Annotated in this window: 46 protein-coding genes, 1 tRNA gene and 1 other RNA gene (2 of these 48 cut by a window edge); 23 read left to right on the plus strand and 25 right to left on the minus strand. The window is 45.0% G+C overall.

Annotated elements, in window-relative coordinates; all coding sequences use genetic code 11:
- Positions 1-34: the end of a 30S ribosomal protein S20 gene (gene rpsT / locus H9W84_RS06640; protein WP_065263785.1), read on the plus strand. 236 nt of this gene lie to the left of the window's left edge; only the last 34 of its 270 coding nucleotides appear in the window; the start codon falls outside the window, past its left edge; it ends in the stop codon at positions 32-34.
- A gap of 183 nt (positions 35-217) precedes the next feature.
- On the opposite strand, the gene adk is transcribed toward rpsT, so the two are convergent.
- From adk to H9W84_RS06670, 6 genes are all read right to left on the minus strand, one after another.
- Positions 218-874, minus strand: coding sequence for an adenylate kinase (adk, locus tag H9W84_RS06645; RefSeq protein WP_239742567.1), 657 nt, complete (start codon positions 872-874; stop codon positions 218-220).
- A gap of 261 nt (positions 875-1,135) precedes the next feature.
- Positions 1,136-2,416 (minus strand): c-type cytochrome biogenesis protein CcmI, encoded by a 1,281-nt coding sequence (ccmI, locus tag H9W84_RS06650; protein ID WP_239742569.1) that lies wholly within the window; start codon positions 2,414-2,416, stop codon positions 1,136-1,138.
- Positions 2,416-2,991, minus strand: coding sequence for a cytochrome c-type biogenesis protein (locus tag H9W84_RS06655; RefSeq protein WP_275579723.1), 576 nt, complete (start codon positions 2,989-2,991; stop codon positions 2,416-2,418). The genes ccmI and H9W84_RS06655 overlap by 1 nt, the downstream gene beginning before the upstream one ends.
- Complete coding sequence (locus tag H9W84_RS06660; protein WP_050325568.1) at positions 2,988-3,563, minus strand: DsbE family thiol:disulfide interchange protein; 576 nt, start codon at positions 3,561-3,563, stop codon at positions 2,988-2,990. The genes H9W84_RS06655 and H9W84_RS06660 overlap by 4 nt, the downstream gene beginning before the upstream one ends.
- Positions 3,550-5,634: a heme lyase CcmF/NrfE family subunit gene (locus tag H9W84_RS06665; protein WP_239742571.1), complete on the minus strand. Its 2,085-nt coding sequence runs from the start codon at positions 5,632-5,634 to the stop codon at positions 3,550-3,552. The genes H9W84_RS06660 and H9W84_RS06665 overlap by 14 nt, the downstream gene beginning before the upstream one ends.
- A gap of 67 nt (positions 5,635-5,701) precedes the next feature.
- The gene (locus H9W84_RS06670; protein ID WP_239742572.1) at positions 5,702-7,012 is read right to left on the minus strand and encodes a DUF445 domain-containing protein; all 1,311 of its coding nucleotides are present in this window, start codon (positions 7,010-7,012) and stop codon (positions 5,702-5,704) included.
- A gap of 462 nt (positions 7,013-7,474) precedes the next feature.
- Between H9W84_RS06670 and mrdA the strand changes: the two genes are divergently transcribed.
- Positions 7,475-9,454, plus strand: coding sequence for a penicillin-binding protein 2 (gene mrdA, locus H9W84_RS06675; RefSeq protein ID WP_144917782.1), 1,980 nt, complete (start codon positions 7,475-7,477; stop codon positions 9,452-9,454).
- 35 nt (positions 9,455-9,489) lie between these two features.
- Positions 9,490-10,113 carry a 16S rRNA (guanine(966)-N(2))-methyltransferase RsmD gene (rsmD, locus tag H9W84_RS06680; protein ID WP_239742574.1) on the plus strand — a complete coding sequence of 208 codons (624 nt, stop codon included), beginning with the start codon at positions 9,490-9,492 and terminating at the stop codon, positions 10,111-10,113.
- 126 nt (positions 10,114-10,239) lie between these two features.
- Here the strand turns inward: rsmD and H9W84_RS06685 are convergent, their stop codons facing one another.
- Positions 10,240-10,485 (minus strand): hypothetical protein, encoded by a 246-nt coding sequence (locus H9W84_RS06685; RefSeq protein ID WP_007115268.1) that lies wholly within the window; start codon positions 10,483-10,485, stop codon positions 10,240-10,242.
- A gap of 383 nt (positions 10,486-10,868) precedes the next feature.
- On the opposite strand from H9W84_RS06685, the gene H9W84_RS06690 reads away from it, so the two are divergent.
- Together H9W84_RS06690 and H9W84_RS06695 are read left to right on the plus strand one after the other, a co-directional pair.
- Positions 10,869-12,257 carry a deoxyguanosinetriphosphate triphosphohydrolase gene (locus H9W84_RS06690; RefSeq protein WP_239742576.1) on the plus strand — a complete coding sequence of 463 codons (1,389 nt, stop codon included), beginning with the start codon at positions 10,869-10,871 and terminating at the stop codon, positions 12,255-12,257.
- Between the two features lie 99 nt (positions 12,258-12,356).
- Positions 12,357-12,980 (plus strand): TetR family transcriptional regulator, encoded by a 624-nt coding sequence (locus tag H9W84_RS06695; RefSeq protein ID WP_065263795.1) that lies wholly within the window; start codon positions 12,357-12,359, stop codon positions 12,978-12,980.
- Positions 12,981-13,089: 109 nt separating this feature from the next.
- Here H9W84_RS06695 and H9W84_RS06700 read toward each other — a convergent pair whose 3' ends face one another.
- Both H9W84_RS06700 and H9W84_RS06705 read right to left on the minus strand, forming a co-directional pair.
- Positions 13,090-17,880 (minus strand): translocation/assembly module TamB domain-containing protein, encoded by a 4,791-nt coding sequence (locus tag H9W84_RS06700; RefSeq protein ID WP_239742578.1) that lies wholly within the window; start codon positions 17,878-17,880, stop codon positions 13,090-13,092.
- Between the two features lie 149 nt (positions 17,881-18,029).
- Complete coding sequence (locus H9W84_RS06705) at positions 18,030-21,284, minus strand: BamA/TamA family outer membrane protein (protein ID WP_239742580.1); 3,255 nt, start codon at positions 21,282-21,284, stop codon at positions 18,030-18,032.
- A gap of 129 nt (positions 21,285-21,413) precedes the next feature.
- On the opposite strand from H9W84_RS06705, the gene H9W84_RS06710 reads away from it, so the two are divergent.
- Both H9W84_RS06710 and H9W84_RS06715 read left to right on the plus strand, forming a co-directional pair.
- Complete coding sequence (locus H9W84_RS06710; protein ID WP_239742583.1) at positions 21,414-22,736, plus strand: MFS transporter; 1,323 nt, start codon at positions 21,414-21,416, stop codon at positions 22,734-22,736.
- Between the two features lie 262 nt (positions 22,737-22,998).
- Positions 22,999-23,811 (plus strand): peptidoglycan DD-metalloendopeptidase family protein, encoded by an 813-nt coding sequence (locus H9W84_RS06715; protein ID WP_239742585.1) that lies wholly within the window; start codon positions 22,999-23,001, stop codon positions 23,809-23,811.
- Between the two features lie 121 nt (positions 23,812-23,932).
- Here H9W84_RS06715 and pdxA read toward each other — a convergent pair whose 3' ends face one another.
- A complete protein-coding gene (gene pdxA, locus H9W84_RS06720; RefSeq protein ID WP_239742588.1) occupies positions 23,933-24,985 on the minus strand; it encodes a 4-hydroxythreonine-4-phosphate dehydrogenase PdxA in 1,053 nt (350 codons plus the stop codon).
- A 311-nt stretch (positions 24,986-25,296) separates the two neighbouring features.
- Between pdxA and H9W84_RS06725 the strand changes: the two genes are divergently transcribed.
- Positions 25,297-25,698: a hypothetical protein gene (locus tag H9W84_RS06725; RefSeq protein WP_062330902.1), complete on the plus strand. Its 402-nt coding sequence runs from the start codon at positions 25,297-25,299 to the stop codon at positions 25,696-25,698.
- Between the two features lie 76 nt (positions 25,699-25,774).
- Here H9W84_RS06725 and H9W84_RS06730 read toward each other — a convergent pair.
- Positions 25,775-25,850: transfer RNA gene (locus H9W84_RS06730), tRNA-Arg, on the minus strand.
- 148 nt (positions 25,851-25,998) lie between these two features.
- Between H9W84_RS06730 and dnaE the strand changes: the two genes are divergently transcribed.
- The 5 genes from dnaE (at position 25,999) to cysE (ending at position 33,186) form a co-directional block, all read left to right on the plus strand.
- The gene (gene dnaE / locus H9W84_RS06735; RefSeq protein WP_239742590.1) at positions 25,999-29,559 is read left to right on the plus strand and encodes a DNA polymerase III subunit alpha; all 3,561 of its coding nucleotides are present in this window, start codon (positions 25,999-26,001) and stop codon (positions 29,557-29,559) included.
- 172 nt (positions 29,560-29,731) lie between these two features.
- Positions 29,732-30,076 (plus strand): Hpt domain-containing protein, encoded by a 345-nt coding sequence (locus tag H9W84_RS06740; protein ID WP_239742592.1) that lies wholly within the window; start codon positions 29,732-29,734, stop codon positions 30,074-30,076.
- Between the two features lie 24 nt (positions 30,077-30,100).
- The gene (locus H9W84_RS06745) at positions 30,101-30,937 is read left to right on the plus strand and encodes an RNA methyltransferase (protein ID WP_239742594.1); all 837 of its coding nucleotides are present in this window, start codon (positions 30,101-30,103) and stop codon (positions 30,935-30,937) included.
- Between the two features lie 29 nt (positions 30,938-30,966).
- The gene (locus tag H9W84_RS06750) at positions 30,967-32,100 is read left to right on the plus strand and encodes an acyltransferase family protein (protein ID WP_239742596.1); all 1,134 of its coding nucleotides are present in this window, start codon (positions 30,967-30,969) and stop codon (positions 32,098-32,100) included.
- 159 nt (positions 32,101-32,259) lie between these two features.
- Positions 32,260-33,186, plus strand: a complete 927-nt coding sequence (gene cysE, locus H9W84_RS06755; protein WP_239743707.1) for a serine O-acetyltransferase — start codon at positions 32,260-32,262, stop codon at positions 33,184-33,186.
- Positions 33,187-33,258: 72 nt separating this feature from the next.
- Here the strand turns inward: cysE and H9W84_RS06760 are convergent, their stop codons facing one another.
- Both H9W84_RS06760 and gpmI read right to left on the minus strand, forming a co-directional pair.
- A complete protein-coding gene (locus tag H9W84_RS06760) occupies positions 33,259-34,758 on the minus strand; it encodes a S41 family peptidase (RefSeq protein ID WP_239742598.1) in 1,500 nt (499 codons plus the stop codon).
- Positions 34,759-34,781: 23 nt separating this feature from the next.
- Complete coding sequence (gene gpmI / locus H9W84_RS06765) at positions 34,782-36,404, minus strand: 2,3-bisphosphoglycerate-independent phosphoglycerate mutase (protein ID WP_239742600.1); 1,623 nt, start codon at positions 36,402-36,404, stop codon at positions 34,782-34,784.
- A gap of 290 nt (positions 36,405-36,694) precedes the next feature.
- Between gpmI and ssrS the strand changes: the two genes are divergently transcribed.
- Positions 36,695-36,893: non-coding RNA, 6S RNA (ssrS, locus tag H9W84_RS06770), on the plus strand.
- A gap of 60 nt (positions 36,894-36,953) precedes the next feature.
- Here ssrS and H9W84_RS06775 read toward each other — a convergent pair.
- From H9W84_RS06775 to hemW, 8 genes are all read right to left on the minus strand, one after another.
- Positions 36,954-38,252 carry an NCS2 family permease gene (locus H9W84_RS06775; RefSeq protein ID WP_144917796.1) on the minus strand — a complete coding sequence of 433 codons (1,299 nt, stop codon included), beginning with the start codon at positions 38,250-38,252 and terminating at the stop codon, positions 36,954-36,956.
- Positions 38,253-38,482: 230 nt separating this feature from the next.
- Positions 38,483-39,706, minus strand: a complete 1,224-nt coding sequence (gene gspK, locus H9W84_RS06780; protein ID WP_239742602.1) for a type II secretion system minor pseudopilin GspK — start codon at positions 39,704-39,706, stop codon at positions 38,483-38,485.
- A gap of 26 nt (positions 39,707-39,732) precedes the next feature.
- Complete coding sequence (gspJ, locus tag H9W84_RS06785; protein WP_239742604.1) at positions 39,733-40,545, minus strand: type II secretion system minor pseudopilin GspJ; 813 nt, start codon at positions 40,543-40,545, stop codon at positions 39,733-39,735.
- Positions 40,542-40,964, minus strand: coding sequence for a type II secretion system minor pseudopilin GspI (gene gspI / locus H9W84_RS06790; RefSeq protein ID WP_239742606.1), 423 nt, complete (start codon positions 40,962-40,964; stop codon positions 40,542-40,544). The genes gspJ and gspI overlap by 4 nt, the downstream gene beginning before the upstream one ends.
- Positions 40,961-41,623 carry a pilus assembly FimT family protein gene (locus H9W84_RS06795; protein WP_239742608.1) on the minus strand — a complete coding sequence of 221 codons (663 nt, stop codon included), beginning with the start codon at positions 41,621-41,623 and terminating at the stop codon, positions 40,961-40,963. Before H9W84_RS06795 ends, gspI begins: the two co-directional genes overlap by 4 nt.
- A gap of 97 nt (positions 41,624-41,720) precedes the next feature.
- Complete coding sequence (locus H9W84_RS06800) at positions 41,721-42,422, minus strand: TetR/AcrR family transcriptional regulator (RefSeq protein WP_239742610.1); 702 nt, start codon at positions 42,420-42,422, stop codon at positions 41,721-41,723.
- A gap of 286 nt (positions 42,423-42,708) precedes the next feature.
- On the minus strand, positions 42,709-43,494 hold the full coding sequence (locus H9W84_RS06805) for a TatD family hydrolase (protein WP_239742612.1): 786 nt from the start codon (positions 43,492-43,494) through the stop codon (positions 42,709-42,711).
- A 78-nt stretch (positions 43,495-43,572) separates the two neighbouring features.
- The gene (gene hemW / locus H9W84_RS06810; protein ID WP_239742614.1) at positions 43,573-44,721 is read right to left on the minus strand and encodes a radical SAM family heme chaperone HemW; all 1,149 of its coding nucleotides are present in this window, start codon (positions 44,719-44,721) and stop codon (positions 43,573-43,575) included.
- A 197-nt stretch (positions 44,722-44,918) separates the two neighbouring features.
- On the opposite strand from hemW, the gene H9W84_RS06815 reads away from it, so the two are divergent.
- Positions 44,919-45,959: a hypothetical protein gene (locus tag H9W84_RS06815; RefSeq protein ID WP_239742616.1), complete on the plus strand. Its 1,041-nt coding sequence runs from the start codon at positions 44,919-44,921 to the stop codon at positions 45,957-45,959.
- 209 nt (positions 45,960-46,168) lie between these two features.
- Complete coding sequence (locus H9W84_RS06820; protein WP_239742618.1) at positions 46,169-47,539, plus strand: MATE family efflux transporter; 1,371 nt, start codon at positions 46,169-46,171, stop codon at positions 47,537-47,539.
- Positions 47,540-47,760: 221 nt separating this feature from the next.
- On the opposite strand, the gene cysK is transcribed toward H9W84_RS06820, so the two are convergent.
- Positions 47,761-48,777, minus strand: coding sequence for a cysteine synthase A (gene cysK / locus H9W84_RS06825; protein ID WP_239742620.1), 1,017 nt, complete (start codon positions 48,775-48,777; stop codon positions 47,761-47,763).
- 212 nt (positions 48,778-48,989) lie between these two features.
- On the minus strand, positions 48,990-49,889 hold the full coding sequence (locus tag H9W84_RS06830; RefSeq protein ID WP_239742622.1) for a LysR family transcriptional regulator: 900 nt from the start codon (positions 49,887-49,889) through the stop codon (positions 48,990-48,992).
- Between the two features lie 161 nt (positions 49,890-50,050).
- On the opposite strand from H9W84_RS06830, the gene H9W84_RS06835 reads away from it, so the two are divergent.
- The 7 genes from H9W84_RS06835 (at position 50,051) to purB (ending at position 56,127) form a co-directional block, all read left to right on the plus strand.
- Positions 50,051-50,527, plus strand: a complete 477-nt coding sequence (locus H9W84_RS06835) for a CidA/LrgA family protein (protein ID WP_239742624.1) — start codon at positions 50,051-50,053, stop codon at positions 50,525-50,527.
- Between the two features lie 37 nt (positions 50,528-50,564).
- Positions 50,565-51,254 (plus strand): LrgB family protein, encoded by a 690-nt coding sequence (locus tag H9W84_RS06840; protein ID WP_239742626.1) that lies wholly within the window; start codon positions 50,565-50,567, stop codon positions 51,252-51,254.
- A 170-nt stretch (positions 51,255-51,424) separates the two neighbouring features.
- Positions 51,425-52,246: a 2,3,4,5-tetrahydropyridine-2,6-dicarboxylate N-succinyltransferase gene (dapD, locus tag H9W84_RS06845; protein WP_239742628.1), complete on the plus strand. Its 822-nt coding sequence runs from the start codon at positions 51,425-51,427 to the stop codon at positions 52,244-52,246.
- 99 nt (positions 52,247-52,345) lie between these two features.
- Positions 52,346-52,750 (plus strand): carboxymuconolactone decarboxylase family protein, encoded by a 405-nt coding sequence (locus H9W84_RS06850; RefSeq protein ID WP_239742630.1) that lies wholly within the window; start codon positions 52,346-52,348, stop codon positions 52,748-52,750.
- 74 nt (positions 52,751-52,824) lie between these two features.
- Positions 52,825-53,547 (plus strand): 7-carboxy-7-deazaguanine synthase QueE, encoded by a 723-nt coding sequence (queE, locus tag H9W84_RS06855; protein WP_239742632.1) that lies wholly within the window; start codon positions 52,825-52,827, stop codon positions 53,545-53,547.
- 73 nt (positions 53,548-53,620) lie between these two features.
- Positions 53,621-54,664 (plus strand): multidrug resistance efflux transporter family protein, encoded by a 1,044-nt coding sequence (locus tag H9W84_RS06860; RefSeq protein ID WP_239742635.1) that lies wholly within the window; start codon positions 53,621-53,623, stop codon positions 54,662-54,664.
- 80 nt (positions 54,665-54,744) lie between these two features.
- On the plus strand, positions 54,745-56,127 hold the full coding sequence (purB, locus tag H9W84_RS06865; protein WP_239742637.1) for an adenylosuccinate lyase: 1,383 nt from the start codon (positions 54,745-54,747) through the stop codon (positions 56,125-56,127).
- Between the two features lie 121 nt (positions 56,128-56,248).
- Here the strand turns inward: purB and nfsA are convergent, their stop codons facing one another.
- Together nfsA and H9W84_RS06875 are read right to left on the minus strand one after the other, a co-directional pair.
- The gene (nfsA, locus tag H9W84_RS06870) at positions 56,249-57,025 is read right to left on the minus strand and encodes an oxygen-insensitive NADPH nitroreductase (protein WP_239742638.1); all 777 of its coding nucleotides are present in this window, start codon (positions 57,023-57,025) and stop codon (positions 56,249-56,251) included.
- A gap of 72 nt (positions 57,026-57,097) precedes the next feature.
- Positions 57,098-57,671: the 3' portion of an HpcH/HpaI aldolase/citrate lyase family protein gene (locus H9W84_RS06875; protein WP_239742639.1), read on the minus strand. It continues 290 nt past the right edge of the window; 574 of the gene's 864 nt are visible here — the last part of the coding sequence; the start codon falls outside the window, past its right edge; the stop codon is at positions 57,098-57,100.

The following is a 57,671-nucleotide window of genomic DNA, read 5'->3' on the forward strand; positions in this document are numbered from 1 at the left end:
AAACAAAGCAATTAAAGCCCTTAAAACTGCTTAATTGTTTGTTTAAAAATAAAAAAGCCAATTCACATTGAATTGGCTTTTTTATTGAGCTCGATTTGGGTATAAAACTGATTTAATTATAAAAAAAAGCTGAAATCAAAATTTCAGCTTTTTTTATTTAGCTTATCTAAAATTAACTTTCTTAAAAGCTCATTGATGCGTTTCATCGTGGTTTTAATTATGCTTTTAACTCGGCAAGGATTTGCTCACTGACTTTATCAATCGCTTGTGTACCATCAAATTTGGCATAGCGAGGCGCGTTTTGACCCGATTTTGCCAAGTCTTGATAAAAACCAACCAAGGCTTCTGTTTGGTTATGATAAGTCGCTAAACGATCGCGGATGGTATCTTCTTTATCATCGTCACGCTGAACCAAGTCTTCACCGGTTTTGTCATCTTTACCTGCCACTTTAGGTGGATTGTAGACCACATGATACACGCGACCTGAAGCAGGATGAGAGCGACGACCTGACAAACGAGACACGATGTCTTCATCAGGTACGGCAATTTCTACCACGTTATCGATGTGTACACCTGCATCCGCTAACGCTTGCGCTTGTGGAATGGTACGCGGAAAGCCATCAAAAATACAGCCGTTGGCACAATCTGGCTGCGCAATACGGGCTTTAACTAGGTTGATAATTAAATCATCTGAGACAAGTCCACCGGCATCCATGATACTTTTGGCTTGTTTGCCAAGCTCAGTACCTTCTTTGATAGCGGCACGTAGCATATCACCTGTTGAGATTTGTGGAATATTAAATTCCTTGGTGATGATTTGTGCTTGGGTACCCTTACCAGCGCCAGGTGGCCCTAAAAGAATAATACGCTTCATAAACCTATTCCTTAAGTCGAAATTATTAAAATCGCCCTATCTCATTACTGCAATCGCAAAAAAGACCCACAAACGGTGTGTTCGAATAACTAACAGTTTTGAAATACTGGGTTAACAATACTCGTTAACCGCTAAAATCTCAAGCAATTTTTGCAAAATAATTTAAATTGATAGGGGTATTAAAAATAAAAATGTGGCAAGCTTTAATCCGCTCCTTATTCAATTAAGCCCCTATTCAATCAAGAAATTTCTTATAACGATTTAAGGCACGATTTTATCAATCAATACCGTTGTCGAGTCAGCCGTTTTCTCTAGCGGTACAGGGTTACTCGTCAAGTCACCGCTTTGCGGCATGGCGTCACCTGAAGCACTAACCCGGGCAGTAATCACCAGGGGCTCATTCGTACTAATCGCCGAACTTAAGGTCATGGTCGGCATGATACTATCGTTATCGCTGATGTTGATTGCCATACCATTGATGGTTAAGCTATCTGCTGACAGTTTTTTGGCAGCAACAGGGGGACCACCTGCCATCTTACGCACATTAACAAATAAGCTTTCGCCTTTTTTCACCCGTCCTAATATCTCAGGGGTGACTTTGACATTGACTGTAATCGCCTGTTCGCCTTGGGCTTCCCGCTGATTGATAGTCTGCTCAAGTTCAGATAAGCTGCTTAAGGCTTGGGTATGATCGCCAGGACGCGCTTGGATTTCGGTGCGTAGCAGTTCTACCCATTTTCGAGACTGCGCGTAGTTACCCGCCCGCATTTCACCCATTGCCATTAGCATCTGTGCGCCTTGGTGTTTGGGACTTTTGGCTAGAATATGCTCAACCACTTGACGGGTTTTGTCATCCATTACCCCGCCTTGGGTAAAAAAGCTAGTTTGCGCGTAAGTGATGGCGACTTTTTCATCATCAGGATTGAGACGATACGCCCTTGCCAAGGCTTCAATTGCTTGCTCGGGTGCTTGCAAGGCTACAAACACTTCAGATAGACGGAACCAACGCAGCGGATCGGTGGCATGATGATGCACGTTGGTTTGCATGGCACTAATCAGTCCCACACTGTCTTTGGTCGCCCATTCAGGTGGCGTATCGATTTTTGCGGTCAATAAGTCATCCGCGACTTGTCCCAAGCGATTTTGTGCATCCCATAATTGATAGACCGGCGTGCGATCGGCAATCATCACATAAGCCATCGCAGATAACAGCGGAATCCAGATGATAACTATCAGACGGCTTTTCCAATTGGGGGTAAAATGGCTGGTATCTTGATTGTCACTGATGTCTAGTAATTGACGCTCTAACGCCAGTTTTTGGGTTTGATAAGTCGCCTCATCGATTTGACCCTCGTCAAAATCAGTATCAAGCTCTACCAGCCGTTGTTTAAATACTTCAATATTGAGCGTTAGTAGCTGATTATCAGCGCGATTGGCGATGGCGTGATGGTCTTGGGTTTGCAACCAAGGCAACAAAATAAATACCGCAAGCGTGATAGCAAACAAAAGTGCGACAATGATAAAAATAATTAGCGTTGACATTAATTTTCCTTAGCCACTGCTTGATTGATTTCACCAGTTTTAGCATTGGCAGCGTTATCATTGGCATTTAACAAGTCTTGTAATCGCTGTTGTTCGGCGGCTGAGAGCGGCGCATAGCCGTCTTCTATGGGGTTAGCGATGGCAGCGTCACGTTTTGACGAATTACGGTTACGAATAAACCAAGCCAGCATCACAAACACCAACAACACAGGCGGAAAAAACCATAAAATCCAGGTGGATGGTCGCACAGGTGGTTTGTAGCTAATAAAATCACCGTAACGCTCATTCATATACTGGCGAATTTCGGCGTCAGAACGACCGTCTTTGACCATATCATAAGTCTTTTGTTTTAAATCTTGTGCAATGGGCGCATCGGAACCTGCCAAGTTTTGATTTTGACATTTTGGACAACGAAATTCTTCGATGAGCGCACGATACTGGGCTTCTTGGCGCGGGTTGTCAAATTGGTAGGTATCAATATTTGCCCAAGCAGACATGGATAACCCTGCGACCAACAACACCGCAGCCATCGCCCTGACTATCAAATGAAGAATTTTTGCAAATGTGATACTCATTGGCACACCTCACGGATTTTAGCATCGGCGGCTTGTTCACGTAGCGCAGTCATACAAGGCAATACTTGCTTATTGTAGCGCTCTTCGTTGATTTCACCCAAGATATGCTGGCGCACATTGCCTTTGCCATCAACCACAAACGACTCTGGCACACCTGTCAGACCCAAATCAATGCCAAAATTCCCTTCTTTATCTTGCACATTGAGGGTAAATGGGTCTTCATGGGTGTTGAGATAATCAAGCGCGTCTTTGGTTTCATCTTTATAATTGACCCCGACAATCGGTACGCCTGCTTTTGACATCTGCAATAAAAACGGGTGTTCAACTTTACAAGTCACACACCAAGACGCCCATACATTGAGTAAAAATGGCTGTTTGGGTAGCTGTGCTTGGGTAATCATTTGTGATGGGTTACCCAAAGATGGCAAGCTAAAACTTGGCAAAGCGCGATTGAGCGAGGTGTTGGTCACTACCGTGGTATCTTTGCCCAACCGCGTATAAAACAGCGCAATGATAATTAAAAAAAGCACCAAAGGAATCAAAAACCAAAGTTGTCTTTTACGCATTGCCATGAGCACTCTCCTGACCTAACTTGCTGTCATTTTTTACTAACACGGGGGCGATTGCCGCTGGTGTTTTAACCGCTGCCAAATTCCCCGACTTATCATCACTCATATCAGCAAGTCTCGGTAGTTTACGATAACGTTTATCAAACATACTTAAAATCGCACCCAGCGCAATGACAAAACCACCCCACCACACCCAGCGTACGCCAGGTTTGATATAGATACGCACCGCCCATTTAGTGGCATCAGCTTCGCTTTGATTAACGCCTAAAATCGGTTCACCCATTGCCATATAGATATCTCTCAATGGGTTGTACTGGATAGAAGCTTCGGTCATGGGCATTTGACTGACCACATAATGGCGTTTTTCTGGATAAAGGGTCGCGACCACTTGGTTGTTTTTACGAACACTGACCACTGCTTGGGTGGCATCAAAGTTGGCACCGCGGATTTTTTTTAGCTCATCCATCGTGAACTGGTAGCCTTGTACTTCAACCGATTGGTTTTTTTGCATGGCAATGTCTTTTTCGATACTTAGGCTTGTGGTAATGGCAATGCCCATCACGGATAGCAAAATACCCAGATGCGCCAGCTGCATTCCCCAATAGCCCATGTGCAGACGTTTTAGCCCAGCGCCCAACGAGTGCGCGTTACGGGTTTTGTCTTTGATATCAATCACCATCCATACCAACACCCATAGACACAGTGCCGCTGACATAAAGATGTTGATGTTAATGCTACTGACCAAGAAATAGCTTAGAACCCCGGCTAACACAAAACAACTGGCTAAAATCGCCAGACCTGTACCTAACAATGGACGGGTGTCTTTTTTCCAACGGCTGACCGGTCCAATGGCTAAAAACAACAACAATAACCAAGTTAACGGTACAAATAACGCATTAAAATAGGGCGCGCCTACCGATACTTGACCGAGTTTTAATGCATCGGCCAGCATTGGGTAAAGTGTGCCAATGACCACCACGATGGTTGAGACTAATATAATAATGTTATTGATGACCAATAATGTCTCACGAGATTTGAGCTGATAATGGCTTTCTTGGGTTAAACGCCAACCGCGCCACGCAAACATCGCCAGACCGCCACCGATTACCACGCCCAAAATCACTAGGATAAACAGACCGCGGGTAGGGTCTGCGGCAAATGAGTGAACCGAGGTAATGACCCCCGAACGTACCAAAAACGTACCCAATAAACTCAAGGCAAAGCTGAAAATCGCCAACATAATCGTCCAAGCTTTGAACACGCCGCGCTTTTCGGTGACTGCCAATGAATGTAATAATGCCACCCCACCGAGCCAAGGCATAAAGGACGCGTTTTCCACAGGATCCCAAAACCACCAGCCGCCCCAGCCAAGCTCGTTGTATGCCCACATTGAGCCAAACACGATGCCCAGTGTCAAACAGCACCAAGCCGCTAGTGTCCAAGGACGCGACCAACGCGTCCACACCGCATCTAACCGACCTGCCCACAATGCTGCCATGGCAAAGGCAAACGGTACCACCGCCCCCACATAGCCCATATACAGCATCGGTGGGTGAAAAATTAATCCGGGGTCTTGCAGTAGTGGATTCAAATCTTTGCCATCCACTGGGATGCTGGGTAAGCTGCGATTAAAGGGTGACGACACAAAAATCACCATGCTCAGCATCATCATTTGCACAAAAGATATAACCACCAACACGCGTGCGCGCATGGCAAGCGGCAGGCTTCGACTAAAAACGGCCACCGCCGCGCCCCAAGTCGCCAAAATGGTGACCCACAGTAACAGTGAGCCTTCATGCCCGCCCCATGTGGCTGATAAGCGATAGTACCAAGGCAGCAAAGAATTTGACTGATTGGCGACATAGATCAACGTAAAATCATTGGCATAAAACCCATACATCAAGCACAAAAACGACGTGCCCGTTGCCAAAAACTGCGCAATGGCAAAACTCCCCGCCAGTCGTTGCCAAGCAGGTTGGTGTTTGAACACCCCCACTGCTGGTAAAATAACCTGTAAAATGGCAATCACCAAGGCTGAAATAAGCGCAAAATAGCCCAATTCAGTAATTAACATACCCACTGCTCCTATCGCTGTAGTGGTTATCACACTGTAGAATTTTCACCAAAAAAAATGGGTCAAATTAATAAAACACCAATATCAAATGTATCCAGCCCGCCAAAAACCCTGTCACACCGCCCAAAATAATCAGTGTTAATTCATCTTCACGAAAGGCAGGACGCAACAGATTTTGAAATTCATTGGGCGTCAATGCGCGAATACGGTCTCGAAACAGCCCAAAGATTTTTTCTGCGCGGCTAAGGTTAAGCTCAGGATTACTCATCGGCACCATAGTCGCTGCAATTGACTTATCAATAATCACGTGTCTGAGCTGACCAAACTCTTTACGACCCAAACCAAATTTCAAGCTGGTTTGAATCACCTGTGATTCCAAAATTGGGTTTAGGTGTTTTTTAATCAGCTCACGCGTTTGCATCGCACGACTGCCATACATCATTTCATGCATGATATTTTTGAGCGTGACCAAATCTTTGACCACAATCTCAGCAAACACCTCAGAGACCTCAGGCTGGCGTTTCATAAAACCACCTTGCCAGTTAAATTGTCCCACGTGCGGTTTTTCAAAGCGGATAAACGGCAGCGATTTGCTAAGGCTAAAAAATTTGGGATAGCGATAATAATGCGGCTCAATTGGATTAAATACCATCCAGATGGCAATCCAATTGGTCAACAGCCCCCAGATCGCGGCAAAAAACGGCACCGTCCAATGCTGCGGCACAAACCAAAAAATCGCCATCTGCAAAATACCAAATACAAACCCAATCAACGCACTGATATGCCAAATAAAATTAATCTCTTTTTGACCTACCTTTAAAAACATCCGCACCATCAGCGCACGGTCGCTTTCCATCTTGTTGACAATCATCTCGCGCATATCAACCAAGTTTTCGACATTGTAGGTCAAGTCGAGCACCAGATTTTTCATGATAGCTGGCAATTGCTCGTGTCCATACGCATAGATACGGCGTTTGACAGCAAAAGGCAGATTCGCCCATAGCGTTGCCGAGCGCTCATTCATGATTTCATCAATCAGCAAATCCAAGTTTTGGTTCATGGTTTGGCTGATAAAATCTGCCACTTCTTCAGGGTGCATGGCTTGGAAAAACTCATCGAGCGAGCCAAGTTTGGATAAAGTTTGGTCAACGATGATCCCCGATATTTTACCCGCTTTGCGTGGCACAATACCCTGCCAGCCGATACCGCCGCCTGGGAACCCTTGAATCTTAATGCCCCAAAAATGAATGGGATAAAATAGCATCTTGAGCGCCATCCATACATGCGCCCAAGTCACGACTGCTGTCACAAATGGAATGGTCAGCATGGCGAAAAATTGCGGATGGGTTGCAAGCTTGTGCCAAATTTCTGCAAACATATCAAAAAAGCTCACATGGTGAAAAAGCTAAAATCAAAGGACCATAAAACCGAGATGACATTACAAGGTTTGCTTGACAACGTCTGTAGTATGGGTGCGTGAATATGGGTGCGTTCAAACTGCTAGATTTTAGCACAGAAAGATACATTTTACCTGAAGAAGTTATATTTTTAGCGGTTTTGCGTCCCTATGTTATTATCCATATTGCCGTCAATGCGGCTATCATAATTTGATACACTTGTTTTGACAGCAGCCGTTAGTTATTTGCGATTTTGACAGGATTTGGGCATGCTTATTTGCCATGTTTTATGCTAGTATATCGCTCTTAAATTTTGATTTGAGCCATCAGATTTAAGCCACCAGTAGGTAGGAAGCTGGGTGATATCCCTATATTTGCATTAAGCTAAACATTCATCGCACCGCGACCCTTTTTAAAACCGTTCTAATTGCTGTTACCCGCTTATGAAACCACCCCATTCTTCAGATATGCAACGTGAAAATCTCATCTTTCGCCGCCGGGTAATTTTGGCATCGGTGTTTGTGTTTTTGGGCTTGGTTGGCTTGATTGTACGCTATGCTTATCTACAAATTTATACCCATGACCAGTACGTCACCCAGTCTGACAATAATCGTATCAAGCTGGTTTCTGCACCGCCCAGTCGCGGCTACATTTATGACCGGAACGGCGTGATTTTGGCAGATAACCAGCCTGTTTTTACCGCTGTCATCAGTCCTGATGAAATTGACAATCCTGACAATACCTTGGCACTACTCACCCCGATTTTTCAGTTGACGCCTGAAGAAATCAGTGAAGCTTCAAAAGCCCTTAAAAAAAGTAAAAACGAACCTGTCACCATTAAAATCGGACTCACCGAACAGCAAGTTGCCCAGTTTAGTGAACGCAAACCGTTTTTTAAAGGCGTGACGATTCAAAGTAAACTCACGCGCACCTATCCCTACAGTGATTTGTTTGCCCATGTGATTGGCTATGTTGGGCGTATCAGCGACAATGACAGTAAAAAGCTGGATAAAAAGCTGTATGCAGGCACCGATTTGATTGGTAAAACAGGGATTGAAAAATATTACGAGTCGCTGCTACTGGGCAAACCCGGTTATCAATCAATTGAAACCAATGCTTATGGCGATATCATCAAAAAACTCGATACCAAACCGCCCATTCCCGGCAATGATATTTATCTAAGCCTTGATTATGGCTTGCAAAAATTGACCAGCGATTTGTTAAATGGTAAACGCGGCGCAGCGGTGGCGATTGACCCCAGCACTGGCGAGATTTTAGCCTTTGTGAGCAATCCAAGTTTTGACCCCAATCCCTTTATCACTGGAATTAGTAGCAGAGAATACAAGGCACTGCAACAAGACCCCGACATGCCACTGTACAATCGCGCGCTACAAGGGCAATACCCCCCGGGTTCTTCTATCAAACCGATTGAGGGTTTGGCAGGGATTCATTACGGCATAATGGGATGGGACAGTAGTATTTATGATCCGGGTTATTTTAGTCTGCCTGGCGATAGCCATAAATTTCGTGACTGGAAAAAATCGGGTCATGGTAACGTCAATTTGCATAAATCCGTGGTCGAATCTGTCGATACCTACTACTACAAGCTGTCTTATCAACTGGGTATTGACCGGCTTCATGATTGGATGACGCGTTTTAATTTTGGTAGTAAAACGGGGATTGATTTGCCGGGAGAAAAAACCGGCGTCTACCCTTCTACTGAGTGGAAAATGAAAACCTACAAAAAAGCCTGGTTGCCTGGGGAAACCATTTCTGTGAGTATCGGGCAAGGGTATTTTTTGGCGACACCCTTACAGATTGCCAATGGTATCGCCATGCTAGCCGGTGATGGACAACATTTAACCCCCCATCTGCTCAAAAAATCCACCGGTGCCGAACATGTCATCCCTATTGAAAAGCCCGATGGGAAAATTCAATACAACGGTAACCCCAATGATTGGCAGCGTATGCACCTAGCCATGGAAGATGTGGTCAAAAAAGGCACAGCGCATAATATCTATACGCCAACTTATCGCATCGCTGGCAAAACAGGCACAGCGCAGGTTAAATCTATTGCACAAGGTAAACGCTATAACGAAGCCGCGCTTGACTCGCGCCATTGGGATCATGGCTGGTTTGTTGGCTTTGCCCCGGTAGAAAACCCGCAAATTGCCATTGCCGTCATCGTAGAAAACGGTCGGCATGGTGGCTGGGTAGCACCGATTGTGCGTAAAATGATGGATTACTGGCTCATTGATAAAATCAAAAAACCGATTGTGCCCCCATCGCCTGAAGAACTTGCCAAAATCAACGCCGAAAAACAAGCCGCCAAATTGCAACGGGCAGCGTTAGTTTTGTCGGGTAAACCTATTATCTCAAAACCCAATACCGCCAAACTCCCTGCGGTGGGTGGCGCTGACTAACGTAATGTAGATGTCCAAACTATGATTTCTAAACCATGATGTCCAAAATTAGCAAACGAGCCAATAAAGCCACCAAATCCCCCCCTATTTCTCACGTCCGTATCATCGGCGGCGAGTATCGGCGGCGTTTGGTAGCGTTTATTGATGCCGATGGGTTACGACCGACACCCGACCGTGTCCGAGAGACGCTATTTAACTGGCTTGCCGATGATTTAGTCAATGCCAAGGTACTTGATTGCTGTGCTGGTAGTGGGGTTCTCGGTTTTGAAGCCTTGTCGCGGGGTGCCAAGCAGTTAACTTCTATCGAGCCTAACCATGAGCAATTTAGGCAAATTAAAGCCACCCAAGCCATGTTAGGTATTACTGATACAAAAATTGTGACAATGGAAGCTACGATACAACATGCCTTACCACAACTGGCAAACACCGAGCCGTTTGATGTGGTGTTTATCGACCCACCTTATCAACTAGCGTTATGGGATACAATTTTGCATGGGTTAATAAACCATCAGTTAATCCATCCGCAGTCATTACTGTATATCGAAAGCGATCAAGATCATACACAATTGTTAGCATCTTTTACCGCGTCACTTGAGCCACTTAAATATAAAAAAATGGGGCAAATTTTTGCCGGCATTTACCAGCCCAAAGCGCTTTAATTTAAAGCATTTCAATTCAAAGCCCTTGAACTTAGGCATTAAAAAACCAATAGGCATTAAAAAACCGACTGGATTAACCCAGTCGGTAAAATCAATAACCATTCACGTCTAATAGCAAACCCACTATTAGCTTTTAATGCATATACCCACTTGTACGGCAGACGCTGACGGACATAAATATTTTGATGACTGTCCTTTTAAGTTGTTGGCTTCATACAGATAACTGACCCCAACCACCATCAAAAATGTCACCACGAGCGCTAACATGATCACCAGCACAACACTATGAATGTTGATTTTGGATTGATGGCGCGTCACTTCTACACTATCATCGGCATCTTTATCGTTCGTATTGTTAGCTTGATGGATCATAAATTGTGTCCTAAAAAATTTGAAATTTAACCGATTAAATTTCATTGTGTTACTTTTTTTAGCAAACAACCATGGGCTAAAGCTATGGGTTGTATTGCCACAAAAGCTATGTACATATGTAATCAAACATTACATTTATCTTTTATTGATTACATTCTACAATGTATTTGTTACTAAATTATAACAATAATAAAAAATTACACAATTGTTTTATCAGAAAAATTCCTATTTGGTCATTTTTTTGCGATAAATGGTATAGTGTCGTCAAACCTTTGAAAAAATATTCATCCAAACTGGTTAATAATCAATTATCTAGCTAGAATTAATTAGCTAGTTAGCTAATTCCAAGAATCCACTTTTTATCTTTATGACTGAAAATAATAATGAAAAAAAATACACACAAGCAATGGCAAGCGCTGTTATCTGCCAAACCTATCTATCATGGCAATCAGTTCACCCAATCCAAGACGTCAAGGACGGCATTTCATAAGGACTATGACAGGCTGGTTTTTTCGCAATCTTTTCGCCAATTGAATCAAAAAACCCAAGTGCATCCGTTAACCCATGAGATGGGTATTCATACCCGCTTAACCCATTCGCTTGAAGTGTCTTGTATTGGTCGCTCACTAGGGATGATGAGCGCGGAGAAACTCGGTAATGACTTGCCAAGCGGCTTTACCATGTCGGACATGGGAGTCATTGTGCAGGCAGCTTGTTTGGCACATGACATCGGTAATCCCCCGTTTGGGCATGCGGGTGAACAGGCGATTCGAGATTGGTTTTTTCAGCCTGCCCAGCGCCAGTATCTAACGCGGCTTACCCCACGCCAGCAAATAGATTTATTAGCGTATGAAGGCAATGCGCAAGGTTTTCGACTGCTGACCCGTAACGAGCATCATCCCGATGAAGGCGGTATGCGCCTGACAGCGGCGACGCTGGGCGCTTTTATGAAATACCCTTATCTTTCCACCCCTATCAACCCAGTCAGTGACAGTGACTCAATGCCATCACCCTTAACGCTCAAGAAATTTGGCTGCTTTGAAAGTGAAGCGCCGTTTTTGCATGATTTGGCGGAGCAGCTGCAATTACCAAAGACCCAAAGAGGTTACGCGCGTCATCCATTGGCTTATTTGCTAGAAGCCGCCGATGATATTTGTTATGCGCTGATTGATTTGGAAGATGGGATTTTACTGGGTATGTTAGACTATCATGAAGTTGAGCCACTACTGCTCAAACTCGTCGGTAAACGGCTTGGGGTACCATCTGAAGTCACGACCAATGCGCCTATCAGCCAAAAATTAGCCGCGCTACGGGGGCGAGCAATGCGGCGATTGGTGGATAAAGTTACTGATGCCTTTGTTGCCAACCAAGCCGCCTTATTGGCAGGTGAGCTGACGGGCAGCTTATTTGACTACTGCCCCAATAATGTACGCAGTAGTATCAGTGAAGCCAAAAGCCTAGCCAATACCCGTATTTTTCAACATCCGAGCAAAGTACGCGTTGAAATCATGTCAAACCGCTGTTTACATACGCTACTTGATGCGTTTATGCCGCTGGCGTTGACGGGTAATTCAGCAGACAGTATTTCTCAGTTTGAGCAATTACGACTGCTTAATCTATTAAATGCCCATTTAAGCAATGTTAGTCGGCAACTAGGGGATGATGTTTATCAAAATATATTATGTATTTTAGACATGCTGACTGGCATGAATGATCATGAAGCCTATCGGCTCGCGCAAGCGTTAAAGGGCAATTGGTCGGTGAATATTTAAACCTCATCACTTATCGTTTCATCAATCGTCAACGATTGTATATTTGGCGTTTTCGGCTTAGAATATTTTTCCTTATTTAACCCGCTGATTGGATACCTAATGACTAGCCGTGACTTGCAAAAACGCCAAACCCGTCAAGCCTTTTTTCAATCGGTGCTTCAGTTATCGAGGTCGGGGCATGCGTTTTCGTCGATTTCACTTCGCCAGATTAGCCGCGAAGTGGGCGTAGTGCCGACGGCTTTTTATCGCCATTTTCAGGATATCGATGAGCTTGGCACCTGCTTAGTCAATGAAGAACTCGGTCACACGCTGCAAAGTCTACGCGATCATTTGCAGCTGGGTCGCACCCGAACGCATGAAGGTCAAATTGCCTCAAGCGTGGGTTTCTTTTTGGAAAGTGTGGAGCACGCGTCATTGCACTGGCACTTTATTGTCTCTGAGCGCTATGGCGGCAACCAAGCCGTGCAAAATGCGCTCGATGAACAAATCAGCTTGTTTGCGCAAATCATGACCGATGATTTGGCCATGCAGCCTGCCTTTGGTCATTTAAATCAAGAAGTGCGCCTGTTGATTGCGGATATGGGCGTGAATATGTATTTTTCTTGGGTGTATCAATGGCTCAAATTTGACCCCACAGAGGTACAAGGTAAACAAGATTATCTCAATCGCTGTATCAAACAGGCGCAAGTGCTGTTTTATGGTGTGCGTAATTGGTGTCCTTAACCAAAACTTAAGCTAAAAAACAGTAAAACCAACAAACCGTGAAACCAACAAACAGTGAAACCAAAAAAGGCTGAGCATTAACTCAGCCTTTTTACTGTTTATCAACCCATTAATAGCGCCAGTTATAAATCAAATCGACAGAGTTATTGATGGCAGATTTAGACTCAATATACAAGCGTCTTGTTAATTGATAACGCATACTGAGCTCAGGCTGCGAGGTGAACACGCCTACCCCATAACGTATAAACAAGTCTGGGGTGATATACCCCGTTAGACTGACCAAGGTGTCATTGCCCGAGCCATTGGCATCTAACGTTAAACGCTGCAACCCAAACGCCCGACCAATTTGGTTGGTAAATTGGCGCGTCCCGCTTAAGCCATAACTTAACCCTGCTGCGGCAATGGTATTGTCGACGCGGTTTCTAAAGTCTTGTTCGTTGGTATTTTGACCTGAATTGTTATTTAGACTACCCGTCACCAACGCATTCATCGCCTGCTGTTCACTGAGTCCGCCATTATTAAACACGGTAATATTTGGCGCACTGGTGCTGCCTTTGACTTTGACACCCACTTGTACGCCTTGCACGTCTTTTACTGCCTCTACGTTTAGCAGTGGTTTCATCACTTCACCATTGAACCGAACTTGCGCAAAGTTTAGAGTCAAGCTTTGCCCAAATACTTCGACTTTTGAGCGGCGTGATACTTGCACCACCCCTTCTGCTTTCATGGTGCCTTGACCGCGCTGGGTAATATGCAGTGCACCCGCCAATGGTAAGCGTGCCCCAAAACCTTGGAAACTTATGCGCTCGCCGAGATCCACACCCACATCTGCGTTGATATTCCAAGGTTGGGTGACTTTTAGTACATCATCAATCTGACCCATCAAGCGTCTATCAATCACGTTAACATCTGGCGATTTGCTGACCACATTGCTTGTGGTTTCAGGGGGGCGAATGGTGGCGCGAGGCACATCAATCACGCCGACGATATTCACGTAGCGTTGGCTAGGTTTGACAATCACATCAAAAATTGGATTAATAATGGCAGAAATCGCCGGTGGCTGGCTCACTTGCAGCGCTTTACCTTGCAGCTTCAGCTTGGCTTGCAGCTCACGTGTCCAGTCAACTGTACCGGTAATGGTGCCTTGACCATCGCCTTCACTGGCAAAAGACCCATCAATAGAGGCTTGATTGCCTGCCACGTGCGATAACACATTAATCTTATCAAAACGCATCGGCACGCCTGTGATGCTAAGGCCGGCGTCTTGTAGCTCAATATCGCCAACAAATTTGGGCTGCATTAATGAGCCGCTGATTTTACCTGCCACTAGACCGTTACCGGTCAAGCGTTCAAACGATGGGAAGAAAGGTTTAAATACCGCCAAGTCAATATCTTGAAAAACAACAGTGCCTGAAATCGGTTTTGACTGTATGTAGGGATTGACAGTGGCATCCAAATACCCGTTGCCCGCGCCATTGGCGGTTTTGATATCTGCGCGAAGTTTTAGCCCTTCTGCGGTTGAACGGGCGATGACACTGATACGCTCATAGGCAATGGTCGTTGGATTTTCTTCAGGGGTTTGTGCGGCGGTACCAAATACACCGTTATCGGTAAAGAAGCTGGCATTGATACTGGGTCGTTGGTTCTTCTGCCAATGAACGAGTGCGGTGCCGTTGAGTTTTCCTGACCAAGCGATATCACGCGGCATCACCACAGAGAAAATTTGGCTATCAATTTGTTGCACACTGACATCGACATTGCCTTGCCCATTACTGACCACGAGGTTGTTTTTTAGACACAGACTGCCGTTTTGACCCACCATTTGCCAGCAGTGTGCCGCCATTTGTATATTTAGGTTTTGCCAGCCAACTAGCATTTGGGCGGGCTGTAACTGTTGCAGCTTGGCATATTTGGTGCCAATTTGTCCATTACCGAGCAGACCCGACCACTGTTTTTTGGCAAGATCGATACGACCTTTGAGCGTCGCTTGTATTTGTCCTTTGGTGCTATCTGCTTTGACATCCAAGGTGTGATTGTCTTGGGTACCGTTAAAATACAGTTGCACAGAGCGCAGCGGTTGATTAGCGATATTGATACCCGTTGCAGTCAATTGCAACTGACTGGGTGATTTGGCAAGATTGACCAATTTGCCGGTGATTTTGGCATCGAGTACCACAAAGTTTGGCAGTGAAATGTTACGCCCGACTAAATCCACATAGATGTTAGGCAGGGCTTGGTTATGATCTTGGGTTAAAACAATACCGCCTTTAACGATACCTTTTAGCTGCGGCATTAGCTGATTGAGTGTGCTGATATCGACACTGGTCACCAGTTGGTTTTGGTTGCCATTGGCGGTGATACGATTGCTACCCCATTGTACTAGCAGATTATTGGCTTGCAGACTTTCAATAAGACGGCGGATTTGTCCGTATTTTTGATTATTGGCGCTATTTTCAATGACTTGACGCAGACTACTTAGGTCTTTTGGCAAATTCAGTTTTGCGGTCAACTGACCCGTCGCCAATAACCGTTGGTTTTTTAGCCTGCCTGTGAGATTCATATTGGCGATATGAATGTACTGAGCGCCTGCCCGCCAATAGCCATCGGTATTGATGGTACCGGTGATTTGGCTTGGCAGACTTGGCACAAAATAGCTGGCATCAAAATTTTTCATATCAGCATTGATATGCCAGCCGGCACCATTGGTCATATCAATGCTACCGTTGGCATTGATATAGCCTTCTTTACCTTGATGGCTAAACTGATTAATTTTGAGCTGTTGTGGCGTGCCTGCAATATCAAATTTAAACGAGCCTGCGGGTACGTTTGGCGCATTGAGGCTACCATCAAATTTGGCGGCGATATAAGATAACTTATTGCCGAGTACATCGGCACGTACTTTGCCTGCGCCTTTTAACGCTAAGTGTTTTTTGCTATTGTTGGCGCCCACTAAATCCCCTGTCATGTCAATTTGGTTGATGGTGACATCATGACGGGTCACAACTGCTCGATTGGCTTGGCGAATACGTTGCTGGGTACCGCTGGCAACCACATTGCCCGTCAAGTCTTGCAGCGGGATGCTATTTAAAATGCTGTGTGCATTTAAATGGTTGGTTTTGGCATTGATTTGCCAAGCTAACGGCTGATTGCCGCTCGCTAGTTTAATTTTACCATTGCCTGCCAAATTACCTGCCACGCCTTGGTACACCAATTGGGTGATGTCAACCAGCTGACCTGATTTGTTGACATTGACTTGGTAATGACCGCTTGGGGCTTGATTGAGCTTTAGGATATTGGCATTGACTTGGGCTTGTACACTGCTGGGTCGCTTGCCGTCTGCCGGCTGAAAAATCACGTGCGCTTTGCCATTGGGACTGTTAAGCTCGCCAATGCTCGGTAGATTGTGACGTATCAGCTGTTGCCAATTGGCATCGATAGTATAAGGTTTATGGTTGCCTTTGGCTTGTCGGATATCGGCATTGATAATTTCACCATCATCTTGGCGCAGATTTGCCCGTACTTGCATCGGCAATTTATCGGTTGCCACATCATAGACGATGCCTAATTTGCCTGTTAAGGTCTCTGGCGCATAGGGGGCGATGTCTTTTGACAACAACTGACGAATCTTAAAGCCATTACCCGTATTCATCAGGGCAATACGGGTGCGGTCATGCCAATCAATCGTGCCTTGACTCGTCAATGTACCTTGTGCGACTTTAGCCGTGAGGTATTCGATACTGAGTTTTTGATTGGCGATCACGCCGCGACCTTGATAATGCCCATCGGGGATATCTTTGGCAGTCAAATCAGCATTGATACGCAGCTGGATATTATTGGTCACCCCGCTCGCAGTCGCTAAGCCATTTTTTAGATGGATGTTTTGACTGGTGGCATAGGGCAATAACACATCTTTCCATTCAAGTTTGGCATTAAATGGCGCGTTTTTGTCCATCGGCTGCGCCGTTAAATGCCCAGTAACATCCGATTTATTGTATTTACTCTTTATATCCGCGGTCAAAAATTTCAAACTGCCTGTGGCATGGGTATCAAGCGCATCGACATACACTTTTGACAATGAATTGACGATGACCAGTCCTGTCACATCCAGCGGATAATCATGCTGTAGGTCAATTTTGCCTTTGACTTTATCGACGCTTAATAAATTATTATACGCCAATTTGCCTTCGCCAACCGTGATTTGGGTATCATACCAAGTAAAATCTTGGACATGCGCTTGTTTAAAATCGATGGGGTCGCGGGTCACTTGCTGATAGCGCACTAAATTCGCTTTTACGTCATCTAAGGTTAAGTTTACAGGCAGTGCAATGCGTGGGTAATCAAAGGGCTTGTTGGTTGGTGGTTTTTTGTAGGTGATGACCATGCGATTGATGTTGGCTTCACGCAGATGCACTTGTTTATTGATGAGGGCGCGCCAGCCAATTTTGACATAGGCTTTATCAACGGTGACTTCAACATAATTTTTTGGCGGTTTATCAGGAATTTTAAGATCGTAAACCCAAATGCCATCGCGAAGATTGCCTTTACCATATTTTAGGCTGATACCTGTTTCTTGAACGATGGCATTAATAAGTAACCGTGTACCCCACGGGGTGCCGACGGCATAATAAGCACCTAACAAAATTGCGATCAAAATAACGACTAACACCATCACAATTTTGGTGACAAGACCCTGTCGATACCAGTGCCGAAGCCAACCCGCCTCTTCTTTTGCAGGGTCTAAATCATCACTGGTTGCCGTATCCGCATGGTTAGCGTTTAAATCTTCACCGTTTGGATTTTCAGTGTCTAGTTTAGCGTCTAGGTCATTATCTACCAACGATTTATCGTCAGGCTTGGTGCCATCTTCGGGCAATAAGTCGTTGTTATTATCGTCTTTCATTAATATCGCAAATCAATCGTTGGCTAACTACAAAAACACAGGTTGTATGGGCGGTATATTGAATAAACCTTACATACTAGCAAAGTTTTATCCAAAAATCTTAACTAAAAACCTTGCACAAAATAATGCAATAATTTTTAGCCAAACTATTATAGCGGTGAACCGATAAAGAAGTGTAAACGGACATCGTTGTTATCCCCGGTCAGACCTTTTGCCACATCGAGTCGTACCAAGCCTATCGGTGATTGCCAGCGGATACCTGTACCAATACTGACCGCCGTTGTGTTATCATATTCGCCAGTCGTATCATACGCATTACCAAAGTCGGTAAACACAGCGCCCCGAAAACTCGGTCTAAACTCATAGTTATACTCTGCCGAGCCTACCGCTAACGCATCACCGCCGACTAAGAAATTTTCGCCGCCATAGGTCGGTCCTAAACTATCGGTATTGTAGCCGCGGATACTAGAATCACCGCCTGCAAAAAAGCGTGAACGGTAAGGCACATCATAAAAATCACCGCTATATAGATAGCCCAAATCCAACCGCCCGATCACTTGTTGTTTGTTATCTTTGCCAAAAGTATACATCCCAGTACCACCCGCACGTAAAATGGCCATATTGGTGTCACTCAGCGCCCCTTTAGCACCGACTTCAAGCGAATAACGTTGGCTATAACCCCACGTTGGCGTCAGCATATTGTCTGCTACTGTTTTATTAATTGCATAACCCGCTAACAAGGCTTGTTGGGTATAATCCGATGCGTAGTTGTTAAAAGGATAAGGCAAGCTATCGGTGCTATATTTTTCAGGGTCGACGGTCAATTTATCGCCACGGTAGCGCAGTGAATAGGTGCGATTCCAACCACTATCATGATAAATATTGCGGGCGATACTGGCATAGACCGTGTCCGCTTCAAAGGTGTTGACTAGGTCATCAACTTCTTTGTGCTGATAGCCGACTGTGCCTGTCAGCTTATCATTGAGGGGATGCTTGTAGGGTAAACTGGCATTAAATTCCACCGCTTGATCGACTTTGGATAACGCCACTGATGCCCCAGTCTGCAAGCCACTTCGATTAACCAAGTTGTTTTGGTATTTACCGGTCAAGCGCACGCCTACGTCCGTTTCATAACCCAAACCCACCTGTGCCTCATGGGGTTTGGTGGCATTGAGTACCACATAGGTTGGGATTTGCTTTCTTTCATACACTTGTTGTGGCGTGAGCTTTGGTATGACTTGGTCTTCTCCTGGTTTAATGGGTAAGTCTTTGTCTTTGTCCAGTTTTTTTGCCGTTTTACTGACCGCATTGGCAATGACCACCAGCGGATTTTTACTTTTATTTTCAGCCTCGGGTGATAACTCCATATCTTCGGGTGCGGCCAATAAATTTTTGGCTTTTCGGCTGATGGCATTGAGACGTTGTTCAGTCGAGTCATCGACTTCAAATTGAATCGGCGCGATGTCATTGGGGTCTTGCACCTGATTGACGGTTTTTTGTGTCGTGCTATCGACAGTACCTGCGGATTGAAGTTCAGATGAGTTGCTTTGAGATGATTTAATTTGAGATGCGAGACTTTGCGCGGTTGACTTAGTGGGTAAAATACCGGCGGATGTATCAGGTGAAGTGTCCGCGATATTGTCGGCTGTGGTATTGCTGCTGTTGGCAGTGCTGAGCGTCGCCGAGCCCGATTGTTCAAATGCGATATCGCTTGCCGCTTCGTCTGATGGCATGACGACATCCACATCCACCCCATTAAAATAACGGGTGGCAGTCAAATTGTTGGTAAATTCGGTAACAAAGGGTTGATAGTAGGCATCGCCTTTTTGGTACGTCATTAAGGCTTTGATCAGCTTTGGCTTTAAAGGCAGTTTATCGGGGTCATCGGTCAAATTGCCTTGCTTATCAATGCTATATATCTTCACATCATCAAAGTGATAGCGAGTCTTTGTGTCATAAATTAGGTCAACATCGGCGGTATTGTCCGGCAAAATAATATCCACCGAACTATTGAGCCATTTGGCATCAAAGTAACCATTGGTCTGCGCGACGCCTTCAATCGTGGCCTTTGCGGCTTTATAGATACCATGACTGAACACATCCCCTTCTTTGGGCGGGATTTCTTTTTCAATCACAGGATACACCGGCAGCGCGTTATCGCCTTCCCCGCCTTCACCACGGATATCAATGATGCGATTTTGCACGATGACGGGTTTGCCGACCTCTAAGCTGACTTGGATATTATCATTGCCTAAATGCTTAAAGGCGATTTTAGTGTCATAAAAACCCACCGCCTCTGCCGCATCATTGGCAATTTGGCGTAATTTGTTCACACTGGCATTAAAATCCGACACCGATTCGACGGTCACTTTTTCCAACGCCGCTTTGATATTACGCGCAGGCTCGAGTTTGGCATCTGCATTGGCAAAGCTGATATCAATATAGTTGAGCCCTTCGCCGCGACCAATGATTTTGTTCTTCAAGCGCGCTACGATGCCTTGCGGCTCTGCTGTCACGGTTGAGTTGGCTTGTGGGGTGGTCAATGCCGCTGTTTGCTGTTGATAGGCGGGCAAGTAATCATTGGGATTGATGGTGTCGGTGGATTTGATATTGCTGGCATCATTGGCGACGCCTTGATTACTAAGATTCTGATTAGCAATATTTTGGTTAGCGATATTTTGATTAGATAAATTGGTTTGCTCGCTCACCTTTTGATTAATCGCGTCGAAATTCTGTTTTTCGGCGGTCAGCTGCTCAGTGACTTGCGCTTGGGATTGGGTATTTACGGGTGCAGGCTTGCTATTGTTGATTTGATTGGCAACCGACTGCGGTGTTGCTTGGTCTAATGCTTTACTGTAGCCGACACTAGGTTGATTTTGTTTCAACGTCGCCACAGGTTGGTTAAAATTATTAAAGTCTGCCAAGGTCTGATTATCGAGCTGTTGACCAATTTTATCTTCAACGCGCTGCTGATTGAGTTGATACAGATAAGGCTGGGCGGTGTTGGCATCGGTTGTGATGCTATCTTGCGCAGTTGCCGCAGGGATGGCATTTTGCGTTGCCGTTGTGCTCTTGCTATCATTGGCGGTGGTCTGAGCTGCGCTGCTAGTGGTTAGCGTGCTATTCGTCGCTGAGCTATTAGCTGAACTATTAACAGTAGCTGACATTGCTGGCGTTTGTGCCCCCCAAGCAGGCACTACACCCACACTAACCAAGGTAATTGCCAAACGTATGGGGGTCAAGCGAAACAGCGAATGGTTTGATACGCTAGACTGGACGGGGCTTTGACGAGGATTTGACGGACAAGGATTTGACGATAGTGGAGAGCTGGCATAAAAAAAACCAAACGGGTTATCGGCCAATGCGGTTGACGGACGATAGGGTAGCAAATTTATTGGTTTCATGATAAAAATCAAATCCTTGAGCGAGCACTAGGCGATTTTAGCATAAACGTTTTACTAACCAAACATTTTCGCAACCCTTTATAAAATATTTGTTAAGATAGGCATCATCAGACATTTCTAGGATTGCTCATGAGTACCCAATTTGCGCTTTTTAAATACAAACGGTTTAGCGCCATGTTTGCCACCCAGTTTTTAGGGGCATTTAATGACAATGTATTTAAGCAAGGTTTGATTTTAGTACTGACCTTTATGGCAGCGGCAAAATTGGGGATGCGTGTCAGTTTGCTCAACAATCTGGCGGCGATGCTGTTTGTATTGCCGTTTTTTTTGTTTTCCGCCTTGGCGGGGCAAATCGCTGATAAATATGAAAAATCTTGGCTGACAAGGCTGATTAAAATCCTTGAAATCGTCATCATGGTAGTTGCCGCATTTGGGTTTGTGTTTGAGATTTATCCGCTCTTATTTGTGGCGTTATTTTTGATGGGTACCCATTCGACGTTTTTTGGTCCTATCAAATATGCTTACCTACCCCAAGCCATGACCACCAATGAGTTGGTGGGTGCCAATGGGCTGTTTCAAATGGGCACGTCACTGGCTATTTTGACAGGGATGATGCTGGCTGGCGTGTTGATGAAGTTGGACAGTCCGCTATTTTGGATATCTGGGGTGACGGTTTTTGTGGCGATTATGGGCTACTTGGCTTCTCGGTTTATTCCCGTTATGACTGCGCCGCAGCCTGATTTGACCATCGACTGGAATATCTTTCGTACTAGCTGGCAAACCATTGCCAATCTATATCGCTTACCGATTATGTGGTTTACCATTTTGGGTAATAGTTGGTTTTGGTTTTATGGTGCCACGTTTTTGACCCAAGTACCTGAATTTAGCAAGTCTATTTTGCTAGGCGATGAAAGTGTCGTGATATTTTTATTAACGCTGTTTTCTGTCGGTACGGCGCTCGGCTCACTGTTATGCAAAACGTTAACCAAAAACCAAGTGAGTTTAAAGCTGTTGCCCTTTGGGATTGCAGGATTGACGATTTTTGCGATTGACTTGTATTTGACGCTCTCAGCGATGCATTTGCCGCCACTCGCCAACAACGCGCACTATAGTATTGGTATGATTTTTGCCACGCAGGGTGCTATGCGTGTGTTTGTCGATTTGTTTTTATTGGGTTTCTCAGGCGGTATTTATATCGTACCTTTATATGCCTATATGCAAGCTTATTCACCCGAAACAAGCCGTGCTCGCATTATCGGTGCCAACAATATTTTAAATGCGGTATTTATGGTAGGTTCAGCGATTTTTTCGATTATTTGTTTGACGCTAGTTAACGTGAGCCTGCCGATGCTATTTGCGATTGTCGGTGTGATAAATTTGATCATGGGCATTTGGCTATTTTTAAAACTAAAAAAATATAGCCCTGCCAAGCCCTTTATGATTCATGAATAACACTCTATCGCCCTATTTAATCGCCCCGTTAAATAGTCAGTATAAATAGCTAGCAATGCTAGGCAATGGATGAATGGCAAGCAATGGATAAATAAGGGGTTTTGCGCTATTTTTTCATTTGAGTCCAAAATGTTGCTATTTGTTATCGTTTGGCAAAGAAACGTTGTTGTTAACTTCAGTTACTTTGTAAGTGGTTAAAAGTTAGTTACTATACCCTGACTTGTTGTAATTTTTTTTGTATCACTTGCTAGGAATGACTGTTATGTTTGCCACTTATAAAACACTGTGCACACCCAAACTGGTAAAACTCAGTGCAATAGCCTGTACGGCGGTATTGATGACCGCTTGTGCTTCACAAAAGATCACCACCGTAGACAAACGCCCTGTGTATGTACGGGGTGTGCCCAACTATTATATTGTCAAAAGCGGCGATACTTTAAGCAAAATCACCTCTATTTATGGACTGGATTATCGTCGTGTTGGCGCGCTCAATGGCCTTGATAGCAACTATACCATTTATCCAGGGCAACGCTTGATTTTAACCTCAGCAAGCAATCCTACTTCTTATCGCCCAACAACCATTCGCCCTGTGACGGTCAATCAATCATCTCGCCCGTCCAACCCGACTTATTACCCACCTGGACAAGCCAATAATTCATCAACCCCGTTACCGATGCCAAACCAAGTCATCGTGCCAACCAGCAGCTTGTCACAAGGTTGGTTACGTCCTACCACTGGCAATTTATTGCGACCGTTTAACCAACAAACAGGTACGCTAGGTATGTGGTTTGGCGGACAAGCCGGCGCAAATGTTGTCGCCAGCCAGCCAGGTACGGTGCTGTATGTCGGTAGTGATTTGCCAGAATATGGCAAATTGATACTTATTCAGCACAACAGCGACTACATTAGTGCCTATGCGCATTTGGGAAATTTTGCTGTACAAGAGCGCCAAACGGTGCAAGCAGGTCAAACCATCGGTACCGTTGGAACAGACAATAATTTGAATCAACCTGCTGTAGAGTTCCAAATCCGTTATCGTGGTACGCCAGTGAACCCTGCCAGTTATTTAAAATAATTAAATAGGTGGTTAAAATAATTAATTAAAATAGTTAAACATTTATTTAAAATAATCGCAATAAAAAAGCCAATCTATGACGATTGGCCTTTTTTGTGAGCGTAATTATCGTTAAGGATGACTAGAGAACAATCGCAGTCGCCATGTTATTGGCATAGTCAATCGCACGATACAGACTATCGGCACTCGCTTTGCCTGTGCCTGCCAAATCCAGTGCTGTGCCATGATCGACTGAGGTGCGAATATAAGGCAACCCTAAAGTGATATTCACGGTTTCGCCAAACCCATGTGATTTGAGCGGCGCCAGTCCCTGATCGTGATACATGGCGATAATGGCATCGGCAGTGGCGATATGCTTTTGGGTAAACAAGGTATCGGCTGGCATCGCCAAACTAATATCAATACCTTGATCGCGATAGTGCTGTAACACCGGATTGATGATGTCAATTTCTTCTCTGCCTAGATAGCCTCTTTCCCCGGCATGAGGATTGAGTCCACAGACCAATATTTTTGGGTGAGTGAGACCAAATTTTTGCTGACAATCATGGATGACAATATCAACGGTTTTTGCCACTTCTTCGTGGGAAATCGCATCGGCGACCGCACGCAGGGGCAAATGGGTGGTGACTAAAGCCACTTTCATCAGGCTATTGGCGAGCATCATCACCACTTTATCCAGCCCCGACTGCTGCATAAAAAATTCGGTATGCCCCATAAAGTCTGGCAACACAGTCATAATCACCGATTTTTGCAGTGGCGCGGTGACAATTGCAGCGACTTGTTTGCTGATGGCGAGCTTATGCGCCAGTTGCAACTGTGCGATGACCATTGGCGCGTTATGAGGATTTAACTGCCCTGCTACCACAGGTTGTGCTGTCGGCACATCCACCACCAAAATAGTATCATGCACTGAGGGTTGCGCAATTTGCGGTAAATCTTTTAACTCATGTAACTCATGCGTCGCTAATTGTTGAATCATCAATCCGTCTTTTACAGCGCCTTTTTGTTTGAGCTCACTATACCTTTGTTGTAGCGCGTTGATATCTGCCAACACAATGACAGCGCGATTGGGCAGATTTAATTGCTGTCTGTCAGCAAGCATCAGTATGATATCCATGCCAATACCCGCAGGTTCGCCCGAAGTAATCACTAAGGGAAGACTTTGCGTGGTCATTTTTATACCTTTTGATAAACACTGATAAAGCTATCAGTTAGTATTTTTTAAATTCATTATCACATGTGGCGCATTGTTAACTTGAAAAAACAGTTTCATGCGCATGAGGGCAACTAAAACTTTGATTACACAGATGATGGTTAGCGATTACCAATGATTTGATTAAATGAAATCTAATTATTTGGGTAATGTTAAGTAACTATTGTATGCCCAGTGATTTTGCTATTATTAACTTAATTTAAATCAGTGTATAATAGCACTACACTTTACTGTCAATCCTGTATTTTACTGTTGTTATCAATGGAGTCCTTATGGCTACCTACGAACATATTAACCAAAAAGTTGAAAAAATGTACCAGCAATCTGAAGATTTTTCAGTTCGCGTACCACAAGTCATGCAGCGCCGCATCTATATGATGGCAAAACAAAACCCCCTCAACAATGCCAAAGAAATGAAAGAAATGGAACGTATGGTGACTGAAAAACCCATCGCATTTTTTGAATCTTGGACGCAAATGGCTTGGCAAGCGCTCGTTGCCCAGCAAAATATTGGGCAATTAATGTTTTCAAACTGTATGAAATTAAGCGTGGGTCAACCGATTTCATTGGAAAACTTCTTTTATGCTGTCAACCAAGAAGCCCTGCATGTATTAGAAAAAGGGATGCACCCTATCTATAGCCGCGTGGCAGCCAATGCCAAACGTTTAAGCTAAGTTTTACTTTTTTAAGCCACACCCAATAATTTTTTTATTGGGTTTTTTATTTTTATAGGTTTTAGGTCAAAAAAACTGGTACGCCCAGCGGGACTTGAACCCACGTCGGTCGCTTAGGAGGCAACTGCTCTATCCAGTTAAGCTATAGGCGTAAAGGTCTGCTATTTTATCATATTAAATCGTAAATGCTTAGCGTCCGCTGATACTTTTTAGGCACTTTGTTGCTGATTTTGTAGGTTCGCAGTTTTGCAATTCATAGTATAATAGTGGGCTAAAGATAAACCGCGATAAAGGCAATCCATGGCATTTGTACACTTTGGTATTCACACCGAATTTTCTATCACTGACTCGATTGTACGCATCAAAGCGCTGGTCAAAGCTGCCAAAGCCGATAACCAACTGGCGCTTGCCATTAGCGATTTATCAAACCTGTATGCCACGGTCAAATTTTATAAAGCTTGCTTGGATGCCGGTATCAAGCCAATTATTGGCTCTGAAGTATGGCTTGAAAATGATAGTACGACAGTAACGCTACTTGCCAGCAACCAAATCGGCTACAAGAATTTGACCAATATCGTGTCAAAAGGCTTTGTCGATGGTCAAGTAGTGGGCAAACCGATTATTCAGCGTGACTGGATTTTTGAGCGCAGTGAAGGCGTGATTGTGCTATTCACCGAAAAATCAGACGTCGGTCAAGCCATGTTATCATCTCACCCAGAAAAAGCCGATAGCCTACTACAACAATGGCAAACTACATTTGCCGATCGTGTCTATTTTGCCATTAAACGCACCCAGCGTGCCAACGAAGACCGTTTTATCGAGCAAGCCATTCGCATGTCCAATGCCTTTGATGTGCCTATCATTGCCCATAATGACGTGCGTTTTTTAACAGAAGATGATTTTGAAGCGCATGAAGCACGGGTGTGTATCGCCAATTCGCAAGTGCTTGCCGACCCCAATCGCCCACGTGATTATTCCTCTGAGCAATATTTAAAAACCCAAGATAAGATGACTGCCCTGTTTAGCGACATGCCAGCGGTGATTGACAACACCTTGGATTTGGCAAAACGCTGTAACGTCATTATTCCTATGGGTCATCACGATTTACCTGAATTCCCCATTCCAGAAGGCGATACCATTGAAACTTTCTTTCGGCGCACCGCCCAAGAAGGTCTAGAAAAACGCCTTGAAAAACTCTACCCCATCGAAAAGCGCGACGACAGCTGGGTAGAAAAACGCAAGCCGTATGATGCGCGTTTGGAGTTTGAACTCACGACGATTTTGAATATGGGTTTCCCCGGTTATTTCTTAATTGTGATGGATTTTATCCGCTGGTCAAAAGCCAATGATGTGCCTGTAGGTCCTGGTCGTGGCTCAGGCGCGGGTTCATTAGTGGCGTATTCGCTCAATATCACTGACTTAGACCCGCTGGAATATGACCTACTGTTTGAACGGTTTTTGAATCCTGAGCGGGTATCCATGCCAGACTTTGACGTCGATTTCTGTATCGAAGGGCGCGACCGCGTCATTGATTATGTGGCGCAAAAATACGGACGAGAAGCAGTATCCCAAATCATCACCTTTGGTACGATGGCGGCAAAAGCGGTGGTGCGTGATGTCGCACGCGTTCAAGGTAAATCGTATGGTCTTGCTGATAAAATCTCCAAACTCATCCCCAAAACCCCAGGTATTTCGCTCGCTGACGCGGTTGAAGCCGAACCGCAACTTAAAGATTTGCTTAACAATCCTGACAATATGGATTATGAAGATGCCAATGAGATTTGGGAAATGGCGGTACGGCTGGAAGGGATTACCCGGGGCGTTGGTAAACATGCAGGGGGCGTACTTATCGCGCCGACCAAAATCACCGATTATAGCGCAATCTATTGTGATGAAGAGGGTCATCCCGTCAGTCAGTTTGATAAAGACGATGTGGAAGCAGTCGGCTTGGTAAAATTTGACTTTCTGGGTCTACGAAACCTAACGGTGATTAATGCGGCAGTAAAAAATATCAATGCACGCCGCGCTAGAGAGCAACAGCCACCGCTTGATCTTGAGACTTTACCCTTAGACGATAAGCCCACCTACACGCTGCTACAAGATGCCCATACCACCGCTGTATTCCAGCTTGAAAGTACCGGCATGAAAAAATATTTGGCCAAGCTGAGACCGACCAATATTGAAGATGTCATCGCCATGTGTGCGCTGTACCGCCCGGGTCCACTAGATGCGGGGATGGTCGATATGTACATTGACCGTAAACACGGCCGCGAAGAGGTCATCTATGACCATGACCGACTTGAGCCGATACTGGAAAATACCTATGGGGTCATTGTCTATCAAGAACAGGTGATGCAAATCTCGCAAGCGATGGCAGGCTATAGTCTAGGCGGTGCCGATATGCTACGCCGTGCGATGGGTAAGAAAAAACCCGAAGAAATGGCAAAGCAGCGCAGTATTTTTGTTGAAGGGGCTATTGATCAAGGCATCGATGATAAACTTGCAGGCGGCGTGTTTGATTTGATGGAAAAATTTGCCGGCTACGGGTTTAACAAATCACACTCAGCGGCATACGGCGTGTTAGCCTATCAAACCGCCTATTTAAAACACTACTACCCTGCCGAATTTATGGCGGCCGTCATCACCTCGGACATGAATAATACCGATGGCGTGGTGTTTTTTATCAATGATTGCCGCGAAAATTTTGGTTTAAAAGTAGAAAACCCCAGCGTTAACCACTCCAATTGGGCATTTGTGCCGATTAACCCGACGACCATTGTGTATGGGTTAGGCGGTATCAAAGGTGTCGGAGAAGGTGCCGTAGAGTCTATCGTGGAAGCGCGAAACTCAGGCGGTGAGTTTACCGATTTGTATGATTTTTGCCGCCGTGTTGACACACGAAAAGTCAATAAACGCACCCTTGAAGCATTGGTTAAAGCAGGCTGTTTTGATAGTTTTGCGCCAAAATTACGACCTGATTTGCCTGCGGATGAAGCTTATCACATCCGTGGCGCGTTACTTGCCGAATTGCCAAAAGCGGTACAAGCAGCCGAGCAACAGCGTAGCAATGACAGCCTAGGGATGATTGATTTATTTAGCGATATACAAGAAGTCACTGCGCCACCCCCATTGCCCCGTGAGCCTGTCTGGACAGATGCTGAGCGTTTAAAAGGCGAAAAAGACACGCTAGGACTTTATCTGACCGGTCACCCGATTGATAGTTATCGCGATGAGTTAAAACGCTATACGCCAAAGACATTGGGTGATTTGAGCGAAACCAGCTATGGAGAAACCGTATTTTTTGCAGGCTTGATACTCGATGTCGCAAACTTTGGTAATCGCTCAGTGATTACCTTAGATGACGGTACAGGTCGTATCGAAGTGAGTTGTTATGCCGAGCGCTTTGCACGCGTGAAAGATAAGCTTAAGGTGGAAACCGTGGTAATTATCGACGGCTCTATTCGTGAACGCGATGGCACGTTTTATGCCAGCCTACAAGAGGTAATGACCTTAACCGATGCGCGCAAACGCTGGCTCAAAAAAATCAGCATCAAAATTGCAGGTCATGATATGGCGCTGTTTGAACAGATACAGCAATTGTTAGCGACCGCCAATAACTCAACAATTCACTATTTATCGCATCAGTTTAATCACCCTGCCGACAATGCCCAATTTGCCGACAGTCAGCCCGCCAATGCATCGGGTCAATTAGGTGTACCCATTAACCTATGTGTGTATAACGACTATGCGATTGCCCATCTTAATATGCCAACGCATTGGCAAATTGTACCGACAGAAGAGAATTTTGGTAAACTCAAAAGCTTGGTTAATGAAGAAGATTTGCATTTACATTTTAGTTAGCGTCTGATTTTGGTGAATTTAGCCGATAAATCCATTATGTGATAAACGTTTGTATCCCTTAAACTGACTTTCATCAAAGTTTTGATAAAATTCAACGAGATATGGGCTAAAATAAGCCAATCAAATTTAATCAATGATGTTTTATTTAATGCCCCATCAACAGGAAACTCATATGACTCAGCCATCCCATATTAGCCTACCCCAGTTCGAAGAATTAAGAGAGTTACTTGACGAAGATTTTGTCGATTTGATTCATACTTATATGCAAGATAGCTTACAACGTTTATCGGAAATGGAGACAGCGTATGCCAACTTAGACAACCGTTTGGGGTATAATGCAGCGCACGGCTTAAAAGGCGCTAGCTCTAACCTTGGCGCTACCGAGCTGACCGAACTTTGTTATAAACTGCAAGAAATCTGCCGCACGGGTCATATCAATCAACACCAACAATTGATTGAAGAAATCAAAGCGGAATGCCATGCAGTGAATGACCAAATACAATCACTTATTGCGTAACGACTGGCTAAAATTTGACGACCCATGGTAACGACTGACACTAACGCTCCCCAGCAACCCTTCTCAACCCTTGCAGCATTTTTAGCTGGTATTCGCATTGTGATGGTAAACACCACCTTGCCTGCCAATATCGGCTCCGCCGCCCGCGCTATGCACACCATGGGACTAACGCAGCTCACGGTGGTGGCGCCCAAACTACCGATTGACGAAGATGCCTATGCCCATGCCGCAGGTGCCAAAGCAATTTTAGATGCTGTGACTATTTGTGACACCCTTGAGCAAGCCTTGCAAGATTGCCACTGGGTAATAGCTACCAGTAGTCGCCAACGCCATATTCCAAGACCCGTATTATCGCCCCGCCAAGCGGCCAAATTGATGGTCACTAATTTTCACAACCTTGACGATGTAATGACAGATTCTGCGCATCGCAATTGGCAACTTGCCATTGTGTTTGGTCGTGAAGATCGGGGTTTAACAAATGAAGAGCTGCAATTGGCCGACTACCATATTCAAATTCCTGCCAATGCTGAGTATGGGGTATTAAATGTGGCCGCCGCGGTTCAAGTGATTGCCAGCGTTTTTTACGAAACTGCCGAATTAGCATTGACGGCAAAAACAGCGGCTGAAAAATCCATTGATTTGACTTTTCGCCAGCAGTGGGATGAGCCGCCTATCTCAAATGAGCAGCGTTTACAGCTAGAAAATAGGCTGTTGGCATTGTTGGAGAATTTAGATATCTACAATCCCGCCCAATCTAAAGTGATGCCTCAGCGTATTAATCGACTCCTTAGTAGATTACAGCTTGATATCAAAGAATATCAGTTACTGCAAGCCACCATCGCAAAATTACTCAAACGATAAATTATTAACCCGTTAAGCGCTCAAAGTTTATGTCTGCCACTGTTTTGCTTGCTGTTGTGTTTGTGCTTAGCTTAGCGCTTGTCACTTGGCTCCTCAATCAACTCCCCCAACGGATGATTGTGGGGTTTGATGCTACCCATCGCCATTCCCCATTAGATGGTATCCGTGGCATTTTAGCGTTATCAGTGTTTACTCATCACTTTTTTAAAAATTATTTCTTTCAAACGACGGGGCGCTGGCAGTCACCCAATATTGATTTTTTTACCAACTTGGGTAGTGTGCCGGTATCGCTGTTTTTTTTAATCACCGGCTATTTATTTTTTGGTAAGCTCAGACAGCCGCGGATGGATTGGCAATATCTTTATCGCTCTCGGCTGCAGCGCATTGTTCCACTGTATTTGTTTTTGGGCATTTGTATCGTCGCTATCTATTTCACCCAGCAACACCCGCCGTTACCCCTGTCTGAATGGCAGCAATGGACGCTGCGCTGGTTAAGCTTTAACAATCAATCGCTTAAAGATTTTTACGCTTGGCCGCTGGTCGCAGGCGCGGCTTGGACGCTGCTTTATGAGTGGGGTTTTTATTTTAGCTTACCGTTACTGTTTGTGTTGGTGCATCCCAAACAAGTATGCCAGTGGCAAAATATCGCGATGCTGATGATAAGTTTGCCTGTGTTGTATTACGTTCTCACGCATACTATTATCAAGCTGTATTGGTTATTTTTGTTGGCTTTTTTTGCAGTTTGGCTGGAAGATTTTTTTAAAAATTTATTGGCAAAATTTCCTGTGGTTTTTGCAATCGCTTTATGCCTACTAACCCTGTTTATTTTATTTGAAACTTCGGCGTATTCTTATTGGCAAATGCTACTTTGTGGCTTACTGTTTTGTTTTATTGCCAACGGTTTTACGTATTTTGGCGTGTTATACCAACAAGGTCTAAAGGTCTTGGGTGAATTAAGTTATAGCTTGTATCTGACCCATGGTTTGGTCATGTATGTAGGGTTTAACTTATTACACTTGCATGACTTTAGCCAATCGATGATAGCCTATGTGTGGACGTACCCGCTGGTGTTGGTATTCGTTGTGATGTTTGCTGTTATAAGCTACAACTATATTGAAAAACCTTTGATGCATCGACCTAACTCTCGCGTTCTATCGCCGTGATGCGACAACAGTATTGCAATCATAGCCAATCATAGCCAATCATAGCCAATCATAGCGTAGTTTAATGAGTTCGTGATATCATAATCACTTAAAATTTTTATAAAATCGGTAGTCAGTATGTTATCCGTCATCCAAAATTTATCCAAAAAAACCCAGACCATCAAAGCAGAATTACAAGAGGACATCCAAGCGGTGTTTGACCGTGACCCTGCGGCACGTAACACCCTTGAAGTGCTGTTGACTTATCCTGGCGTCCATGCGCTATTGATTCACCGCGTTGCTCACAGTATGTGGCAACACAATAACAAAGGCTTGGCACGGTTTGTATCCTTTGGTAATCGATTTTTGACCGGGATTGAAATTCACCCTGCAGCAAAAATTGGGCGTCGATTCTTTATTGACCATGGCATGGGCGTGGTCATTGGTGAAACCGCTGAAATCGGTGATGACGTTACCTTGTATCATGGCGTCACGCTTGGCGGGGTATCATTAAATGAAGGCAAACGCCATCCCACACTGGAAGATGGCGTGGTTGTCGGTGCAGGTGCCAAAGTATTAGGCGGATTTACCGTGGGTAAATATGCCAAAATCGGCTCCAATGCTGTCGTTGTCAAAGAAGTGCCTGCCGGTGCGACCATGGTAGGCAGTGCCGCGCGTTTGATTCATGATAAAGCCAAGGCAGAGCAAATGGGGCTTGATAGCTTGGCAAATAATGGGGTAACCCCAGCTGACGACTATATCGAAAAAACCATTATCGAAAAAACAACCGATGCTGAGAAGATAAAATCGGTTGAGAAAACCTCTATCAACACATCCGCTACCAATGAGAATGATTGCAATAAAATTAAGCTAGAGCAAGCGGGCGTTTTTCATCAATATGGGATTGACCCAAACACCCCAGACCCCGTGGCAATGACTTTTATCAAAATGCTCGAGCACATTCGCCAGTCTGAAGCGCGCCTTGATGAATTGCAAAGTGCGATGTGCAAATTGGATCCAACTTTCTGCAAAAAACACTATACCAAACTTGATGTGCGTGATTTGGATGCCGTTGATCCGCAATTTTTTATGGAAGATGAACTATAAAATAAATTCCACCCGATGATAAATATCAGAGGTTATTGGGTGACTGCTTAGGTGATTAGTTAGGTGATTAGCTTAAAAAGACTGGGGCGTTGGTGTAGGTTTAAGTAAAAATTGGTTGCTTCGTTTGGTGGTTTGCAAATCCGCTAATACCTGATCTTGCCAACTCGTTTCTGCACCCGTCAAAGTCACATCGGGTTTGACGCCTACACCATCAATTTTCTCACCTTTACTTGAGTAATAATGAGCGACCGTTAGCTTTACCGCTTCGCTGTCATTGATGGGTACAATGCTTTGGATAGAGCCTTTACCATAGCTGGTTTCGCCATACACCTTGGCACGTTGGTTGTTTTGTAGCGCGCTGGCTAATACTTCAGCCGCCGAAGCAGAATAACGATTTTGCAATACGACCAGCGGCAAGTCGGCAAACTGGGCTTTGCCGTGCGTGCGCATCACCTCTTGTATGCCCTGCCGATTTTTAATCTGCACCACCACTTTATCGTTCATAAATAAGCTTGCAATATCATTGGCAGCTGACAACACGCCACCTGGGTTATTGCGCAAATCAAGTACCAACACGCTAAAGGGCTGATTTAATTTGGTGAGTGCCATTAAAAATTGCTGCTGGGTATTGTTTTGAAACACGGGGATTTGCACCACCGCAACACCATTAATGATGTTGGCACTCATGGCTTGTTGTTGGACCAAGGTTCTTTGCACCACCACCAGATGTTTACGACGACCTTTATCCGAGACTAACAAGCGAGCCGTTGTCCCTGCGATGCCTGTCAGCAGCTGATCGACATCTTGTGGGGTTCGCGTGCTGTCCAGCTTATTATCATTGATTTGATGCAAATAATTGCCGCGCTGAATACCGGCTTTTGCGGCAGGCGAGTTGGGCAGCACGTCATCAAACACCCAGCTATCTACATCGGCATGAAAACTGACACTCACACCAATACTGCCAATATCGCCTTCGGTAAATAACCTTAAGTTTTCAAACGCGTTCGCATCCAGATATTCAGAATAAGGATCGAGCGCAGCTAAAGTGCCTGCCATTGCATTGGCAAACAGGGATTCATCATCGACATTCGTCACATAGTTTTGACGGATGATATCAATCATTTTGACAAATTTTTCGACTGTGACAGGTGATACCGCGCCCAACGCAACTTGCTGTATTTGCTCAGAGGCTGGCATGATGGGCTGAGTGGCGGGATTAGTCACCATAGGCGTGGTTGATGTAATATCCACCTCTCCGCCATCATCAGCCTCATCATCCGTCAAATTGTCGTCATCAGCGCCATCCGGTATACCATTAGGTGCATTCACTACACTAACGGGCACGGCAGTAGGATTAGTACCCGCAATCGCCTGAGTGATTGCAGGTGTTAATGACGTTTTATTGGTTTTTGCCGCAACTGAGGCAGCAGAAGTAACAGGTGGTTTGACAGGCACTTTGACAGTCGGTCGGCTAGCAGCATAACCCAATGAACCTATCCCCCACAATGCCAGCACGATAACGTGTCTTTTGAAAGTAGGGTTAGAGAGTGGTTTGAAAGGCTGCGTTACCATAGGATAGTTGTACCCATTAACTGTTAGTTTGCTACGATTAAGCTTTCACCTGTCATTTCGGCAGGTTTGGCAAGGTGCATTAAGTCCAATAGGGTTGGCGCCACATCTGATAGCTTACCACCCGTGCGAATGTGGACGTTATCAGGCGCTTGCTCATTGACATAAATAAATGGTACTAGCTCTGTGGTGTGCTGGGTGTGTACCTGTCCGCTATCATAATCTTGCATTTGCTCCACGTTGCCATGGTCAGCGGTAATCAGCAAATGCCCGTGATTGGCAATCACGCAATCAGCAATGGTTTTCACACAGTTATCTAACGTTTCGACGGCTTTGACAGCGGCATCGAACACACCTGTATGCCCTACCATGTCACCATTGGCATAATTCACAATCAGTACATCATACGTACCGGAATTGATGGCATCGGTCAATTTTTCAGTGACTTCTGGCGCACTCATTTCAGGTTGTAAATCATAAGTAGCAACCGCAGGCGAGTTGACCAAAATACGCTGCTCCCCTTCAAACTCTGCTTCGCGCCCACCACTAAAGAAGAAGGTCACGTGCGCGTATTTTTCGGTTTCAGCAATACGCAATTGGGTTTTGCCTTGCGATTGCAAATATTCGCCCAATGTGTTGGTTAGCGATGTCGGTTCAAAAGCGATTCTGGTCACGCCATTGTTTTGTAATTCATCAGAATATTTAGTCAACATCACAAATTTTGACAGCGTTGGCAGTTTTTCACGCGTAAAGCCATCAAAATCAGCTGAAACCAGTGCTTGGCTGATTTCGCGGGCGCGGTCGGCACGAAAATTCATAAAAATCACACTGTCATTGTCTTGTATGGTACCAAAGTCAGCGTTTTGGTTAGCATAACGCACCCAAGTCGGCTTAACGAACTCGTCACTTTCACCTGCGCCATACGCTGCGCTAATCGCTTCAGCACCTGATTGTACTACCCGTTCTGCTTTGGCTTGGGTCAGCAAATCATACGCTTGCTGTACCCGATCCCAACGTTTATCCCGATCCATCGCAAAGTAGCGACCAATAAGACTCACCAAATAAGCCGTGCCCTCATATCGCTCATTAAGCGTGGCAAGCGCTTGTTCTAATTGTGCGACATAATTGTCCGCACTTTTAGGTGGCGTGTCACGACCGTCCAAAAATGTATGGATAAAGACCTGCTTTGCACCTTGCTGCAACGCTAGTTCGACCATCGCGACAATATGATCTTGATGCGAATGAACCCCGCCATCCGATAACAATCCCATGATATGCACATTGGCTTGTCGGTCATTGGCAAGCTTTACTACTTCGGTTAATGCAGGGTTGCTAAAAAATTGCTGTTCGCGGATTTCTTTGTGAATACGGGTAGAGTCTTGGTACAAAATACGACCTGCACCCAAATTCATATGCCCGACTTCAGAGTTACCAAACTGCCCTGCGGGTAATCCCACGTCTTCACCTGACCCTGAAATCAAACCATGGGGATAATGCTGATACAAATAATCAAGGTTTGGGGTGTGCGCCGCGGCAATCGCATTATCACGCTGATCTTCGCGATGTCCAAAACCATCTAAAATCATCAACACATGGGGGATTTTTTTAACCGTCGATTGATGGTTAACCGAGTTAGATGCTTGATTCATTGTTGCCTCTAGAAAAGCTAAAATAAGGAAAATACAAAACTAGTATTAAAAAAATTTTGAAAATTATAGCATAGCTCACTCCATCTCTTTAACCCTGATTTTGCGTCATTCTGTTAACTGCAAAGCCTGTTAACTGCTAGGCGATATTAAGCGAGATGATGAGAACAAAGAACCTTGTGATGTGTTTTGACGATTTGAATGGTATTTTGACCGTCAAGTGTGATTAATTTAATCAATCATTGAATTAACGAGCGAGCTTTTGCATCATCCTAGGTAATCTGCTACAATACATGCATCTGGGGTATTCGCCAGTTTATGGTTTTACCTGAGCTGATAATTTATATAAGGGTATGCGTTCTTTTCACTTGTTGTGCAAGCCTGCATCCAGCTACGCTGCGATGATTCAGGAAGCCTTAAGAGTGGTTGCCATACCCACCCTGAACGTTACAGTTCATGGGTTCACATAGACAGCGGTACTCTGGACCAAAATTTAATAAAAAAACCATCTAACCCAATTCGGCTAGATGGTTTTTTTTGCTCAGCGATTGATTAACTTAAAAAAATCAATTTTGCCAATAAAATCACCGTTAACACCCAAACCGCAGGGCTAACTTCTTTATAACGTCCACTCACCAATTTGGCAATGGTATAGGTGATAAAACCTAACGCAATCCCATCCGCAATTGAGAAGGTAAGCGGCGTCAATAGCAGCACTACCGCGACAGGTGATGCTTCGGTCAAGTCATCCCAATCAATCTCACGCAGCGTAAATAACATCAATACCGCGACATAAAAAATCGCCCCTGCCGTCGCATACGCAGGAATCATCCCAGCCAATGGCGCAAAAAATAACGCCAATAAAAATAACACACCCACCACAATCGCGGTCAAACCGGTGCGTCCACCCGCTGCCACCCCAGCTGTGCTTTCTACATAACTCGTTACCGATGAAGTACCTAGCACTGACCCTGCCACAGCCGCCGTTGAGTCAGCAAACAAGGCTTTACCTAGATTCGGGATTTGACCGTCGGTAGACATTAACCCAGCTTTTTTGGTTACACCGATTAATGTGCCTGATGTATCAAATAACACCACAAATAAAAAGGCAAAAATCACACTAACCATACTCACATCAAGCGCGCCTGCAATATCTAACTGCATAAAGGTCGGTGCAATCGATGGCGGCATTGACACAATCCCTGAGTAATGGGCTTCCCCTGCCAACAAGCTAATCACCGTCACAATTAAAATTGACAACATCACTGCCGCAGGGACTTTACGCTGCACAAATACGACAATCAGAAAAAAACTTAAAATCGCCATCGCAGGACCAAAATCAGTGAGTTTGCCCATGGTCACAAACGTGGCGGGACTCGCCACGATGATGCCCGAGCTTTTAAGCGCAATAAACGCTAAAAATGCCCCAATCCCTGCCACGATACCTTGTTTAAGGGTATAGGGAATCGCGTTGATAATCCATTCACGCAGTTTAAAGGCACTAATCAACACAAAGAGCAAGCCTGAAATAAATACCGCCCCCAACGCCACTTGCCAGCTTTTACCCATCCCCAAGACGACGGTAAAAGTAAAAAACGCATTCAAACCCATGCCAGGTGCCAATGCCACGGGCAAACGCGCAATCAATCCCATCAAAAAACAGCCCAGCGCTGAGGCTAGACACGTCGCCACAAATACGGCCCCTTTATCCATCCCGGCTTTTGCCAGCATGTCGGGATTGACAAAAATAATATAAGCCATGGTCAAAAAGGTTGTCAGACCTGCCAGAATTTCAGTTTTTATCGTTGTATTGCGGCCATCTATGCCAAAATAGCGCTCGATTACATTCATCTATATTCACCCAATTTATTCATCCAATTTATGCGTCTAGGTTACATCTAGGTTGCATCTGTATCCGTTGTGTTAACAACGCTTTTGTGCCCGTTTTCTGCCCCATTGTCATTCAACAACGCCCAACAAAAACCCCTTATTTTACCCTAGAATACGCCAGCAACAAATAACTGATTAAAATAAACACAAAATAACTGAGAATTTTGAAGCCAATTTATTGCGCTGCTGCGTTATTGGGCAAAGGGTAAAAATTGGCGGTTGTAAGTGATAAGTTGCGGCGACGTGTTATTTTGCGTGCCATTTTGCGTATTGACTGGTGCTGGGATGGTTGTCGCTGACACACCAGAAGCAGCTGCTGGGTCATTGTCAGCTTTGGGTAAAATCTTAGCAATTTGACTATGCAAAAAAAGCTGCTTGTCGTCACTTTTGACACTGACAACGACGTGAAAACTTTGGCTTTGGATGGATAACAGCTTGGCGATGCGTGCTTGGTTACGCTCGTCAATCTGGGCAAAACTTGGCACGGCCCATAATTGACTCAAGTTTTGCACCGGCAGGTTATTTTCTCGGGCATTCGCCCAATTGATGATTGCGGTATCGTCGATTTGGTGGGTAGCCGCCACATTTGAAGCTGCGCTAGTGTCTTGCCCAGATTGTGAGTTGCCATCACTGTCCGAACGGTTTGAGCCTTGCGGATGATTGCCATTGGCTTCGGTAGGTAAATTCACCAGTATGCTTAATAGTTCGGGCTTTACCGTGTTGATATTCATGGGCAGATAGTATGGCACTGCGGTCAGATAAGGCGCTAATTTTTGCAATCCCTCGCTATCCATACCGCGCACATATTGCAATTCATTGATTGAGATAAAAGGCTGATTAGCGATACCCATCGCCATTTTTTTGCCCGTACTTTGATAATACGCTGCTTCTGCGCCACCATCGGCACGGGTGTCACTGTCTGGATCTTGCCAATCGAGCACCGCCATCGCAATGTTGGGCGATAAGCCATTGGCTTGTAACAGCGCTTGAAAAAAAGCCAGTGCCGTATCATCCACTTTGCCATCGTGATACAGGTTGTTCACATTAAAACGGCTGGCGTCATCATCGATTTTAATATTGACTCTGGCTTGATTGATGGTTTGCTCAGCTATGGGTTTTGCCCAAGCGTCTGCTAAACTATCGACTTGGTTGACTTGGCTGTCTTGCGCGATCAAATTGGTCGCCATAGCTTCCCCTGCCAAGGCATATTCTTTAAGCTGCCCTTGACCTTTGGTCAGCTCAAACTCTCGAATCATCACTTTTTGATTGGCAAGCATACTGCCTGCCACGATGGTAATCGCCACCACCAACAACAAAATAGTCAGTAGCGCCATCCCTTGTTGCCCATGCCGATATGGCGGGTTTACTATGGCAACATTTGCAAAAATTTTAGACGGAGAGCGGTTTGTTGGCATGGTGTATTTGCTAAAATTTGATTGAATTATGGGTTGGGCGCGTTTGGCGGGGTACTGGGTAATGCAAATCGCCAAGTAATCGGCTCGCCTTGGTAACTAAAATTAAGCTCGATGCCGCGTGGTAACTGCTGATAAGGCGTTAAATCTATACTGTTTTGCAAATTGCTATTTTTATCTGTTACGTTATTAGGCGCGTTAGGGATCGGATTGGTTGCAGCATTGGTCGTTTGATTGGTCTTTTTTTGCGCTTGTAGTTGCTGAATTTTTTGCAGCGTGGCTTCATCTGGAAACACACTCACCACGTCAGGCGTCAATGCTCGCCAACTGGCGTCCTTGATACCTGTCAATAAGACACTGGTTGCAGGGGTTTCGTTGTTGTTGTCTAACTGGTAAAAACGCCGTTTTGTCAGCGTTTCCCCTGCGACCGAATATTGTATTTTTGCTAGCATAGGTGACGGCTGATAACGCGGATCGGGCGCGGCAAAACGGATAAAACTCATTTGTGACGCATTTAATACGAAAGTTGGCGTCATAGCGGCACTATTCGCTGATGCCGTATTATTGTCAGTCGCTGATAGGATTGGCACTGCCACATAGTTACTGGTTTGCGCCAAATCTTGCGACAGCTGTAAATAAGCATAATCAAGCTGTGATAATGATTTTTGATGTTGGTAGCCACGCTCGCGACTTTTGGTCAGACTATCCATGATCTGCCATCCCGCCAATGCCAGCATCGCAAAAATCACCAACGCAATCATCAGTTCGATTAAGGTAAAGCCTTGCTGGGATGTTTTATGCGGTGCTATTGCAGCAGAGCAATAAAGATAAAAAGGGCTCACGGCGTTGTCCCCATATCCTTTACCAGCACTGCATCAATATCTACCACGTCTTTTTTTGGACTGCCATCGACAATAGGTGCCACGCGAATATGAATGGGTTGGACAAAGCCTTGACTGGTTTGTATGGTTTGCGGTGAGATGACCACTTGCCATTGACGACCTTGCGAGGTGATTTGCCGAGTATCGGATGCGGTGAGCCAAGTTTTTTGTACTCGTAATTCTGCCAGCGTGTTTTGCGCCACATAATAGCCAAAGGTTCGTGTTTTCATGTTATCCACGGATTGCACATAACTGCGACTGGCTTGGCTGGCTGATATCGCAACCACCGCCAAAATCGCTAATGCCACCATGACTTCAAGTAACGTAAATCCTTGCTGATGCTGCCTGACAGCCAGTCTATTTAAGGAAGCCATGGTCATTTTGCCACCTCAATTGCCCCAGCTTGGTTGACGATGATGGGATTGCCAACCGCAAAGGTTTGTTTGTCGGCATTGGTTTTTTGGATGCTGATTTGCACGGGTGTCGCCTCGCCTGTCCCAAACCACACCACAGGCGGTGCCTCGCTGCCGCTTAACCCGTTGGCGGCAGGTTGGGTATTTTGGGTGGCGGTGGTATTAAATGGGTTATCCAGTGGGCGGATTTTGACGTCAAGGTTGTCTGGCACATCCAGCGGTGCGATTTGTTTTTCTATCACCCATTGTGGTGGCGCAGGTTGCGAGGTTGTTGCGGCATTGGCATTGCCAACAGCGCTTTGAGAATTAGTAAAAGCGTTTTCTAATTTAACCACCACCAGCTGATTGGGCGCGTCATTTTGCGGCAGTTTGATTGCCAACCCATAGGGCTGCATGCGTTCCGTTGATAACAAGCGTACATAATTAAGATTACTGGTCAGACGCTCATAAAACGCCGTGTTTCTACGATTTTCACTACCGCCCACCGATAAACTCATCATCGCAGCAAAAATAGATAAAATGACGATGACTACCATAATTTCTATTAAGGTAAAACCTTGTTGCCCACCCATCGCACTGGGTGCGGGAGTGAAAGTTTTACAAGACCGACCAAACAGCAATCGCATCGTCATGCACTCAGACAAAACAGGGATAGTTTATAAAGCTTAACCGGGGGTGATGATAGTTAACTAGTATTCTTTGACATCTACTATTTGACATTTATTATTTGACATTGCGCGGCGTCAGGCTTGATTCAGTCTGCAAATTTGCCGTATGAGTAGCAGCGCTGGGAGGGTTTGCCCCAGTAGGCGCATCGACTGATTGTACCGCAGCAGGGTATTGCTTGGGAATATCTAAAATATGCTGAACCAAGGCAAAACGTAAGGTATCGCGGCGACCAAGATAGCGTTGGTAAAAACTAGAATTCAGCAGTCCTGCACCGCCTTGACCCATCGCCCAAATGGTTGACAGATAGTCTCGGGTACTCATGCTACTGTGTAGCGATTGCAGGTATTCAGCCGTGGTATTGATTAATCGCTTCATGCGTTCACGGCGAATTTCATACAACTGCGAAAAAAGCTTATTAAGACCTACGGCAGAATTGGCTAGGCGTTCTTCAATTTGGTTGAGTAATATGGCTTTTTGCGGATTGATGAGTTGAAACAGGGTAAGACGTGCCACACCTGCGGCAGGACAATCGCCGACTTCGCTTAGCGCAAGTAGTTGTTGCTCATGACGGATAATGAGGCGTAAAAACAATTCATCTTTGCTGGTAAAATGCTTGTATAGCGTACCTTTGGCTAAGTCTAGCTGCTCGGCTAAACTATCTAGGGTGATATCGCCTTCCCCAGACTCTAATAGCAACTGCTCGGCAACTGCCAATATGACTTCTTCACGATTTTTGAATTGTTGTTGACGACTCATTGATTACTCCATCAGTCTGTTCTAGTAGCCCCTATTGTTGACGAGACCCGTTACATCAACCCATCTACGCACAACTGTTAAACGATAAAAAATAAATGATAAAAAAATGCTCGCTTAGTAACTTTGCTTAATAACCTCGCATAGTAACCTAGCTTACTAACTTTGCTTAGTAACATAGGAGCAAGGTTGCTATGTATGATACATGACTGATGAGTCATTGCCAAATGTTTTATCACATAAATTTTATTACCTACTTAATAAAGTATAAAGATTTCGTTAACTATATTTAAGCATACTGATGTAATAATGCATCAAAATTTTGATGGGTTAAATGCGCGAACTCATCCACTGGCATGTCATAATGCTTGGCGAGAAAATCTGCCACATAGGGCACAAAAGCAGGCTCGTTAGATTTGCCGCGTTGGGGCACTGGCGCAAGATATGGGCTGTCTGTTTCAATCAAAATGCGATCTTTGGGCAGTTTTTTCACCACTGCTTGTAATTCAGTGGCATTTTTAAAGGTCACAATCCCTGATAAAGAAATATAAAAACCCAAGTCCAAGGCTTTTTTGGCGGTCTCATAATCTTCCGTAAAGCAATGAATAATGCCATGCTCGGCTTTTTCTGCTTTTAATAAATCCAATGTATCGTGTTTGGCCTCACGGGTGTGGACAATAATGGGTTTTTTTAGGTGCTGGCTGGCATGGATATGGCGGGCAAAACTCGCTTTTTGTTCTATGCTGTTTTCTGTTGACCAATAATAATCTAGCCCGGTCTCTCCAATCGCCCAAACATGCGGCTGATTTGCCATTTCAACGAGTGTTTCAACTGTTGCACTTTTTAGCATCGCAATGTCTTCGCAGGGATGCACGCCCACACTCATCCCCAACGTCAGCCCATCGATTTTCGTATTGATAATCTCATAAATAGCATCGTATTCATCCAGCTCACACATAATCGCCATAATCCGCTGCACATTGGCATCCTTGGCGGCTTGTAAGGCTTGACGGATATCACCTTGATATTTTTCTAAATCCAAACGGTTTAGATGCGCATGGGTATCGGTAAACATATCACTCTCTTTTTTTAATTGATTGACGCTTAAATAAGGCTGCGGCGCATAAATTCAATCAAATGCACCGTCAAAGCGTTAGTCATCAGGTAAGAATTCTTGCAGTACTTGGTTTAAAAATAAAAACCCTTGCGCTGTGCAGTGGATATGGTCACCGCTTAACTCAACCAAACCACGATTGTGTAGTTTTATCAATTGCGGCTCAATGACTGACCATGCCAAGCCTGTCCTCTCTGTCCAAAACTGTTTGGGCACGCCATTTTTTAGCCGCAGCCCATTCATCATAAATTCAAACGGTAAATCAGACGGCTCGATGGCTTGCCAACCTATCGCCGACTGATTAACCCTATAATCTTTTGGTAAGCGGGATTTGCTAAACCGGTAAATGCCATCAGGCCGCGTGACTTTACCATGCGCGCCTGCCCCAATCGCCAGATAATCGCCAAACTGCCAATAGTTGAGATTATGCTGACTGGGCTGAAAATCCGCCTGCCTTGACCATGCCGACACTTCGTATTGCACAAATCCATTGGCTTGCAAAAGCTGAGCGCCTTGCTCAAAAATATCCACCAATATCTCGTCATCGGGCAAAATCGGCGTATTGCGATAAAACATGGTATTGGGCTCAATGGTGAGCTGATACCACGAAATATGCGAAACGCCCAAATCAATCGCTTGCTGCAAATCGCTCAGGGCGTCTGTCAGTGTTTGGTTGGGCAAGCCATGCATTAAATCGACATTTAACTTTTTAAACCCTGCTTGCTGGGCGTTTTGAATAGCCGAAATGGCTTGCTGCGGGTTATGAATCCGCCCCAAGGCAGCAAGTTTTTGGGTTTGAAAACTTTGTACGCCAAGCGACAATCGATTGATACCAACTGCTAGATACTCATGAAATGGCGCATGCTCCACGGTGGCAGGATTGGCTTCCATGGTGATTTCACAATCGTGAGTCAGTGTTAACTGAGCATTGATACCCGCAAAAAGCTGCCGATATTGCGCAATCGGCAGTAGCGATGGCGTGCCGCCCCCAATAAAAATGGTGGAAATCTTGCGCCCTTGTACAAAGCTTAGCTGGGTTTTTAAATCGTCTAATAAAGCATCGACATAGCCTACAAAATCAATCGGTGTACGGCTTTCATGTGAATTAAAATCACAATACGGGCATTTTTTAACACACCAAGGAATATGGATATAAAGCGATAAAGGGATAAGGTTTGGATTTGGCATTAATCAGTAACTAATTCATTTGATTGATAATTTAACACGCTATAGCCAATAATTTTTTGCTGATAATCGCTACTATTTGGCTATACTTTAAAAAATAACAATGGTAGCATAGCCCAAACTTTTATTTTGATTTTATTTAATAATTTATCGCTATTTGTTATTGCTATTTCATCTATTATCAAGGAAGGATTGTCATCATGTCATATACCCAAGCGCCTGATAAAAAAGCGTCTTATAAAATAGGCATGCTAACTGCGCTCACCATCGCCCTATCTGCGTGTGGCGGCTCAGGTAGTGAGACTGTCGACAATGCCCTAAACGATGCCAATGATAGTTATAAAAACATTGCAACGGATGTCCGCGCTGCCTACAAAAAAGTCGAGGATAAATTAACCAATAAAGAAAAAAGCATGGCAGAGATTTTACAAAGTATCTTTTTGCCCGAAGACAGCTTAGATAATTTTTTGGACAAAATCACCCCAGAAGGCGGTAAAGGGGGTTTGTATGTTGGCTATTTTGTAGAAGACAACGACAACGAGCCCAATGATAGCGACCTAGGTGTGGTGTATTTTGATATTGGCAATGATTATGCTGCCTCGGTGTATGGTCAAATGAGCTATCAACAAAAAACTTGCCAAGACCCAAACACCTTAACCACAGAAAAAATCTCTATTAAAACTGACCAAAAGATGGGTGGTGTGCTGTCTGGCACACTCGACCCAGCAGCAAAATTTGATAATACGGTTCTTAAATTTTTACAGTTTGACGAATTAAAAACCTCTGTGGCGGGCATGCCATTTAATGGCGATTATGATAGCAATCGCGATTATTGGGATGGTCAATATAGTTATCAGGTCGGTGTCGATTTTGGCAGAGAATTATCTGACAATAAAGACGGCTGTGATGTCAACTATACCTTAGGCGGCGATGGCGATTTTAAAGTATTGCCACTTACTGCTACTGTCGGTAAGTTAGATGTTAATCTTACGGGGACAGGTAGTACCCTAAACCTCAATTGGACTGCGCCTGCCAGCACCGCTCGCACGCTTGTCACCCAAATCAATTTGGATAAAGCCACTGACCGCGGTATGGGTTTTGTACGCACTAATCAATTAACCTATGGCACTACTTTTACACCCTTTGTGGATGCCACCAAAGCCAATTACGCATTTGTGGTACAAACCTTTGATGCCACCAATAAACTCACAGGCTATCAAGCCATGATTAAAGCGCTTTAAAAGCTATTGTTGTAAAAAAGCCTTTATCAAATTGTGGCGACATTTGATAAAGGCTTTTTTATGTTGATGCTATCACAATCAAACGCTAACTTTTTTGACCTGTTAATGTGTTGACCTGTTAAACAATAAATTAAACAATAAAAAATCATGCCGCAAAATCTGTTAAACTGCCGCCTTTATTGAATTTTCAACGAATATTTGGTCATTACATGCTGTCAGCTATTGTTCGTCAAGACTTAAAACAATTATTTTTCTTGACCTTACCTATTTTAATCACCCAGATTTGCCAGTCAGGGCTCGCCTTGGTCGACACCTTACTCGCAGGTCAAGTCTCCGCGCTAGATTTATCGGGCGTTGCCATCGGCGCGGGTATTTGGATGCCCACCTTTTTGCTAGCGGTTGGTATTTTGCTTGCCACCACGCCATTGATTGGGGAAGCGATTGGTCAAAAGCAACTACAAAAAGTGCCGTTTATTACCCAACAGTCGCTGTGGCTGGCGCTTATCATCGGTATTATAGGATTTGTGGCGGTCAATCAGCTGCATTATTTGTTTGATTGGATGAAGGTACCGAAGGATATTCAGCATATCGCGCAAAAATTCTTGTTTGGTATTTCTTTTGGGTTTCCTGCAGTCTGTCTATACACCTCGCTGCGCTGCTATACCGAAAGCTTAAAACATCCCACCGTGGTCATGGTGATTAGCCTCATTGGTTTGATTTTAAATGTGCCGCTCAGCTATGCGTTTATTCATGGCGTCACCCTTGGTGAAACTGTGCTGATTCCAGCCATGGGCGGCGCAGGCTGTGGTTTTGCTTCTGGGATTGCGTTATGGATAAATTTATTGATGTTAGTAAGCTATTTGACTTTGAGCCCCCAGTCAGATTTTGCCAATCAACGGTTTTTTGCCAATTTTGCCGGCATGGATTTTGCTCAGTTGCGTCAGCAATTATCGATTGGTATTCCCATTGGTATGTCGATTTTTTTTGAAGTGAGCGCGTTTAGTCTAGCTTCCATTATCATCAGCCCACTGGGTGAAATCGCGGTGGCAAGCCATCAGGTAGCGTTGACGATTTCATCGCAGTTATTTATGTTCCCGTTTTCAGTGGCGATGGCGCTCACCATCATGGTGTCAAATCGCTATGGCGCCAAAGATTACCGAGCGCTTAAACGTATCAAGCTCATCGGCATTGCCGTAGCCACATCATTTGCGGTGATTAGCATGTTGTTAACTGCGATTTTTCGGCAAACCCTGCCAACTTTCTTTAGTGAAAACCCGCAAGTGATTCAGCAAGCCGCGCTGTTGTTATGGTTTGCCACCGTGTATCAGTTGTTTGATGCCTGGCAGGTCAATTTTGCGGGAATTTTGCGCGGTATGCAAGATACCACAGTGCCGATGTTTATCACCTTGTTTTGCTATTGGGTGGTGGCGATTCCGCTGGGTACCTATTTGGTACGCCATACCGATATGGGGGCTAAAGGATTTTGGATTGCGCTGGTTACAGCGCTGGGATTGGCGTCACTGCTGTTAGGGACGCGTTTATTACGTCAGCAAAAACGCTTAAAAATGGCTTGGCAATAAAAATAAGTCAGCAATAAAAACGACTTGGAAAAAATGAGTGGCAATGATTGAAAATTCGCTTAGGCTATTTATTTTGGGTTATTCGTTATGGGACATGGGTTGATGACGATGTTTGGGGTATTCAACCGATGATTTTTATAGCGGTTTTAAAGTAAAAACAAAGTAAAAATAAATTAAAAAAGGGCTTTAGTTAGCCCTTTTTTATCGTTCATGAAAGCTTGTTAATTAAAGTTCTCGCCAGTGAAAATACCATCAAATAGCACACTGGTTAAATAACGCTCACCACTGTCTGGCAGAATAACTACAATGGTTTTGCCTTGCATCTCAGGGCGGCTTGCTAGTTGATACGTCGCTTGCAGCGCTGCACCGCAAGAGATACCACATAAAATACCTTCTTGGGTCATCGCCCGTCTTGCCCATGCAATCGCATCATCGCCAGTTACTGTGATGACTTCATCGAGCAAATCAAGCGCAAGATTTTTTGGGATAAAGTTGGCGCCAATCCCTTGGATTTTATGCGGACCTGGGGTAATGGGTTTACCTTCACGTGTCTGGGTAATAATCGGTGATTCCGCAGGTTCAACCGCGACGGTATAAAGCGGCTGATTTTTGATTTGTTTAAAATAACGGGCGATACCCGAAATCGTCCCGCCTGTACCCACGCCTGCCACTAGCGCATCGACCTTACCCGCCGTGGCATTAAAAATCTCAGGTGCGGTGGTTTTGACATGGGTGTCTGGGTTGGCAGGGTTATCAAACTGTTGCGGCAAAAAGTATTCGCCAGGATGGTTGTCATGGATTTCTTGCGCAGCTTCCACCGCGCCTTTCATACCTAGCGAAGGCTCAGTGAGCACCAAGTGTGCGCCCAACGCAGCCAGCACTTTACGGCGCTCCATACTCATCGAAGCTGGCATGGTCAGCGTGATTTTATACCCTTTGGCTGCTGCCACAAACGCCAGCGCAATCCCCGTGTTACCGCTGGTGGGCTCGATGATTTGCATACCTGGCTTTAATAACCCTGCTTGCTCAGCGGCTTGCACCATGCCCGCACCGATTCGGCATTTGACCGAAAACGCCGGGTTACGGCTTTCGATTTTGGCAAGCACGGTCACCCCCTGTGGCATGATATGATTAAGACGTACCAGCGGCGTGTTACCAATCGCATCAGCATTGTTGGCATATACCGCTGTGCCAAGGTTGGCGGGTGCGGAGTAGTGGTCGTCAGGTTGTTGTAGCATAGGTATTCCCTTTTTTTTGAGGTATTGTTGAATGATTTTACGGCAGTGATTTTGCGGTGTCTAACATCATTTGGTAAATTCCATATATCAAAAAGCGTTAACACCCGGGTCTATAATACAAGGCTGTAACACAAAGCTGTAACACAGTGCTATCAAAAGGTTTATCAAATGTTGATAGCCTGTCGATTAAACTCTCCTATTAAACTTTCCCATTAAACTTTATTATTAGCTTGGCGCTGTACTATGTTTAGCCAAGCTTGCATGGCTGGGGTCAGTGGTCGGTGTTTTCGCCATGCCATCACCATTTGCCAAGTCAAATTAGGCTGGACGAGCGGCAGGCAAACCAGCTGTTTGTCATCAAGCTTATCAGTGTAATATTTGGGCAGTAGCGTCACCCCCATGTTTTTTTTCAACAATGTCGTCAGTAGTTGCCATTGGTTGGTGTGGCAAATGATATTGGGTTCAAAGCCAAGCTTTTGGCATTCTTCGACAATCATTGAGGTAAATGACGAATGGGACGCAAACAACATCAACGACGCATTTTTTAAGGATTTTAAAGTCACTTGTTTGATGGTATTGCCCATATGCTGCCGGTGTGCCACCATCATAATGGGATAATCGCATACTGGGATACAATCAAAGTCTTCTTCAATCGGTTGCATCAAGGTACACACATCAAGTGTATCATCGAGCAAGGCTTGTTTTAACGACTCTGCGCCATCTTCTAGCAACGACAGCTCAATATGGCGATGGGTTTGATAAAACTCAAAAATCGCATCGCTCAACAACTCACCCCCGAGCGGTGACAACCCTAGCCGCAGCTGCCCGCGATCCATGTGCTGATATTGTGTCACCGTTTGCTCAAGGTAGCCGACTTGTTGTAACACCGTCTGCGCCTGCTCATATACCAATGCACCAATTTCGGTCAGCGCAATATCCCGCTTGCGGCTCATCAGTTGCTTATCAAAGAGCGCCACGCCCAGCGTATCTTCCAAATTAGAAATGGCTTTGGTGACGGTTGGCTGCGTCAAACTCAAGGTATCGGCAGCATGAGAAAAGCCGCCAGTTTTCACCACCGTGATAAAGCATTGAAGTTGTTTTAAGGTCATCATGTTTTTGCACTGCCCAAAATAGCTTTATAGTGTTACAGCTCTTTTTTGTAGCTTTATAGATTTTACGCATAATTTTAAAAATATTATTCATATTTTTTGTTAATGGGTTTTTTATACTAGATACCTTAATTATTGATGACTTGTTTACCATGAAACGCGCTATGAATCTTCCAACCTTTCAGCAGCTATTACCCCATAAACTGGTGCCCCATAAACTGTTACCCAAAAAAATAGACCGTATGTTACAACAGCCACTGGTCAAAATTTTACTGCAAATCACCCTCATTGGTGTGGTATGGGGCTTAGCTGACATCCTCAAAAAATTATTCAACCTCCCTATGTCATCTGGCATTGTGGGGCTGTTTTTGATGCTGGGATTACTATTGACTGGGGTCATTAAACTCGACTGGGTCAATGTCGGCGCGAAGTTTATCTTGGGCGAGTTGGTGCTGTTATTTATTCCGCTGATGATGTCGATTACCCAATATCAGCAGTTATTTTTTGCTAAAGGTTGGCAGTTGATGATTACCATTGTCGTGAGTACGGCATTGGTGATGCTCAGCTCTGCCATCACTTTTATGCTAGGCAATCGTGTTAAGCGCGCGTGGTATCGCCATACACACCATACACATCAATAATCAAACATATCACTAATCATACACATCGTAATTTACTATGAATATTATCTCTATCGGCTGTTTAATCTGGACTATCTTGGCGTATGTTTTAGCAAAGCGGGTGTATGCCCGTTACCCAAAATTTTGGCTCAATCCTGCCATCACAGTGGCGACGGTAACGATTGTTTTGATGATTGTGCTTGGGATTTCTTACCAAACCTATTTTGCCGATACCGCTTGGATTGTTGAGTTGTTGGGCCCTGCCACCGTGGCATTTGCTATACCGATTTATCAGTATCGTCAATTGATTTATCGCTATGCTGTCGTGCTTGCGGTATCGATTGTGGTGGGCATGTTGGTGGGTATTGCTAGCATCATGGTGTTTGCTAGCGTATTTAAATTTGATGCCACCCTCACCTACAGTTTGATGGCACGGTCAATTTCTACCCCATTTGCCATTGATTTGGCGCAGCAGATTCATGGTTCAGCGGCGCTCGTCTCGCTATTTACCTTAATTACTGGGGTGGTCGGCATGGTGATTGGCGATATGGTACTGGCGTGGTCAAAAATTCGTTTTCATCTTGCCCACGGCGTGGCATTTGGTAATGCATCACATGGTTTTGGTACCGCAAGAGCCAGTCAGCGCCATGAAAGCGAAGGCGTGATTGCCAGTCTGACGATGGTATTGGCAGGGTTATTTATGGTATTTTTTGGTCCTGCGCTGATTCATTTAATGACGGCTATTTAACCCATGCTTTTTAAGCTATTTAACACATGCCTTTTAATACCTGCTGTGATTTTACAACCCATCAAAGCTATCTACTCATGAAAACTTGCCAAAATGACGTATTAATATTTGCCAAACAAAATAAAATTAGCGACAATGACCTACCTTTTTTTGGATTGTAGGAAAAAATTATGTCATTACAACAGATTATTGAAGATGCGTTTGAAAACCGTGCCAACCTCAACCCCAATGATGCCACCGACGATGTGCGTGCCGCCGTCAATGATGTGCTCGCCCAGCTCGATGCGGGTACCTTGCGCGTGGCAGAAAAAAAAGACGGTGAATGGATCGTCAACCAATGGGTCAAAAAAGCAGTATTATTATCTTTTCGTCTGAACGACAACCGCATCATGAATGGTGGTCGTGACCTGCAATTCTTTGATAAAGTCGAAACCAAATTTTCCGATTGGGGCGATGAACAATTTGCCAAAGCGGGCGTGCGCGTGGTGCCACCTGCCATCGCGCGTAAAGGCTCATACATTGCCAAAGGCGCTATCTTGATGCCATCTTACGTCAATATCGGTGCCTATGTCGATGAAGGCACAATGGTCGATACGTGGGCAACAGTGGGGTCATGCGCCCAAATCGGTAAAAACGTGCATCTATCAGGTGGTGTCGGCATTGGCGGCGTCCTTGAACCGCTACAAGCCAATCCAACTATTATTGAAGACAACTGCTTTATCGGTGCGCGCTCAGAAATCGTTGAAGGTGTGATTGTTGAGGAAGGCTCGGTGATTTCGATGGGCGTGTATATCGGTCAATCAACCAAAATCCTAGACCGCGAAACAGGCGAAATCAGTTACGGCCGTATTCCTGCAGGGTCAGTGGTCGTGTCGGGCAGTTTGCCAAGCAAAGATGGCTCGCATAGCTTGTACTGTGCGGTAATCGTGAAAAAAGTAGACGCGCAAACCCGCTCTAAAACGTCAATCAACGATTTGCTCAGAATGGACTAGATTTTTAGTCAAGATAACCGTAAATTATTTAAAGCAAATCAGCCATGGTTTGCTTTTTTTACAGCGCTCATTTTTATAGCCTTTATTAAAGGAAACAGTATGTCGTCACAACAAAACACCCCGTATGAAAACGGCATTGCGGTACGCAAACAAGTCATGGGCGAAGCGCATGTGGAGCGTGCCTTGTCACAAGTCACCGAATTTACTGCCCCACTACAAGACTGGATTAATGAACACGCGTGGGGCTCAACATGGCAACGCGACGACACTGATGGAAAAGGAATAGACCGCAAAACCCGCTCGCTAATCACGCTCGCCTTTTTAATCGCGCAAAAATCCCCAACAGAAATAAAAGGGCATATTCGCGGGGCGATTAATAACGGCGCAAGTGTAGCAGAAATTCAAGAAGTGCTACTACATAGCCTACCTTACTGCGGTGCACCAGCGGCACAAGAAGCGTTTCGGGCAGCCGTTGAAGTTTTGGGCGATATGAAACTGCTTTAACCGGTTAATCCAAAAGATTTATTGGCATAAATTTGATAAAATAGCCACTCATTGTCATTAGCTAAATCAACTCTATGCCAAACCAAACCAAATCATTACGCAACATCCATATCCCTACCACTGACCCCGAAGCAGGACTTAAAGTCACTGAGATTTTTTACTCGCTGCAAGGTGAAGCCTTGACCGCAGGATTGCCGACGATTTTTATTCGATTGACGGGCTGCCCGCTGCGCTGCGTGTATTGTGATACCGAATATGCCTTTGTCGGCGGCGAGCGCATGAGTTTGGCGGGGATTTTGGCAGTGTGTCAGAGTTTTCCGTGCCAGCGTATTTGTTTGACAGGTGGCGAACCTTTAGCCCAGCCCAATGCAATCGCTTTGATGAACTTGCTACTGGCGCATGGCTACGAAATTTCGCTTGAAACTTCGGGCGCGCTGTCCGTGGCAGAGGTGCCAACGGCGGTATCTAAGGTCATGGATATCAAAACCCCAAGCTCTCAAGAAGCCGATAAAAATCTGTGGCAAAACCTTCCCTACTTAACTGCCCATGACCAAATCAAATTTGTCATTATGAATCGCGACGATTATGACTGGTCAAAACAAATCCTCGCAGACTACCAACTGGATAAAAAAGTCGCAACGGTATGGTTTTCTCCGATGTTTAATGTGGAAGAACGTCAAGCCAATGTACCTACCCTTGCCACTGAATTGGCAGAATGGATACTTGCCGATGCGCTGCCAGTGCGTTTTCAACTGCAACTGCATAAAATCATTTGGGCAGATGCCAAAGGCAAATAGCCGCTGTTAAATAACCACTGCCAAATAGCCACTATCAAATCGTTAGAACACAACTTAGGGAAATATCAAGCCAATGGGAAAAATGATTGTTTGGGGGCTGATTGCGTCGGCTTTTTTTAGCACGTCGTTTGTACTATATCAATTGATGAGTGTACAAGGCGGACATTGGTTTTGGTCAGCAAGTTTTCGCTGTTTTTTTATGTGGCTGTTGTTATCGGTTTTTATTTTGCTACAAAACAAACTCAATCCATCCAAGCTATTAGCGCTATGTAAACTATTTGCCAGTCATTGGCAGTTTTGGTGTGTGACCGGTGGCATTGGGCTTGGCACGTATGGACTGCTGGCGTTTGCGGCGGATTATGCGCAAGGATGGGTGATTGCCGCGACCTATTTATTTACTGTGGTGGCAAGCTTGGTAGTGCTGAGTTTTTTTGGCCAATCATTTCAAAAAAAAGTCATTGTCTATTCGGTAATTGTATTTATCGGTGTGGTACTTGCCAATGTGGGTGAAGGGTTAAGGCATAGCACGAGCCAAGGCACTGATTGGCATGCTTTGTTGCTATTTGGTGCGCTGCCTGCCTTTATTGCCAGTTTTTGTTTTCCCTTAGGTAATCAGTTGATTTGGCAAGCAGCACAACCCAAAGGGGGCACCACCCATCCTACCCATGAAATGAGCAAGGCAGCGAACAATGAAGCGCGCAAAGTAACGAGCGAATTGGCAACGAGCAAATTGCTACAAAAAGTACCGCAAGTCACTTCCCCACTGCTATCAAATCCACTGCATAAAGTCTGGCTGATGTCGCTAGGGTCATTGCCAATGTGGTTGGTATTAGGCTTTCTGGTACAACCGCCCGCGCCCAGTGTCTCACAAATGACCATTAGTTTTTTGGTTGCCTTGATGGCAGGTGTGCTCGGTACGACCACTTTTTTACATGCCCGTAGTCTTGCCAAACAGCCACAACAACTGGCCGCCGTCGATGCCACACAAGGCAGTGAAATTATTTTTGCGTTGTTAGGCGGTATGTTGCTGCTGCACACGCCCATGCCATCAGGCTTAAGTTTTGTGGGGATTGCGTTGGTGATTATTGGGCTTGTGCTGTTTGCCAAGCAACGCTAGCGGTAGTCCACGTTGTGATAGTTTGCTATAATGCAGGCACTTTTACGTTAACCCTTTATTTAACCGATTAGGATTATTTGATGAATACTTTGACCGCTCTTTCACCTATTGATGGTCGCTATGCCAGTAAAGTGGATAGTTTACGTCCTTACCTGTCAGAATTTGGCTTGATTCATGCCCGTGTGACGGTGGAAGTGCGCTGGTTGCAGACCCTTGCCAATCATGCAGATATTCATGAAATTCAGCCTTTTTCGGCAGCGACCAATGAGCGCTTGGACGCGATTGTAGCCAATTTTAGCGAAGCAGACGCGATGCGTATCAAAGACATCGAACGCACCACCAACCATGATGTCAAAGCCGTTGAATACTTTTTAAAAGAAAAAATTGCCGATATCGATGCGCTAAAAGACGCGGGTGAATTTATCCATTTTGCCTGTACCTCTGAAGACATCAATAACTTATCACACGCGTTGATGCTGAAATCCGGTCGCGACGTACTGGCGCAATCGATGCAAAAAATCATTGATGAGATTGCCGCGCTCGCAGAAATCCATGCCGACCAACCCATGCTTTCGCGCACGCATGGGCAAACCGCGAGCCCAACGACTTTGGGTAAAGAAATGGCAAACGTGGCATACCGTCTGCATCGCCAGCTCAAGCAATTTAACAACGTAGAATTGCTAGGTAAAATCAATGGTGCGGTGGGCAACTACAACGCGCACCTGTCAGCTTACCCACAAATTGACTGGGCAAAAAATGCCGAAAACTTTGTCACCAGCCTTGGGTTGACCTTTAATCCGTATACCACCCAAATTGAGCCACACGACTATATCGCCGAATTGTTTGACGCGCTGCGCCGTTACAATACCATTTTGATTGATTTTAACCGTGATGTATGGACGTATATCTCCTTGGGTTATTTCAAACAAAAACTCAAAGATGGCGAAGTGGGCTCATCCACCATGCCACACAAAGTCAACCCAATTGACTTTGAAAACTCAGAAGGTAATCTAGGTATTGCCAATGCCGTGTTGGCACATTTGGGTGAAAAACTGCCGATTTCTCGTATGCAGCGCGACTTGACCGACTCAACGGTCCTTCGCAATATGGGGGTAGGTTTTGCTCAAAGTTTGATTGCCTTTGACGCCTGCTTAAAAGGTATTGGCAAATTAGAGCTTAACGCTAGTCGTCTCAATGAAGACCTAGAACTTGCACAAGAAGTGTTGGCGGAGCCAATCCAAACCGTGATGCGTCGCTACAATGTTGAAAAACCTTATGAGAAACTAAAAGCCTTGACCCGCGGTCAAGCCATGACTCGTGAGATGATGGTCAACTTTGTCAATGGCGATGAGCTGTCAGCGGTGCCAGAAACTGAGCGTCAACGTTTGGCTGATTTGACCCCTGCCACTTATACAGGTAATGCAGCACAGCAAGCCAAAAACTTGAAAAATTTATTAAAATAAGACTTTTTCGCTCATCAAAAATCAAAAAGGACGCCTAAGCGTCCTTTTTTTACGTGACTTTTTTTTAAATCGAGTTTTTTACAGAATTTTTTTTAGGTGAGTTTGTTGATTAAACTTTGGGTTATTTTTTGGCATAGCCTTGTTGGTTAAGATAAGGCAGCACCTCGGGACGTACGGGTTTATCCAAATAACTTTCAATGGTTTGCACCCAATCCGACCCTGCTTGACCACGCGCCGCATAATAATCTGCAACGGTTTGGTTATACTGGTCTAATGCGGATTTGTCAGCGGGTTCATATTGGTTGGTGGAAACTACCAAGGCCTTTGGCAAACGTGGACGCATGGCAGGGTTTTGGTCAGGATAACCCAATGCCATGCCAAATAGCGGCACCACGCCTTGTGGCAGTTTGAGTATGTCGCCCATCCGTCTGATGTCATTGCGGACGCTGCCCAAATACACACCACCCAATCCAATGCTCTCAGCCGCTAGCAGCAGATTTTGCGCCATAATGGCTGCATCAACCGCCCCAACAATGGTGACTTCAGTCCAATCAATTTGCGCGTTGGGTACAAGGGTTTGGTGGCGGTGGTTGTCCATACAAAAAATTAGTAGCTCGGCACAGTGCTCCACATAGGGATGACCGTATTTTTCCCCGTCTTTGGCTTGCTGGGCATCGGCGCAAATACGGCGGATGTCATAGCGCTGCTTTGCATCTGTCACCCGAATGATGCTCGCCGACTGCAGAAATCCCGATGATGAGCCTGCCATCCCCGCTTCGATAAGCTGCTCAAACGTTGCTGCATCTATTGGCTGATTGGTGAATTTGCGAATCGAGCGATGATTGAGTATCGTCTCTAGGGTGGGTTTACTGTTACTATGCTCACTATGCGTTGTCATGATTTTCCTTGTTATAGTTTGCCTTGTTATGGTTTGTCTTGTTATAGGTTGGGTTATGTTTTGATATTAGGCTTAGGGTTGGTATTTTTGAATCAGTTTTTGGGCTTGCACAATCACTGGGGTATCGACCATCTGTCCATCCATGGCAAATGCCGCAAGCCCTGTCTGCGCATAATGGTCCACCACTTTTTTGGCAAAGGCAAGCTGTGCTTGGCTGGGTCTAGCCAGTGCATTGACAATGGCGACTTGGTTTGGATGAATACACAGCATCCCTGAAAAACCCAAATCGCGCCACCCATTGACCCGCTGAGTCAAACCCTCATCGTCATTAAAAGGCGGATATACGCATTCAATCGGTGGGGTGAGCGCATTGATAGCACTATGCAAGCTTAGCTGATAACGGATTTGGTTGGCAACCATCTGCCCTGCCTCGCTGTCTGCGCGCACGCCCAATTTTTCACAGATATCCAAAAAACCAAAACTGAGCGCAGTCAATCCTGCCGCAGCGGCGATGTCGGGTATATTTGCCATGCCTTTAGGTGTCTCAATCAAGGCAATCATGGGTTTGGAGAGCGCATGACGGACGCGGTCAATCTCTATAGCGTGCTCGACTTTGGGTAGCACTACCCCAATCACGTTGTTCATT

Origin of the sequence: Moraxella tetraodonis, from assembly GCF_022359095.1 — a bacterium.
In the GTDB taxonomy this organism is placed as follows: Bacteria; Pseudomonadota; Gammaproteobacteria; order Pseudomonadales; family Moraxellaceae; genus Faucicola; species Faucicola tetraodonis.

Bases quoted from the DNA above. Each gene is read 5' to 3' on its own strand.
- adk (WP_239742567.1), bottom strand. From the start codon at position 874: ATGAAGCGTATTATTCTTTTAGGGCCACCTGGCGCTGGTAAGGGTACC.
- ccmI (WP_239742569.1), bottom strand. From the start codon at position 2,416: ATGTCAACGCTAATTATTTTTATCATTGTCGCACTTTTGTTTGCTATC.
- H9W84_RS06655 (WP_275579723.1), bottom strand. From the start codon at position 2,991: ATGAGTATCACATTTGCAAAAATTCTTCATTTGATAGTCAGGGCGATG.
- H9W84_RS06660 (WP_050325568.1), bottom strand. From the start codon at position 3,563: ATGGCAATGCGTAAAAGACAACTTTGGTTTTTGATTCCTTTGGTGCTT.
- H9W84_RS06665 (WP_239742571.1), bottom strand. From the start codon at position 5,634: ATGTTAATTACTGAATTGGGCTATTTTGCGCTTATTTCAGCCTTGGTG.
- H9W84_RS06670 (WP_239742572.1), bottom strand. From the start codon at position 7,012: ATGTTTGCAGAAATTTGGCACAAGCTTGCAACCCATCCGCAATTTTTC.
- mrdA (WP_144917782.1), top strand. From the start codon at position 7,475: ATGAAACCACCCCATTCTTCAGATATGCAACGTGAAAATCTCATCTTT.
- rsmD (WP_239742574.1), top strand. From the start codon at position 9,490: ATGATGTCCAAAATTAGCAAACGAGCCAATAAAGCCACCAAATCCCCC.
- H9W84_RS06685 (WP_007115268.1), bottom strand. From the start codon at position 10,485: ATGATCCATCAAGCTAACAATACGAACGATAAAGATGCCGATGATAGT.
- H9W84_RS06690 (WP_239742576.1), top strand. From the start codon at position 10,869: ATGAAAAAAAATACACACAAGCAATGGCAAGCGCTGTTATCTGCCAAA.
- H9W84_RS06695 (WP_065263795.1), top strand. From the start codon at position 12,357: ATGACTAGCCGTGACTTGCAAAAACGCCAAACCCGTCAAGCCTTTTTT.
- H9W84_RS06700 (WP_239742578.1), bottom strand. From the start codon at position 17,880: ATGAAAGACGATAATAACAACGACTTATTGCCCGAAGATGGCACCAAG.
- H9W84_RS06705 (WP_239742580.1), bottom strand. From the start codon at position 21,284: ATGAAACCAATAAATTTGCTACCCTATCGTCCGTCAACCGCATTGGCC.
- H9W84_RS06710 (WP_239742583.1), top strand. From the start codon at position 21,414: ATGAGTACCCAATTTGCGCTTTTTAAATACAAACGGTTTAGCGCCATG.
- H9W84_RS06715 (WP_239742585.1), top strand. From the start codon at position 22,999: ATGTTTGCCACTTATAAAACACTGTGCACACCCAAACTGGTAAAACTC.
- pdxA (WP_239742588.1), bottom strand. From the start codon at position 24,985: ATGACCACGCAAAGTCTTCCCTTAGTGATTACTTCGGGCGAACCTGCG.
- H9W84_RS06725 (WP_062330902.1), top strand. From the start codon at position 25,297: ATGGCTACCTACGAACATATTAACCAAAAAGTTGAAAAAATGTACCAG.
- dnaE (WP_239742590.1), top strand. From the start codon at position 25,999: ATGGCATTTGTACACTTTGGTATTCACACCGAATTTTCTATCACTGAC.
- H9W84_RS06740 (WP_239742592.1), top strand. From the start codon at position 29,732: ATGACTCAGCCATCCCATATTAGCCTACCCCAGTTCGAAGAATTAAGA.
- H9W84_RS06745 (WP_239742594.1), top strand. From the start codon at position 30,101: ATGGTAACGACTGACACTAACGCTCCCCAGCAACCCTTCTCAACCCTT.
- H9W84_RS06750 (WP_239742596.1), top strand. From the start codon at position 30,967: ATGTCTGCCACTGTTTTGCTTGCTGTTGTGTTTGTGCTTAGCTTAGCG.
- H9W84_RS06760 (WP_239742598.1), bottom strand. From the start codon at position 34,758: ATGGTAACGCAGCCTTTCAAACCACTCTCTAACCCTACTTTCAAAAGA.
- gpmI (WP_239742600.1), bottom strand. From the start codon at position 36,404: ATGAATCAAGCATCTAACTCGGTTAACCATCAATCGACGGTTAAAAAA.
- H9W84_RS06775 (WP_144917796.1), bottom strand. From the start codon at position 38,252: ATGAATGTAATCGAGCGCTATTTTGGCATAGATGGCCGCAATACAACG.
- gspK (WP_239742602.1), bottom strand. From the start codon at position 39,706: ATGCCAACAAACCGCTCTCCGTCTAAAATTTTTGCAAATGTTGCCATA.
- gspI (WP_239742606.1), bottom strand. From the start codon at position 40,964: ATGACCATGGCTTCCTTAAATAGACTGGCTGTCAGGCAGCATCAGCAA.
- H9W84_RS06795 (WP_239742608.1), bottom strand. From the start codon at position 41,623: ATGCGATTGCTGTTTGGTCGGTCTTGTAAAACTTTCACTCCCGCACCC.
- H9W84_RS06800 (WP_239742610.1), bottom strand. From the start codon at position 42,422: ATGAGTCGTCAACAACAATTCAAAAATCGTGAAGAAGTCATATTGGCA.
- H9W84_RS06805 (WP_239742612.1), bottom strand. From the start codon at position 43,494: ATGTTTACCGATACCCATGCGCATCTAAACCGTTTGGATTTAGAAAAA.
- hemW (WP_239742614.1), bottom strand. From the start codon at position 44,721: ATGCCAAATCCAAACCTTATCCCTTTATCGCTTTATATCCATATTCCT.
- H9W84_RS06815 (WP_239742616.1), top strand. From the start codon at position 44,919: ATGTCATATACCCAAGCGCCTGATAAAAAAGCGTCTTATAAAATAGGC.
- H9W84_RS06820 (WP_239742618.1), top strand. From the start codon at position 46,169: ATGCTGTCAGCTATTGTTCGTCAAGACTTAAAACAATTATTTTTCTTG.
- cysK (WP_239742620.1), bottom strand. From the start codon at position 48,777: ATGCTACAACAACCTGACGACCACTACTCCGCACCCGCCAACCTTGGC.
- H9W84_RS06830 (WP_239742622.1), bottom strand. From the start codon at position 49,889: ATGATGACCTTAAAACAACTTCAATGCTTTATCACGGTGGTGAAAACT.
- H9W84_RS06835 (WP_239742624.1), top strand. From the start codon at position 50,051: ATGAATCTTCCAACCTTTCAGCAGCTATTACCCCATAAACTGGTGCCC.
- H9W84_RS06840 (WP_239742626.1), top strand. From the start codon at position 50,565: ATGAATATTATCTCTATCGGCTGTTTAATCTGGACTATCTTGGCGTAT.
- dapD (WP_239742628.1), top strand. From the start codon at position 51,425: ATGTCATTACAACAGATTATTGAAGATGCGTTTGAAAACCGTGCCAAC.
- H9W84_RS06850 (WP_239742630.1), top strand. From the start codon at position 52,346: ATGTCGTCACAACAAAACACCCCGTATGAAAACGGCATTGCGGTACGC.
- queE (WP_239742632.1), top strand. From the start codon at position 52,825: ATGCCAAACCAAACCAAATCATTACGCAACATCCATATCCCTACCACT.
- H9W84_RS06860 (WP_239742635.1), top strand. From the start codon at position 53,621: ATGGGAAAAATGATTGTTTGGGGGCTGATTGCGTCGGCTTTTTTTAGC.
- purB (WP_239742637.1), top strand. From the start codon at position 54,745: ATGAATACTTTGACCGCTCTTTCACCTATTGATGGTCGCTATGCCAGT.
- nfsA (WP_239742638.1), bottom strand. From the start codon at position 57,025: ATGACAACGCATAGTGAGCATAGTAACAGTAAACCCACCCTAGAGACG.